Annotated in this window: 33 protein-coding genes and 1 pseudogene; 13 read left to right on the forward strand and 21 right to left on the reverse strand. The window is 44.9% G+C overall.

The window, feature by feature from the left end; translation table 11 throughout:
- A partial coding sequence (locus ACLGGO_RS24055; protein WP_446421178.1) for a hypothetical protein occupies nt 1–219 on the reverse strand: 219 nt, incomplete at its 3' end.
- A 283-nt stretch (nt 220–502) separates the two neighbouring features.
- Between ACLGGO_RS24055 and ACLGGO_RS24060 the strand changes: the two genes are divergently transcribed.
- The 3 genes from ACLGGO_RS24060 to ACLGGO_RS24070 all read left to right on the forward strand — a co-directional run bounded on the left by ACLGGO_RS24060 (nt 503) and on the right by ACLGGO_RS24070 (nt 4,394).
- The gene (locus tag ACLGGO_RS24060; RefSeq protein WP_446421204.1) at nt 503–1,657 is read left to right on the forward strand and encodes an ATP-binding protein; all 1,155 of its coding nucleotides are present in this window, start codon (nt 503–505) and stop codon (nt 1,655–1,657) included.
- 140 nt (nt 1,658–1,797) lie between these two features.
- Nucleotides 1,798–3,285, forward strand: a complete 1,488-nt coding sequence (locus ACLGGO_RS24065; protein WP_446421179.1) for a DNA methyltransferase — start codon at nt 1,798–1,800, stop codon at nt 3,283–3,285.
- A 14-nt stretch (nt 3,286–3,299) separates the two neighbouring features.
- A complete protein-coding gene (locus ACLGGO_RS24070) occupies nt 3,300–4,394 on the forward strand; it encodes a hypothetical protein (RefSeq protein ID WP_446421180.1) in 1,095 nt (364 codons plus the stop codon).
- Nucleotides 4,395–4,655: 261 nt separating this feature from the next.
- Here the strand turns inward: ACLGGO_RS24070 and ACLGGO_RS24075 are convergent, their stop codons facing one another.
- The 3 genes from ACLGGO_RS24075 to ACLGGO_RS24085 form a co-directional block, all read right to left on the reverse strand.
- Nucleotides 4,656–5,684 (reverse strand): aromatic ring-hydroxylating dioxygenase subunit alpha, encoded by a 1,029-nt coding sequence (locus ACLGGO_RS24075; protein ID WP_446421181.1) that lies wholly within the window; start codon nt 5,682–5,684, stop codon nt 4,656–4,658.
- Nucleotides 5,685–5,914: 230 nt separating this feature from the next.
- Nucleotides 5,915–6,433, reverse strand: a complete 519-nt coding sequence (locus ACLGGO_RS24080) for a type IV pilin-like G/H family protein (protein WP_446421182.1) — start codon at nt 6,431–6,433, stop codon at nt 5,915–5,917.
- 112 nt (nt 6,434–6,545) lie between these two features.
- Complete coding sequence (locus tag ACLGGO_RS24085) at nt 6,546–8,501, reverse strand: FAD-dependent oxidoreductase (RefSeq protein ID WP_446421183.1); 1,956 nt, start codon at nt 8,499–8,501, stop codon at nt 6,546–6,548.
- Between the two features lie 106 nt (nt 8,502–8,607).
- Here ACLGGO_RS24085 and ACLGGO_RS24090 point away from each other — a divergent pair.
- Nucleotides 8,608–8,871 (forward strand): annotated as a pseudogene (locus ACLGGO_RS24090) (ABC transporter permease); the annotation flags it as partial.
- A 29-nt stretch (nt 8,872–8,900) separates the two neighbouring features.
- Here the strand turns inward: ACLGGO_RS24090 and ACLGGO_RS24095 are convergent.
- Nucleotides 8,901–10,154: an RNA-guided endonuclease InsQ/TnpB family protein gene (locus tag ACLGGO_RS24095; RefSeq protein ID WP_446421184.1), complete on the reverse strand. Its 1,254-nt coding sequence runs from the start codon at nt 10,152–10,154 to the stop codon at nt 8,901–8,903.
- 315 nt (nt 10,155–10,469) lie between these two features.
- On the reverse strand, nt 10,470–11,102 hold the full coding sequence (gene recR, locus ACLGGO_RS24100; protein WP_446421205.1) for a recombination mediator RecR: 633 nt from the start codon (nt 11,100–11,102) through the stop codon (nt 10,470–10,472).
- A 152-nt stretch (nt 11,103–11,254) separates the two neighbouring features.
- On the opposite strand from recR, the gene ACLGGO_RS24105 reads away from it, so the two are divergent.
- The 3 genes from ACLGGO_RS24105 (at nt 11,255) to ACLGGO_RS24115 (ending at nt 15,215) form a co-directional block, all read left to right on the forward strand.
- Entirely contained in the window at nt 11,255–12,538 is a 1,284-nt protein-coding gene (locus ACLGGO_RS24105) for a valine--pyruvate transaminase (RefSeq protein ID WP_446421206.1), read from the forward strand.
- A gap of 84 nt (nt 12,539–12,622) precedes the next feature.
- Nucleotides 12,623–13,927, forward strand: coding sequence for a glutamate-cysteine ligase family protein (locus ACLGGO_RS24110; protein ID WP_446337946.1), 1,305 nt, complete (start codon nt 12,623–12,625; stop codon nt 13,925–13,927).
- A 394-nt stretch (nt 13,928–14,321) separates the two neighbouring features.
- The gene (locus ACLGGO_RS24115) at nt 14,322–15,215 is read left to right on the forward strand and encodes a hypothetical protein (RefSeq protein WP_446421185.1); all 894 of its coding nucleotides are present in this window, start codon (nt 14,322–14,324) and stop codon (nt 15,213–15,215) included.
- A gap of 40 nt (nt 15,216–15,255) precedes the next feature.
- On the opposite strand, the gene ACLGGO_RS24120 is transcribed toward ACLGGO_RS24115, so the two are convergent.
- Together ACLGGO_RS24120 and ACLGGO_RS24125 are read right to left on the reverse strand one after the other, a co-directional pair.
- Entirely contained in the window at nt 15,256–15,828 is a 573-nt protein-coding gene (locus tag ACLGGO_RS24120) for a hypothetical protein (RefSeq protein ID WP_446421186.1), read from the reverse strand.
- A gap of 19 nt (nt 15,829–15,847) precedes the next feature.
- Entirely contained in the window at nt 15,848–17,047 is a 1,200-nt protein-coding gene (locus tag ACLGGO_RS24125; protein ID WP_446421187.1) for an ImmA/IrrE family metallo-endopeptidase, read from the reverse strand.
- Nucleotides 17,048–17,282: 235 nt separating this feature from the next.
- Between ACLGGO_RS24125 and ACLGGO_RS24130 the strand changes: the two genes are divergently transcribed.
- Both ACLGGO_RS24130 and ACLGGO_RS24135 read left to right on the forward strand, forming a co-directional pair.
- Nucleotides 17,283–17,630, forward strand: a complete 348-nt coding sequence (locus tag ACLGGO_RS24130) for a hypothetical protein (RefSeq protein WP_446421188.1) — start codon at nt 17,283–17,285, stop codon at nt 17,628–17,630.
- Nucleotides 17,623–18,024, forward strand: a complete 402-nt coding sequence (locus ACLGGO_RS24135) for a hypothetical protein (RefSeq protein WP_446421189.1) — start codon at nt 17,623–17,625, stop codon at nt 18,022–18,024. The genes ACLGGO_RS24130 and ACLGGO_RS24135 overlap by 8 nt, the downstream gene beginning before the upstream one ends.
- Before the next feature lie 117 nt (nt 18,025–18,141).
- Here the strand turns inward: ACLGGO_RS24135 and ACLGGO_RS24140 are convergent, their stop codons facing one another.
- A complete protein-coding gene (locus ACLGGO_RS24140; protein WP_446421190.1) occupies nt 18,142–19,008 on the reverse strand; it encodes a shikimate dehydrogenase in 867 nt (288 codons plus the stop codon).
- A gap of 56 nt (nt 19,009–19,064) precedes the next feature.
- Entirely contained in the window at nt 19,065–20,150 is a 1,086-nt protein-coding gene (locus ACLGGO_RS24145) for a metal ABC transporter substrate-binding protein (RefSeq protein WP_446421191.1), read from the reverse strand.
- Between the two features lie 93 nt (nt 20,151–20,243).
- Between ACLGGO_RS24145 and ACLGGO_RS24150 the strand changes: the two genes are divergently transcribed.
- The 4 genes from ACLGGO_RS24150 (at nt 20,244) to ACLGGO_RS24165 (ending at nt 24,578) form a co-directional block, all read left to right on the forward strand.
- Complete coding sequence (locus tag ACLGGO_RS24150; protein ID WP_446421192.1) at nt 20,244–21,038, forward strand: metal ABC transporter ATP-binding protein; 795 nt, start codon at nt 20,244–20,246, stop codon at nt 21,036–21,038.
- 109 nt (nt 21,039–21,147) lie between these two features.
- On the forward strand, nt 21,148–22,035 hold the full coding sequence (locus ACLGGO_RS24155) for a metal ABC transporter permease (protein ID WP_446421193.1): 888 nt from the start codon (nt 21,148–21,150) through the stop codon (nt 22,033–22,035).
- 503 nt (nt 22,036–22,538) lie between these two features.
- Nucleotides 22,539–22,859, forward strand: coding sequence for a CU044_2847 family protein (locus ACLGGO_RS24160; RefSeq protein ID WP_446421194.1), 321 nt, complete (start codon nt 22,539–22,541; stop codon nt 22,857–22,859).
- 3 nt (nt 22,860–22,862) lie between these two features.
- A complete protein-coding gene (locus tag ACLGGO_RS24165; protein WP_446421195.1) occupies nt 22,863–24,578 on the forward strand; it encodes a trypsin-like peptidase domain-containing protein in 1,716 nt (571 codons plus the stop codon).
- A 301-nt stretch (nt 24,579–24,879) separates the two neighbouring features.
- On the opposite strand, the gene ACLGGO_RS24170 is transcribed toward ACLGGO_RS24165, so the two are convergent.
- The 11 genes from ACLGGO_RS24170 to ACLGGO_RS24220 all read right to left on the reverse strand — a co-directional run bounded on the left by ACLGGO_RS24170 (nt 24,880) and on the right by ACLGGO_RS24220 (nt 41,184).
- Entirely contained in the window at nt 24,880–25,332 is a 453-nt protein-coding gene (locus tag ACLGGO_RS24170; RefSeq protein ID WP_446421196.1) for a chemotaxis protein CheW, read from the reverse strand.
- Nucleotides 25,333–25,362: 30 nt separating this feature from the next.
- Entirely contained in the window at nt 25,363–28,776 is a 3,414-nt protein-coding gene (locus ACLGGO_RS24175; RefSeq protein WP_446421197.1) for a response regulator, read from the reverse strand.
- A gap of 251 nt (nt 28,777–29,027) precedes the next feature.
- Nucleotides 29,028–33,470, reverse strand: a complete 4,443-nt coding sequence (locus ACLGGO_RS24180) for a GAF domain-containing protein (RefSeq protein ID WP_446421198.1) — start codon at nt 33,468–33,470, stop codon at nt 29,028–29,030.
- A gap of 220 nt (nt 33,471–33,690) precedes the next feature.
- Complete coding sequence (locus ACLGGO_RS24185; protein WP_446421199.1) at nt 33,691–34,227, reverse strand: chemotaxis protein CheW; 537 nt, start codon at nt 34,225–34,227, stop codon at nt 33,691–33,693.
- A gap of 28 nt (nt 34,228–34,255) precedes the next feature.
- Nucleotides 34,256–34,621 (reverse strand): response regulator transcription factor, encoded by a 366-nt coding sequence (locus ACLGGO_RS24190; protein WP_446337927.1) that lies wholly within the window; start codon nt 34,619–34,621, stop codon nt 34,256–34,258.
- Between the two features lie 73 nt (nt 34,622–34,694).
- Nucleotides 34,695–35,975 carry a response regulator gene (locus ACLGGO_RS24195; RefSeq protein WP_446421200.1) on the reverse strand — a complete coding sequence of 427 codons (1,281 nt, stop codon included), beginning with the start codon at nt 35,973–35,975 and terminating at the stop codon, nt 34,695–34,697.
- 608 nt (nt 35,976–36,583) lie between these two features.
- Nucleotides 36,584–37,999 carry a response regulator gene (locus ACLGGO_RS24200; RefSeq protein WP_446421201.1) on the reverse strand — a complete coding sequence of 472 codons (1,416 nt, stop codon included), beginning with the start codon at nt 37,997–37,999 and terminating at the stop codon, nt 36,584–36,586.
- A 1,087-nt stretch (nt 38,000–39,086) separates the two neighbouring features.
- Nucleotides 39,087–39,248: a hypothetical protein gene (locus ACLGGO_RS24205; RefSeq protein WP_446337924.1), complete on the reverse strand. Its 162-nt coding sequence runs from the start codon at nt 39,246–39,248 to the stop codon at nt 39,087–39,089.
- A 2-nt stretch (nt 39,249–39,250) separates the two neighbouring features.
- Nucleotides 39,251–39,496 (reverse strand): hypothetical protein, encoded by a 246-nt coding sequence (locus tag ACLGGO_RS24210; RefSeq protein WP_446337923.1) that lies wholly within the window; start codon nt 39,494–39,496, stop codon nt 39,251–39,253.
- Between the two features lie 77 nt (nt 39,497–39,573).
- A complete protein-coding gene (locus ACLGGO_RS24215) occupies nt 39,574–40,251 on the reverse strand; it encodes an urease accessory protein UreF (RefSeq protein WP_446421202.1) in 678 nt (225 codons plus the stop codon).
- A 51-nt stretch (nt 40,252–40,302) separates the two neighbouring features.
- Nucleotides 40,303–41,184: a sterol desaturase family protein gene (locus tag ACLGGO_RS24220; RefSeq protein ID WP_446421203.1), complete on the reverse strand. Its 882-nt coding sequence runs from the start codon at nt 41,182–41,184 to the stop codon at nt 40,303–40,305.
- Nucleotides 41,185–41,509: the final 325 nt, after the last annotated feature.

Raw genomic sequence — 41,509 nt, forward strand, 5'->3', positions numbered from 1 at the left:
AACTGATAACTGATAACTGATAACTGATAACTGATAACTGATAACTGATAACTGATAACTGATAACTGATAACTGATGACTGATAACTGATAACTGATAACTGATAACTGATGACTGATGACTGATGACTGATAACTGATAACTGATAACTGATAACTGATAACTGATAACTAGACTAAATGAGGTATAATATAAATACTGCTTTTTAAACGCAATCATAAATAAAATGCTGCCTTGACCAATAGATAAATCTTGATAACCTAGACGCCAGTGATGTCATGGAGAAAACAATGAATAGTAACCAATCAGTAAAAAAAAACTCAATGTATCCTCAGACACATTAACCGAAGCCATTAGGGATCATATTCAAAAAGCTCAAGAGCGCTTAACACAGAATCAACCTGAAGTTGAAATTTCACCGGATCAATACTCAATTCAGCTAACTGAGACCGTTGCTGAATTATCAACCACCCTAGAGGAATTACAAGTTGCTGTCGAAGAAATCCAAGAACGGAATCAGGAACTCGCAGCGGCGCATCAAGCCACAGAAGACGAACGCCAACGGTATCAAGAATTATTTGAATTCGCCCCAGACGGCTATGTGATCACCACCGCATCCGGTATAATTCAGGACGCCAACCACGCTGCCGCCACCCTACTGAATATAGAACAGAGGCGTCTAATCGGCAAACCCCTCGGTGTTTTTGTCGCCTCCACTAGCAAATCCACCTTTCTCACTCAGCTAAACCGACTAACCCATTTATCCTCCGCCGACTTTCCCAAAACTCTGCTGTACAGAGACTGGGAACTATTCCTGCAACCGCGCCAAAGCGAACCTTTTCCGGCGGAGATTTCTATCTCTGCTGTTCTCAACCCCCAATCTGAAATCGTGGGATTGCGCTGGTTAATTCGAGACATGAGTTATCGCCATCAGGTAGAAAGCTTACGCCGAGAATTAGAAGCAGAAAAAGAATTAAGCGAACTCAAATCACGCTTTATCCAAACCGTCTCCCACGAATTCCGCACGCCGCTAAATATGATTTACGTTTCCGCGCAACTCCTCGCCCGTTCTCACGACGGCTTGAGTGAGGACAAATGCAATCAGTTGATAAAACGAACCGATAAAGCCGTGCGGCGGATTACTAAAATATTGGATGATGTCCTAGTCTTTAGTAAAGCCAGCGCCGACAAACTCGAATTAAGCCCTACATTAATCGACATAGAGCAATTCTGCCAAAGTGTGGTAGAAGACTATCAAGTCTTAGCAGGTAGCGGTAAAACGATTCACTTTAACTGTCAAAGGAAAAATCATAGTGTTTGCCTGGATGAAAAACTCCTCTATCAGATATTAGGCAACTTATTATCCAACGCGATTAACTATTCCCTACCAGACAGTACCATAGAGTTATCCTTGACCTATGAGGGGAATAATGTATGCTTTCGGATGCAGGATCAAGGGATTGGCATTCCCAGAGAAGACTTATCCCACCTCTTTGACCCCTTCCATCGAGCGAGAAATGTCAGCAACTTACCCGGAACCGGACTAGGATTATCGATAGTACAAAAAGCCGTCGAATTACATGGCGGGACAATTAAAGTAGAGAGTGAAGTTGACGTCGGCACAACATTTACCGTCACCCTACCTTTAAGTTCGTAGTTCGTAGTTCGTAGTTCGTAGTTCGTAGTAAAGGAACCTTAGCCTATCATCGTAACGCCGAAACCATCAAAGCAAACTCCAAATCAAAACTCCCCCACCCCAACTCCAAAACCTGATAAAACCAAACTCAAACAAACCGAGTGTACAAACAACTAACCCTAGAATTTGCCAACAATCCTGAACCATCCCCCCAAAGCATCACTCATCCCAGCGGATATTCAGGCTGGTACAGACTACACAAATACTGGGGCAAAAAACCCCACGAACCCCTCGCCCTAACCATCCAACAACTAACCCAAGAAAACGATATCATCTTAGACCCTTTCGTCGGTTCCGGCACAGCCGCCCGCGAATCCCGGCTGCGGAAACGCCGTTTCATCGGAATAGACATCAACCCCATCGCCACCGAACTCACCAAACTACTCATCTCCCCACCCGATTACCCCCTCATCCGCGATGCCTTCCTATTCCTAGAAAAAACCCTCAAACCCCAAATCAACCAAACCTATCAACTCAAAGATGGAAGAACCGCATCCCACTATCTTTGGCAAAACAACCAATTACGCCAAATTTGGTTATCCGGCAATCGCAGCACCACCCGGTTGGTACTCCCCCCCACACCAGAAGACCTTCAACTCATCCAAACCTTTTCAACCTACAAAAGCAGAATCATTCGTCCCCCTAAATTTTTCGCCAACAGCCGCATAAACGCCTCCCCGCAACTCTCCCTATCCGACCTAATCACAGGTCGCGCCCAACATAACCTGGACTTAATCATAGACCACATTAACCAACTCCCCCAAGCCGCTCAACCCGCGATGAAGCTATGCCTAACCGCAGCATCTGGACAAATGACCAAAATGGTATTCGCTGTTACAGGCAGAGGCAAAACTAACGGGAATCGCTCAAAAAAAATAGAAGTCGGGAGTTGGGTAATTGGCTACTGGCGACCCCCATTACACTTTGAAGTAAACGTTTGGAACTGTTTCGAGCGGCGCGTTACCAAACTCTTAAACGCCATCAAAAACGGTGATCCATTACAAGGCAGCACTATCTGTGAAACTCTCGATCAATTCTATCAAAACAACGCAGAATGTAGCATTATTTGCGCCCCTTGTCAACAAGAACTAAAAAACCTGCCCAAGAAATCAATCAACCTAATTATAACCGATCCCCCACACAGCGATCGCATTCCCTACCTAGAACTCAGTGAACTGTGGAATAGCATCTTAGGAATTGAACCCAACTTTGACTCAGAAATTGTCATCTCCAATGCCAAAGAACGCGCCAAAACCGCCACCCTCTACAATCAAACCATGAGCGCCTTCTTTACCGACTGTTCCGCCATTCTACGAGACGACGGCTTCCTCGTCTTACTTTATAATGCCAGACAACAGGAACACTGGGCATTTATCAAACAACTAATAGATAGCTCAGAACCATCATCAAACCTAAACTACCTCGGACAATTCCCCTGTAATTATTCAGCCCGTTCCGTTGTCCAAGACAACAGAAAAGGGGCTCTTAAGCATGATATTGCCCTAGTTTTCGGCAACCCTAACGCTGATTTAAGCAAGATTTCGCGATTAAAAACCATTCGCGGTTGGTCAGATACTTTTCCAGGTTAGAAAGGATTAACCCAATGGATTTTGATACAGCCCAATCCTGGTTTCGAGACAATCGCATCAGAGAATTATTCCAAACCAATGACGGACTACGTTTTCTTAAGCTACGTTCCTTATCGCGCCGTGAACACTTATACCAATTATTCGCATCCGCCGCTTTAACACCCCAATCCAACTCAGCACGAGATTTATTGAAAGAAGCATTTAATACCGCCTCGATTAATGACACCATTATTAATTCCACCATTCAACAAATTTACGCATCAGAGCGAGAAGCACGTCGTCAACAAGAGCCAGAACTCGTTAATCAACTCTATCGTCTCGATGTTTTTGACTGGGGTGGACTGCATCAAAATAGCCTGGAGAGAACAATTATAGACAACTACGTCAAAAAAATCCATAACTATGATCAACTCTCAAACAGTATCGAGAATGAGCTTCACTATAGTATGCGAGGTTACGTTTTATGTTCATGGTACAATCATTGGACATCAATAATAATTGAAGATATTTTTCGGGATCATGATAAGGTATTACCTGCGGTAAGCTTAATCAAAAAAATAGACTTTTTTATAAATGGTATTCCCTTTGACTTGAAAGTCACTTATTTTCCTGAAGGATACATCAAACAGTGCCGTCGTTCAGAGAACAAGCGTCCAGAACTTACACGGTTGAAACAATGGGCGCGTCAGCATCAAGTCCCATTTAGCACTAATATTCCTGACAGTCAATTGCTCTGCGACTTATGGAAAAAAGCCAGTGATCATCCGTCAGAAGACGCCCAAAGCTTGCTCTCTGAACTCAGCAATTTTAGGCAAAAACTGATTCAAGAAGCAAAGACAAACCCCGATAATCTAATCAAATGGCTTTACGAAAATCAAGGTATCCGTCGATTTGACGCCTCGAATCGCTTGTTCTTAGTTCTCATTGACCCCTCAGATTTCTTTCAATCCTGGAAATTGAAACGCGCCAAACCACTTCTCGACTCTAGAATAACAGCTTACTTAGATAAAATCTCTTCATCTCCCGGACAAACCTTACACTTCACCTGGGAAGGAAAAAACTACACAGTCATATCAGAGGCGATAATTATTACTAAACCGCCAGGATAACGTCGTTCGTAGTAAGGGATGCAAGCCCTATCATCGTAACGCCGACACCATCAACGCAAAATATACATTAAACCTTAAGAAAGGGCGGGTTTTGCCACAAACATTATCAACAAAATTCACAATTCATACCAAATCCGCCTTTATCACCCCCTTTTTCCACGGCGATTGAAATCGCTGCTACACAAACAAAGTCCGCCTGCGCGGACTAGGTTATAACGGGGGTAGCTAACCCGGATTTGATATCAATCCCTAAACCCGCCCCTACAATTCACCCTGCTTACCCATCAACCGTTGCACACTCACCAACGCCCGATTTAACTCATACCCCTTTCGTTCAGGATTCGCCAAATATGCCAGTTGTTCCTCCTCAATCATCTGTACATCCTGACGCACCAATCCATCCAATAACCCCTGTGCTGAACCGAATAAACTATCCTTAATCCACCGTCGAAACCAAATCGGTAACTTATGCAACCGCCAAAATGCATTTAGCGACGTGAAATGAATCAAATAAGCACGAGTTTTCCGCAAATTCACTGGACACAATAAACAGTAAATCTTAAAATCCTGTCCCAAACTTGACACCCAATGGGGATAAACATAACTCACATTCAACGGTTCCGGGTGCAAGCGGCGTAGCGCCGGAAAAAACAACTGAGAAATCGACCAAATTTTATCAATTTTATAATAACTTTTTGCCTGATAATGAGCATCCACCTGATGATCATCTTCATCGATATCCGCCAAAACCGGATCAGCCCAAGCTTGCCAATCCTGATGTAAATGCCCATGATACATATCCATTAAATTTTCAATTAGAAAGGAATAATGGGCATTACAGTCAATCGTGGAAACTGTGGCAATATAATTAAGATGCTCCCACTCTGGTATTCCCATCGGTTGTCGAATTTCCCCAGAGTTATCCCCTGGAAATAGCCAAATAAACCCATCCTTTTCCTGCACCGGATAGGTACGAATTTTACAAGTAGGCAATTTTTGATGCTCAGCTAAATAAGGAACAGATGCACAGTCTCCGGTTGGTTTAAACTGCCATCCGTGATAGACGCATTCCAACAAATCATCTTTAATTTTACCGTGACTTAATTTAACTTCTCGATGAGGACAACGGTTTTCTAGGGCATGAATTTGACCTGTACTATCTCGATAAAGAACAATCTCTTGATGCCAAAGGATTACTCCTAGGGGTTGAGATTTGACTTCATCACTACGGGCGACAACATACCAATGATTTAAATTAATATCGAGTTGGCGAATATCTAAATTTTTCATAATAAGTCATATTTAGTCGTAATTATAATTCAATTTGACAATACCCTATTGGCGTGACACAGCTAACATGGTGGAAGAGAGTTTATGGTTAAATCGGGCGCAAAGCTTTCATTGGTGTCAACTTAAATGTTGATCTGACCCCACCCTAACCCTCCCCTTATCAAGGGGAGGGAACAAGGAACTTGAATGGCTTTAGCGCACGTCGGGAGAGGGCGCACGTCGGTGCGCCCCTACAATATTTCTTCGCGATCAAAATTGGTTAACGCATGAGAACCAAAGGGACATAATACACCAGTTGAAGGAAAAGTCGGTGCAGTTGGAATAACAGGCGCAGACGTGGAAGGTAAATTTGTTTCACAAATCCCACCAATCCCTTTGATAATTTCACCCAATGACAAAATAAAAGCAGCCCCCGCATAACTTTTCAGCCTCGGGTTTTTCGCTTGGGCAATTAAAATCATACCCTGACGCGGATTCTGTGCAGGTAGCATCAGATAACGATAATTCTCTGTTTCCTGGAACCCAGCCAGATTTAATTCGGCTAAGGTTGTGGCAAACTGAGAATAGTCAAGAAAATAATTCAATTGCGCCAAATTTACGGCATTTAAATACTCTTGCACCTCAGCTTGCTGCGCCAAGGCTGCTGCTGTCTGCGGAATGTATGGAGGAGACTCCTGCGCCTTTACTGTTGGCGAGATTCCTGCGAATAAAGTAATCAGTCCTAATTTCGCGATCGCACCTCTAATCATAGCTTGTTCCTCTCCATTGGGGATAGGGGATTGGGATTAGGAAAGTTCGGGTTGGTGGGCATTGCCCACCCTACGGTGTATCAAAGGTTTCTGACAAATGACGAATGACAAATCATATCGAAAAAATCCCCTCTGGATTCACCGATAACAGCGATCGCCGTTGCAATCCTTCTCGGTGTATAATCCCATTAGCCGCCAGGAATCCACTACTCACCGCCCGTTCCATTAAGCCACAGGGAAAGGGCATTTTTACCCAGTCTCCGGCAAAGAAGAGATTCGCCACACCCGAATCCGTTTCTGGGCGTTTCTGATAACTACCTGGCGGATAACCGGAGAAGTTTTTCTGATTCACTAATTCTCGGTGTAACATCGTCGCCGTTTGCAATTGTGGCACTATTTCATAGATTTCCTGTTCAAAGGTAGTTAAGAGAACCTGCTGATTGGGAAACTCGTCTTCCTTATAACAATAAGCATGTAACTCTACCACACTTCCCCCAGTTTTTTCATGCCACTGAATATAATCATCTTGGATGCGGTGATACAGGGCAATACTATCGGTGAGACGATACCCAGAAAGGGAAGTAAAATTACTATGCTCCCAGGCAAAATCTTGATCAAACCAAAATCTGGCAACGGCAAAAGGATCAGCCACGGCTAATTTTTCCACCTGAGTTAATACCTGCTGATTCACATCCCCTTGTGCCAATTTAAACAGATGTTGTACACCGGGAACATCGGTGGCAAAGACATAATAATCTGCCTGAATGGTTTCTGTGGATATCTGGGGTGAATCCGGACTAGGAATTCCCACCAGTTGCACTTCATCCTCCTGGCGTTGCATCAGTTTAAACCGGGGTAAATCCCGTTTCGCAGGTCCGGCAATCACCTGTCCTTGGGAATTATAAACCGCCCCATGGCAAGGACAGAGAAACTGACCATCAGCTTGGGGTTGTACTGTACAGCCTTGATGGGTACAAGTCAGAGAAATGGCTTGGTTGTCTTCTGGAAATAAGGCAAACATGGCATCCCCTGCGCCGTAATAGTCAACGTTAGCTTCTATTTCATCGGTTACCTGATTTTGATTCCGCTTCACCCAAAACGGCACAGGGGTTTGAGCCGTTCCCTGCTGATAACTAAGAGAATGAATCTGTCCATCTTGCCAATTAATGTTACTCACCGTTGCTTCAGTGACAATTTTTCCCTGCTGATTTTGAATGGCTTGGGCAATTGGTTCAACCAAACTCCTACCCATATCTTGGCGCGTCCCATTAAACGCCAATCCTTCCGGATTGCCAAAAAAATAAAAATGGAAAAACTGCATTAATTCTCCCACACTTAACCGATCCGGTGCATTCAGACTGGATTTAGCAAAGGGTAAAAAATACAGATCATAAAGTCCTTGGGGAAACTCACCTTTTATCCAATCAGCCACCGATAATTGATCGAGGCGCTGAAAAGTATCGGGAATTTGGAAGCCACCAATTTCCCGGAAAACCTGCCAATGTTTCAGCTTCGTCAGATTAATCCCCCAACGCCAGCGATTTGAAGACGCGATCGCTAAATCTACCACATTCCAAGGAAACGCTGAACGGCTGGGGCGAAAGACTTCCGGCTGATACTGATTATCCCGGAAAACCACGGAATAAAATTCCAGGGAACGGAAATGATCCTGGATGTCCAACTGAGCCACCAAACGATTCAAATTATAGTAGTGAGGGAAAAAGCCATGGAACCCATGTTCCATCCGCAGGGATTGATCACCCACCTGAATCTGCCAGCTAGCAATCTTACCTCCCAATTGAGGCGATCGCTCTAATAAGGTTACATCAAAACCCCGTTGACTCAACTCATAAGCACAACTAAGCCCCGCCAATCCTGCACCCACAACTACCACAGACTTAGAGTTAGTCAGGTTTCGGGGCAAATCTAGGGTATCTAGCTGAATAATCGTCGGTTGAGGTTTTGCCCAGCGAGAATATCCGATGACACTACCCACCCCGGCGACGCCAATGAGTTTCAGGGCGGTGCGTCGGGAAAGGTAGAATCTGTTTAATTTATCATTGGTCATTGTTTAGGAAACAGGGAACAGAGAACAGGGAATGGGGCGGGCGCGAGTTGCATCTGGGTGAGGCAAGAAACAATAATAGTGAAACCCGCCCCGACAGAAAATTTAAATGAACTATTGGCATGAAACCGTAGCTGTAGCCCAGCGCATTTTAATTGAACTGGGGCGAAGACGCCGCAGTTTGGTGTTTTGGGGGATTTTCCCCATTTCCGTATTATTACTCAATGGTTATATTTTGGCAGAACGCGCCCAATTGTCGATGGCGCAAGCCTTTGAAAATGCCGCCCCCTCGACGTTGGCAGGTGCTGCTTTGTTTTTTAGCTGTCTGGGGGGTACGGTAGCGACGGTGGTGGGAGAACGGGAACAGCAAACCCGTGACATCCTCCGACGATGAATCAAAGATTACATCGTCGGCTTCCCAACCTCACAATTGGGCATTGCTCCCCTACGCCAGTTATCTAGGCACATAACCCCCGACACCTCGACTTGAGAGCCAATTTCTTGCTTCTCCAGAGTCCCTGGATACGTTTCTATTCCACGATTACAGATTTCTTGAGCAGCAGCCACATCACGATCTACTTCATAATGGCACTCAGGACAGTAATGAATTCGGTCTGAGAGTTCCTTTTTGACCGTGATTCGGCAATTCGGGCAAGTCTGAGAAGTTCCCCGATGGTCTACTTCTCCAACAAATACCCCTCGTTTGTTGCCAACAAACTTGAGGATAGAGCGAAACTGCCCAAACCCTGCATCAATCGTATGCTTACCTAAAAAGCCCTTTGCCATAGTGCGGAAATCAATGTCTTCAACAAAGATAGTATCCGCCATAGCACAGAGTTTATGGGCAAGCTTAAATTGATAATCCTTTCGCTTGAAAGCAATGTGGTTATGCTGTTTCTCTACCTTTCTCCTGGCTTGATCATAATTTTTAGAGCGCTTTTGTTTCTTTGCCAACCGACGTTGTAGCACTTTCAGCCGACGGTACTCGGTTTTGAAGAATTTGCGCCCAGGCTCAACAAAGCCGTCACTGGTTGCCAGGTAAGAGAGCAGTCCCACATCAACCCCAATAGCATGACCATGAGGGAAGGGTTTTGGAATCTCAATTTCTGAGTACAAAGTGATCACAACAAACAATCCCATTGCCTTTTTAACAACCCGTACTTGTTTAACTATAAAGCCATCAGGAACAGGTCGATGCAAGTTAATTTCCACCTTCCCTAACTTCGGTAGTTGGATCTGCCAGCCTGTGATTGGGTTAGTCTTGAATTGCGGGAATAGCAGCGACTTCACTTGTCCCACTTTCTTGAAGCGAGGGAAACCATACCCTCTTTGTCTAAAGAAGTCCCAAGCATCATGCAACCTTCTGATGTTGGTTTGCAAAACTTGGGAAGGAACTGATTTGAGTCGCGGAAATTCCTGCTTAGCTTTAGGCAAATTGTTTTGTTGTTGGTGGTAACTGGGAAAGGGATAATTTGCACTCATAATGTACTCAGACTCCAAACTACACCTATCTATTGGACACTTTCTAGAAGCCATCCAATCCTTGAGTTCCCGCAATGCGTAGTTGTAGGACACCCGCAACGTTTCCAACCACTCATCGAGGAGTTGGGTTTGTTGTTGGTCGGGCTTGATTCGGTAGGTGTAGTTGAGAAGCATAATTAGATTCTACCACATCTATTTCAAGTGGTAAATGTCGAGTTCAGGGGTATCGAACCCCCTCAATTGACTTGAGGAGTGAAGGCATCCCAACGCTTGCGTCAGAGATTATGGCGTGGGACTTATAGCTCCTCAAACTCCTCATTAGTTAAACGTCTGTTCATCTCACCCTTAAGTGGCATATCCTACTTTCTAGGTAGGGCTTGCTTTCTTTTTGAGCTTAAGTTAACACCAATAACTGATGTGCGCCCTTTACCAACGTGCGCTTTTCCCTTTTCCCCGTTCCCCGTTCCCTGTTAAGAGTTCCCTCACCAATTAATCCAACTCCCGCCGCCCTTCCAACGCCCGTGCTAATGTCACCTCATCAGCATATTCCAAATCTCCACCCATGGGTAAACCAAAAGCAATTCGAGTCACCTTAGTAAATGGTTTCAACAGTTGACCAACATACAGCGTTGTCGTTTCCCCTTCCACACTCGGACTAATCGCTAAAATCACCTCTTGAATCTTATGCTGGCTAACGCGGCGCACCAGTTGTTCAACGTGCAATTGTTCTGGACCAATTCCATCCATGGGAGAAATCACCCCACCGAGAACATGATAATTTCCCCGATACTCCCGTGTTTTCTCCAACGCAATCACATCACGGGAATCCGCCACCACACAGAGAGTCGTTTTATCCCGATTCGGATTACGACAGATATCACAAACGGATTCAGCCGACAGGTGAAAGCAAACCTGACATAAGCCAATCTGCTTTTTTGCCTCAATTAAAGCCTGCGCCAGGGCTTTGACTTCATCCTCTGAGCGCTTAATAATATGTAATGCCAATCGTTGAGCAGTCTTGGGACCCACTCCAGGTAAGCGTTGTAGTTGCTCGATCAGTCGAGCTAGGGGGCGTGTGTAAACCGTGGTTTTTCTCCCAGTCTGTGCGTTTACCTTACCTATAGTAAGCTTTCAAGTTGAGAAAAGGATGGGGAATGGGGGGAGTCGAGTTGTGCAATTTGCGGTTAAATAAGTACAGTCCCCAGCGAATCAGCAAATTTGACTCAATTCGCGGCAAAGTAAGTTAACCTCTGTAAAGAGTGCGATCGCGCATGATGGAACCGTCTCTCACTCAATTCGGTACTCAGATGTCCAACCTGACGGGCGTCCGGGCTATTATGAAAGATATTATTGAAACGTTACGAGCAGGTCAGGGACAGGATTTTATTAATCTCAGTGCGGGAAATCCGGTGATTTTGCCGGAGGTGGAACAACTGTGGCGAGACTGTACCGCCCAACTCTTGGCAAGTCCCGAATACGGTGAAGTGGTTTGCCGCTATGGGTCATCTCAAGGATACCAGCCATTGATTGACGCGATCGCACGGGATTTCAATCAGCGTTATGGGTTAAGCCTAACTGAACGTAATATCTTAATTACTCCCGGTTCTCAATCCATTTACTTCTATGGGGCGAATGCCTTTGGCGGTTATACCCAAGCCGGTGAGTTAAAACAAATTGTTCTCCCCCTGAGTCCCGATTATACCGGGTATGGCGGCGTCAGCTTAACCCCAGAAGCGGTAATTGCTTACAAACCCAGCCTGGATATTGATGAAGCGGCGCATCGCTATAAATATCGTCCCGACTTCAGCCAATTGAAAATTAACCAAACGACAGGATGTGTAATATTTTCTCGTCCCTGTAATCCCACAGGTAATGTTCTCAGTGATAACGAAGTGCGAAAAATTGCCGAACTCGCCGCACCTGATCATGTGCCGGTGTTCATTGACTCGGCGTATGCGCCGCCATTTCCGGCATTAAATTTCACCGAAATGACACCAATTTTTGGTGATAATATTATCCATTGCCTGAGTTTATCCAAAGCCGGATTACCCGGAGAACGGATTGGCGTCGCTATTGGTGATCCGAACCTGATTGGTATCTTGGAATCTTTCCAGACGAATCTGTGCATCCATTCCTCCCGCTACGGACAAGCGATCGCAGCACGGGCGATTAATTCTGGCGCATTGGCTGAGATTTCTGTTAATGTGATTCGTCCTTATTATCAACACAAGTTTGCCGTCTTAGAAACAGCGCTGAACCAATTTATGCCCAAGGAGTTACCTTGGTTTTTACATCGAGGTGAAGGCGCGATTTTTGCCTGGTTGTGGTTAAAAGATTTACCGATAACCGATTGGGACTTTTATCAACACTTAAAGCAGGTGGGGGTAATCGTCGTTCCCGGAAATACCTTTTTTCCTGGATTACGGGAAGAGTGGGAACACAAGCATCAGTGCATTCGGATTAGTCTCACCGCCAGCGATCGCGAATTAGAAACCGCCATGCAACGGTTAGTTCAAGTGACACAAAAGGTGTATCAGCAAGCCGTGGTGGATGTTTAAGGCTCGTTCCTAGGCTTTGCCTGGGAATGCTCTTGGGGAGGCTCTGCCTCCTTTGAATAACCCCGTAACCCTGACCACTATACCATGAAACTAAGCAAACGTCGCATCGGTTTAGAACAAGAATTTTTCCTCGTAGACGAAGCGGGGATGTTTTCCAATCGTGCGGATGAATTCTTACAGAATTGTCGTCAAGAAGCCGAAGCCATTGGTCTGAATCCAGATTATTTTATGCCAGAGTGGGTGAAGGGAATAATAGAAATTAATACCCCTCCTGCCCATACTCCCACAGAATTAGCAACAGCCTATATAAAGAATTTACAACTGGTATTACAGGTGGGGCAAAAGATGCATCTGCGGCTTTATCCCCTATCCAGCTATCCGTTACATTTAATTCCCGTCATTCGAGATAAATTAAGCTATCATGTCCAGGTTCGCACCGTTGGCTATGACCGATTTTTGAATGCCGGTAAATGTACGGGGACACATTTACATTTAGAAGTACCGCCAGGAGTTATTGATTCCCGCGTCGGTGTTTCTTACAACAGCAGCGCCGCCGAACGCGAGGAACTAATTAATATTTATAATTTAGCCACAGCATTAGATTCCGCACTCATTGCCTTGGGACGCGCCTGTCCCTTTTATGAAGGAGAAGCTACGGGGCTTGCCTATCACATTGTCCGCTATCGTGGGAGTGACCGATTTGGCTGGGAAGGGGTTTACACTAACTTACAATCTGTCGGCGGTTTAATGCCTTATGCGGATTCTGTGGAACGTTTAGTTGAGTTGCAATTTGAACGCTATTATGCATGGCTAGCCGCGATGGATCAGGCTGGAGTTGAGCGAAATTTGTTTACTGAGGGCGGCGGAAATTTACTAAAAGCGGGTTGGAATCCGGTTCGGCTTAATGCATTAGGAACAGTGGAACTAAGGGGAATTGATAGTAACTATCCAGACGTGATTTTGACAATTATCAGATTAGTTTACAATGCAGCTCGGCGAGTTAGACAGGAAGGAATAATAGTTAGACCTGCTCAAGGCGTTCATACCTTTGAGTTACGAGGGGATTGGCTATTTGTGCCAGATTTTGACTATCTTAATGGGGAATTGTTATTTGCCGCTGTGACGGAGGGGGTGAAGAGTTCTAAGGTTACGGCTTATCTGGATTCTATTTTAGAGTTTGCCATTCAAGATGGCAGTGAGGGAATTAATTACCTGGAAAAGTTGAAATCAGATTGGGGTGAATATCAAACAACAGAAGCAGAAATTTTGCAACAATTTGCCCCCGCAGGCGCTCAACTAGAAAAGGAGGAAGGGTTGCGGCTGGTGCGCGAAGCTTGCGATGAGTTAGAAGCACAGGTTGCATCTTTTTCGCAAAAGTATTCTGTTTAGGTCAAATCTGGTTCAGGTTTAATTATAATTGGGGTAAAAATTAATGAAGACTGAGCCAGTTCGCCAAAGTTTTGAAAATACAGCGATTTTGCTAAATATCTAGCGGAAGATATTCCGGCATCCGTTGAAAACTAATTAAAATGGGGAAAGAAAGCTTTTGAGGAGGCGATTGAAATCGCTGCTACACAAACAAAGTCCGCCTGCGCGGACTAGGTTATAACGGGGGTAGCTAACCCGGATTTGGTATTTGATATCGGCTGTACTATTCTCCTTATAAGAAATAACGGATCAGTTTCGCGGCGTGAATTACTGAGCTCAAAGTGGGTGTGACACTCCTGATTCCCAAAAGTAATGATGAGAGTAGTAGATGTAGCCAAGTGTCTTGAGAATTGTCATGAAAACTGCCACATTAGAACGTTCAAAGGGACGCTTAAGTTCAGCATTAAACCCGATAAAGCGGTTAACCAAAGGAGACTTCACGCAGCGGTTTGGTCGTTTCCTCCTCTGTCGGAGAATATATAGTCTTCTCCAAGCTAGGCGACAGCGCCTAAATCCCGATTTCTATAAAAAACGCCTGAAGATTGCTTCCGATTCAATGTTTGACGGTGTTTCCCTAGATAGATGTGTCCAACAACTCCGTCATGAAGGAGTAGGATTTGGTCTGCATTTATCGCCGTCAATGGTAAAAGAAATCTATCAATATGCCATTCAAACACCTTGTATTGAACCTGAGTCTGACGACGAGTTTTTCATCGAAGAGGTAATTAGAAATGGTCGCAGGCGAGGTGAGCATCCAGTGCTGCGTGCCTTGGTGCGTGATGCAATGGATTGCGAAGCCATTCAAAAAATTACCCAAGATCCTCTGCTGTTGCAAATCGTTAAGGACTATCTGGGGTATTGGCCCAACCAAATTACCCAGCATCTGACTTGGAGTTTAGTTTCAGCTCTGAGAGAACCGGAAATTAGACAGAGTTATCCACCCACTAATTTTCACTATGATATCGCTGGGTACAACTTTATGACCGCCTATTTTTATATCACCGATGTGAATGCTGATTCTGGCGCTCACGTTATGATCAAAGGCTCTCATCAGAAAAAGCCACTTTACATGACCTTTTCTGCGGGTCGTCAGTCGGACAAGGCTGTGCTTAATTATTACGGGCAAGACAATAAACTGATCATTGAAGGAGAAAGTGGATTTGGTTTTGTTCAAGATCCTTCCTGCATTCACCGAGTCATTTCTCCAGTTAAAGCAGATAGACTACTGCTGCAAATCCGGTATTCTTAGACCCTATCAAACAAAAACCATGTATTTAGATTACAGAATCTCATTCCTCTAAAGCGTCTGGCTCAGTCAAAGCAGCTTGCCACCAACTTAGTAAAGGATGGTTTTTAGGCGGTAAATATCGTCCCTTGACCCGAATTGCTTTGAGTGCATCTCGTAATATTGAAGCATCAAGAGCGACTTTCTCTGACCAATGCTTAATTATCTCTGGAGTTGATATAATTTGAAGCTGCGAGATCTCCCGTTGAATAAACGAGATTGCTCTCTTATCGTCAGTTACTATTGCCCATCCTCGGTGAGACGCGATCGCACAGCAGGCAGATTCTCCATCATCGCCCAGTTCAAAAACATAGTTGACAAATGATGTCTCCTCTGGTTCTGATTTAAAGTCCACCACAATCAGTACACCCTGGGCAATGGCAGCCTCGAACTGAGTCGCTCCCTCGTTCTCTTCATTCTCAAGGCGTTGCAGTGTATTCAATTCCCGCTCTAGCACAACCTGGGGAACTGCAACTTGAGCCGGAATAGCCTGCAAAATTTCCAAAAGATGACCTGATGCACTAAAGTTTAAAATGCAGCAGGCGTCAAGAAGAATGTGGGAGTGAACAATTTGCATAAGTTGATCTAACCTTCCATCATTCCTGCCCTTGGCGTAAATCTAAATCAGTCGCTTCTTCCAATATTCCACTGGAATACTCTCGCAATACTTCTGCAAGGTGACGAGCTTCAAGGCGATCAACATGAAGAAAATCAGCGAAGCGCCCTTCAGTAATCAACCCCTGATCAAATGCTTCAATGGCAAGATGTTGGTAATGGACTGGCATCCTATCAGTACGTTGGGGGATTTCTTCTAAGCCAAGTTCCTCCTGTACTTTTCTGACTTTCAATCCGCGATCGCTTAATCGATCCCATGTTCCAGATGGCAGCAGTTCCATCTCCTCTAACCGATAAATCAGCGCTTGCACAGATACGCCGTAGTAATGAGCTAAAGTAAATAAATTGGTTGGAGTGAACTTACCATTGGCGCGGTACATATCGTTAAATCGTTTAAGTAAGCCACTTGTCGGCATCAGGAAATATTTGGGGAAGGCTTCGGCGAGTCGTTCACTTTCTGGCATTCTCTTGTACTGTCCCTCAAAGTCAAGTACAGGCTTGCGTCGATGAGCAAGAAAATGAAGATATCCGTGAGCTAATGACCAACGTCGCCGTTCTTCGGGGTGATGAGCATTAATTGCCATACAGCCACCCCGTTGCTCGTCGTAACTATAGATTTCTGAGTATTTTGGTGGCATCTTTAAGTAAAAGATGCGGAGTCCTACACTCTGCTCTAAGATGTCTCGAAGCAGAGGAATGGGCCCATCTCCAAGACCGAGGCGTTGGCGTTCTTCAACAGCAATACTCTCCGCCGCCCGCTCTATTGGCATACCACTCAGATGGTATTCACGAGGATAGTTTCGCGGGAGTGGTGCATCCATAATCTCTTCAAGCTCCAGATAATTCTGGCACAACTCCTCTAGGAGTCGAATGACAGGTTCAATCTGCGACTCTTCCACTTCATTCCGTCGGTAGGCGGCTCGGAATTGAACCTCGAACGGTTGCGCCACTGGAGGTTGGCGCACAAAGTCGCTGACAGCTCGTCCGTAAGCACGGGCAAGTTTGATCAGTTCATTGGGCTGAAGACGGCGCTCTCCTTTCTCAATCGCAACCATAGTGGTACGCGCTGCATTGATGACGTTAGCTGCATCCGCTTGGGTCATGCCACATTGATTACGTGCTTGTTGAAGGAGTTCCCCCAATCTGTGGGTATCGATTTTGTCAAGGATGTTGTTCGTCATGGCAAGAGTCCCTCAACGTTGTGGAGTGACAGATTTGACATTGTTAGATCATTAATCTAACAATGTCAATCATTAAGTTGCATTTTTGGCTTCTAATGTCAGGTTAGGGCGGTGGCAATTAACGGCGGATAAACCCATGAGCGCGATCGCTCTTTCAATGCATTCACAATATAATGATTTGCAGCAAGACCCTTACTTGAGTCGGAGAAAGTAGCAGAGATATGAGTGAGCAATAATGGCAGAAGACGAGTCTATCTCCGATCCATTTTGGGAAAATCTTCTCGAAGGATATACTGAAGCCGAAGCCGCAGAAATTCAACAGTATTTGAATGAGTGGGATGCTTCTACCTATATCAGTGTAGCTCAGAGTATCTTAGACCACGCTGCTAGAAAAGGTATTGAACCGTTGAAATATCTCCGGAAAGCCCATAATTTTAATAAGAAAGGAGCCATTAGGATTCCGAAAATAGGCTATCGTTGGGATGCTTCAGCCGTATATCGCAAAGGAAATGAATATTTGATTGTTAGACCTGACAAATTTGGTACTGAAAAAATTGTAACCTATGGAGTTAACGATGAGTGAAGCTGTTTTAAATGATAAAGAAGCAACTAAAAATCATATTGTACATTTGTTAGATGAGCTAAAAATAGTCTATCAAAATACTCAAAGAGATCGAAAAAAAATTGTGGCTAATTTTCGTCCATCTAATGAAGAGTTTTCCCTGTTAGAGGAAATTGAACTGTTAACGGTCACTCTTCGGGGTTATGCCAATCAAATTCAGGTGCAAGGGTGGATTACAAATGAAACCAAGGCAATTGAGCAATTGCGAGAAATGAGAGTTTTTAGGATACCTGTTATCGTCCAGTTTTACTTTGGTAGTAATGGTAAGTATGAGCAAATGAAGGGTTATATTATAATGTTGGATTACTTGCGTTTACTGATGTTGGAATATCTACAGTATGAGCATGTCAATTAACCGCCTTTGATTTAATTAAGGATAAAATCAGAAAAAACGTTAATTCTGGGGATTGGGTGAAATATGGGTAGAGGCGTTTGCCGTTGGTGTCAACAGTTAATTTCCCATATTTCACCCCTACGAGGAAAAAATTTGTTGCAGGGATTCTCGCATAATTTCAACAGGTGGTGTTTGTTTTAACCAAATTTCTAAGGCGGCTGCACCTTGTTGCACTAACATTTCTAAGCCGTCAATGGGAATCGCGCCTTGTTGTTTAGCTTGTCGCAAAAACTTTGTGGGATTTGGGGTGTAAATTAAATCATACGCGATCGCGCCCTTGGGCAATCCCTGGATTATTTCTTCATCCACAGGGGATTGATCGATATGAGGAGACATCCCCACAGGCGTTGTATTCACCAGTAAATCGGCTTGTTGTAGTAATTGTGCCATTTCCTCCCAGGGATAAGCCTGTAGAATCTTAGACAAGGGAGTATCTGCCCAACTTTGCTGAAACTGACTTAACTTATAGGGATTACGACCCACAACCCAAATCTCAGGACAACCCAACTGCATACAACCCACGACAACAGCGCGTGCTGCACCGCCATAGCCTAATACTACCGCCTTGGTTTGATGCCAATCTCGCTTATATTGATTCAGGGGTGCGATAAACCCTAAGACATCTGTATTCGTCCCACTCCACCCTTTATCAGTACGCCAAACGGTGTTCACCGCACCCACGAGTTGGGCGATATCGGATACCTCCGATAACAGGGGGATAATGGCTTGCTTATGAGGAATCGTGATATTAAAGCCTTGCAAACCCATCGCCGCAAACCCCGCCACGGCGACATCTAAATCCTCCGGTTTAACAGGTAGAGGGAGATAGACATAATCCACACCCAACTGTGCGATCGCGCAATTGTGCATAATTGGTGATAGAGAATGCTCCACCGGATGACCAATTACGCCCAAGAGTTTAGTTGTCCCTGTAATCTGTTGCATTCTGTTATTTTATCAGCCCCTGATCTACTGCGAAAATTTATTATCTTTAGTTAACATTAATTGCCCCCATTTAAAAAAGCTTGATAATCGCCCCCCAATGCTTCTACAATGGTGCGAGTATTAGTAATCAGCATTTTGACATAAGTATCCGCTTCACTTCCGGGTGCGCCGAGGGAATCAGAATAAAGTTCGGATGGTGGTAATTTGACTCCCGCTTCTGCTGCAACCGTTTTAATCAGGGCGGAGTTAATCGTGGTTTCGGCAAAAATAGCGGGAACGCCTGCTTCTTTTACCGCATCGGATAGGGTTTTCACGGTTTGGGCGCTGGGTTGTTCTTCGGTGCTAATACCAATCAGAGTACCAATTACTTCTAATCCATAGGCTTGAGCATAATATTGAAAGGCGTCATGGGTGGTTACAAGTTTACGCTGATTAGCAGGTATGGTTTGAATCTGTTGAGTAATCCACGTATCAACCCGTTCCAATTCAGCCGTGAGTTTGGCGGCGTTGGCGGTAAATTTGTCTTTGTCTTCCGGTGAAAGTTCAATTAAGCGATCGCGTATCGCATTAACCATTTTAATCCCATGATCTGCATCTCCCCAAACATGAGGATCGGGTTCCTTTTTTCCCTGATACTCAAAATCTAATGGCGTTACAACTTCCCCAACAGCAAAGGTTTTGGCATTTACCCCCGCCGACTGCATAAGTTTAATCAGTCCCGGTTCTAAGTTATAACCGTTGTAGAGAATTAGATCCGCTTGTTCTAAGGCAATTGTATCAGCGGGTACGGGTTCGTAAATGTGAGGATCAGCACCGGGTTCGAGGATTCCAGTTAGTTCAATCTCATCTCCCCCGACTTGTTCTGTCCAGTCGGCGATAATGGTACTTGTGGCGACAACGTTAGGTTTGTCCTCTGCATCGGTTCCTGAAAGATTTGGATTTGTCGCCTCACAGCCACTGATCCAAAGTCCCAGAATCACCCCAGCTAATTTAAGTATGCCACGGTTGTAGGTTGGGTTTCGTTCCTCAACCCAACTAACGTTATCAGTCGAACCCGCCCCTACATCTGTACACCCCTGCACCCTTGCACCTCTGCATCCCTGCAACTGAGTTCTACCCTGCGAGTGAGTAATTACGTTCATTTAGTTTATATATTGATTCTCATATTGTTTTCATTTTTGAGGATACAATATTTTCATAATTGTTTCATTTTTTAAAATCTCTCTGGTTTGATCATGTCAATGGTTATCTTGAATAGCAACAACCACAACCCCCAGCGCGATCGCGCCATCGTCCGCCAGGAACCCCTGAGGATTGGACACCTTAGCGTGCAGTACCGCCTCGTCGAAGCGCTAAAGGATATCACCTGTCAGATTCAACCGGGGCGACTGACAGGGATTATTGGTCCCAATGGCGCGGGAAAAAGTACGCTGATGAAAGCGATGCTGGGGTTAGTTCAGACAAGCTGTGGTACAGCGATGTATCAGGGGAAACCCATGATGGATCAATTAGACAGAGTAGCTTATGTACCCCAGCGATCGCAGATTGATTGGACCTACCCCGCAACGGTGTGGGATGTGGTATTAATGGGGCGGATACGCAAGACGGGATGGTTTCGGCGTTTCTCCAGCGTATCCCGACGCATCGCCGCCCAATCGTTAGCGCGGGTGGGTATGAGTGAATTTCGCGATCGCCCCATCGGTCAATTATCGGGGGGACAGCAGCAGCGCGTCTTTCTCGCCAAGGCGTTAGCTGAACAAGCCGATATTTTCTGTTTTGACGAACCCATGGCGGGAATCGATAAAAAAACCGAAGCCGTTATTTTTGAGATTCTCCACGAGTTAGCCGATTCCGGGAAAACCGTGTTAGTGGTTCATCATGATTTAGGGGAAGCGATTACAAATTTTGATGATTTAATTTTATTGAATCGGGAATTAATTGCCTCAGGTTCCCGCCACCAGGTAATGCAGGCAAATAACCTACAACATGCTTATGGGGGTCAAGTCGTATTTTTCTCAGACGCTGCTTAATGTTTGAAGTCTGTAGGGGCGGGTTTCACCATTATTATTACTGTTTCACCCATAAGTAACTCGCGCCCGCCCCGACCATTTTACGAATGACATAAACAAATGACAAATCATGCTTGACCTTTTAATTGAACCTTTGCAATACAGCTTTATGCAGCGATCGCTAATGACAGCCGTCTTAGTGGGAATCGTCTGCGCCTCGGTGGGAAGTTACCTCATGGTACAACGCCTCGCCTTACTCGGTGACGCGATTAGTCATTCTGTGTTACCGGGATTAGCGATCGCCTATATCGTGGGCGTGGATATCTTTCTAGGGGCGTTTTTGGCAGGTATTGTCAGTACAATCGTGATTACCTGGATCAGGACGCGATCGCAGATTAAAGAAGATGCGGCGATGGGAATTGTCTTTTCCGCCTTCTTTGCCCTCGGTATTACTTTAATCACAGTTATTCAAAAAGACAATAAGATTGACCTAAATCACTTTTTATTTGGTAATATCCTCAGTGTTACGGGAAAGGAAGTGATTAATACAGCGATTATTACCGCTATTGTCCTAGCCATTGTTTTATTGCTGTATAAAGAATTGATGTTTTATACCTTTGACCCTGTGGGTGCAAAAGCGGCGGGATTACCAACAAACTTGCTCAACTTTGGTTTAATGATTTTGATTGCCCTAACAATTGTAGCCAGTCTCAAAGCGGTTGGGGTAATTTTGGTCTTAGCCATGCTAATTACACCAGGGGCGACGGCTTATTTATTGGTGACAAGGTTACACCAGATGATGCTTTTAGGTTCAGGAATTGGCGTAGTTGCCAGTATCAGTGGTATGTATTTGAGCTATTTTTTCAACTTACCGTCAGGTCCTGCTATTGTATTAGTCACGTTTGGATTTTTTATGCTGGCGTTTTTATTTAGTCCGAGTCAGGGAGTTTTGACCCATCCAAGAGTTCAGTCTAATCAGTCACAGATTTGGCGGGAAATTAAGGGATTATGGCGATGAAATGAGTCACGCTCCAGTCATACCAAATCCGGGGAACGCTATCCCTGTTATAACCCAGTCCGCGCAGGCGGACTTTGTTTGTGTAGCAGCGATTTCAATCGCCTCCTCTTGCATGGGGTGATCAAGGCGGATTTGGTATCAGCCCTCAACTAAAGTTGGGGCTAAAAGCTTAAACCCGTTTAAACGGGTTCAAATACTTCACTAAATCAGGAACTCGCCACTGTCTTAAACAATGGCACTGAAAAGCGTGTATTTTCGGATCGACGAAACCTTGATATACCGTAGTACATCGGCAAGGTTAAAATTGTGGGTAAAATTTTTCTGGATAGCTACTCTCATAAGGGTTTGGCGAAAATACTTGACCAACGTTTTAACCTTGCCAGTGTAGTAGGGTGGGCAATGCCCACCAGAATACGAGGAGCGTGCCATTCATCTTAAGATAGGAATAACAAGTTTGTAGTCAGGGAACCTTAGCCCTTACATTTCCCATTGAGGAGAATGAAATGACCTTTGCCGAATCCCGTAGTGACACCGTTCCAGTTCAGCTTCCCAATGGGGCGATCGCGAAATTTGAGGTGACAACGACAGGGCGAGAAGATGTCAGCTTTGACGCCAAGCAGTTTCAGCCCGTGGCTGATGCGATCGAGGGGGTGGTGCAGATGATCGCCGCACCCCTGAAAAAAGCGAAACCCAAGAAGGCGACGGTAAAATTTGGCATGGAAATGGCGATCGAGGCTGGACAATTGACGGCGGTGATTGTCAAAGGATCGGGTAAAGCGAATCTGGAAATCACGTTGGAATGGGAAGCTCAACCTAAACCGTAAACCATGAGTCTGCTAGAGATAGAGAATCTGTTGCAACAATGCACGGTGAAGCTCTCCCTTCCCGGAGGTTGGGGGACAGGCTTTTTTGTGGCTCCAGAATGGATTCTCACCTGCGCTCATGTGGTGAAAATGGCAGAGGGTGAACTGATTCAGGTACGCTGGCAGATGCAGGAGAAGTGGTCACAGGCGGTGGTAGAGGAATTGCTCGCTGATCCTTATGATTTAGCGCTGTTGCGGGTGACGCTTCCTACTGATGCCAATCCGCCTTGTGTGTATTTGGATGGGGAGATTAAATCCCGCGATCCGCTCCATCTGTTTGGCTATCCTGATCAAGAGTTTGACAATGGTTCTCCGGCAACGTTTAACTGTGAAGGCTTAACCGGAGATGAGCCAGGATTAATTAAGTTTAAATTGGGACAGGTGCGACCAGGGATGAGTGGCGCACCGTTGCTGAATCAGCGAACAGGTAAGGTTTGTGGGATTGTTAAGTTTACCCGCGATCGCTCGTTTGATTTGGGCGGTGGCGCTGTACCAACTACGGCGATTTTGGAACAGTTGCCCCAATTGCGAGAGTTTCAGAGGGAGTTTCATCAACAGGATCGCCGCTGGCGGGATTTAGTTCTAAAGCAGACTGAAATCGATTTTCAGCCCTATTTAACGGCAATTACCACTAAGTATGAGAAGTGGTGGCAGCTTTACACATTAACCGATGCCGAAAGCAAACAACGGCAATCTCAGGACGTGACACCGATTTTTGACTTTGGGTTGATCGTGCAGAGGGTGAAAAAGGAGGAGCGAGAACAGCCACAGGAAAAGAAGGTTGAGCGGTTCTCGGTGCTGGAAGGGCTTCGCAAGTATGCCCAGGAGCAGGTTTTGTTAGTTGGGCGTCCCGGATCAGGAAAGTCTACGGCGTTAGCACGGTTACTCTTGGAAGAGGCGACGACTCAGAAATCAGAGTTTTTGAACAACTCCGACTTCTCACTCTGCACTCAGGAAGCCCTCACCCCCAGCCCCTCTCCCAATTCTGGGAGAGGGGAGTCAACCCGAATTCCGGTGTTGGTGGAACTGCGTTACTGGCAAGGTTCAATCACCCAATTAATTCTCAATGCCTTTACTCGCCATGAACTCCCCTTAACGGCGGCACAACTGGAAACCGTGTTGTCATACTCCCTCATCCTTTTTGATGGGGTGAATGAGTTACCGTCAGAGGAAGCGCGATCGCAGCTTTCGGATTTTCGCCGCAACCATCCCAAAGTGCCAATGATCTTCACCACACGGGATTTGAGCCTGGGGGGAGATTTAGGGATTGAGCAGAAATTGGAAATGCAGCCGCTCACCCCAGAGCAAATGCAGGCGTTTATCCGTGCCTACTTGCCAGAACAAGCCGAGGAAATGCTGCGCCAACTGGGTGAGCGCTTGCGAGAGTTTGGGCAAACCCCTTTACTGCTGTGGATGTTGTGTGACTTGTTTGGGGAGACTCAGACAATTCCAGAGAATTTGGGGTTGGTGTTTCGGTTATTTACTCAGGGGTATGAGCGCAACCTGAAACAGGATGTGGTGATTGAGAGCGATCGCGACTGGTGGAAATCGGTGCTGCAACAGTTGGCGTGGGTAAAAATGCTTTTAGGAGCATCCTCGCTATCCAAGAGAACTGCAAGTTCTATAACTACGAAATTTGGCAGGAAACCCTATCTAGGGGATGACGAGGTGACGGGGTGATGGGGATACGTTAGGACATTCCCCTGTTGCCTTTTCACCCAGAAACACGACATTTCAACTTCTGATACCAAATCCGGGTTAGCCACCCCCTTTATAATCTAGTCCGCGCAGGCGGACTTTGTTTGTGTAGCTGCGACTTCCTCCTCGCCAGGGCAAAAAGGGGGTTTCTTTTATTCTGTCCACCTAATTAATAGGGCATGGCAATGCCATGCCCCTACAACGAATTGATGCGGTAGGGGCACGATATTATCGTGCCCTGATCTAGCGCCCCGACTGTGCTTTACGGAACAGCTTATTTCCGCTATCCAACTGGATTCAAGAGTTGCTGCAAATCTAACATAAAAATTGTGGTCGTAACCTCCTCATCAGAGATAATTGCGGCATGACTAACCATCTGCAACTGACGGTTAGATTGAGGTAATTGGTGGATCATATCCCGGCTTAATTCAACTAAATTTGGCGGTTCATCGACGATAATGCCACAGAGTTCCCTAGCTAGAGGACGGGTAATCACTAAAAATGATTGGCGATCGGGTACAGTAGAGACCAAAGATGGACTGTCTCTATCAGCATTTAACTGCTGATGCAAATCCACGATCCGAATCGTATGATTCCCGATTTGAACTAATCCCATGGCATTCCAGCCACTGGCAGTTGGTGGAGTGTTGATTACTTTTAACACATTATCCATTGGCAGTGACATGAGACAGTCGCTAATCTTAAATACGATATATTTCTCTAATTCATGGTTCATGGTTCATAGTTCATAGTTGATTTACAAAACTCAAACCTTGATCAGTTTCTGCACTGTCTCTAATAACTGAGGTTCAATGAAGGGCTTGGTGATATAGTCAGTAGCCCCTAATTCATTAGCAATTAAACGGTGCTTTTCGCTATTGCGAGAGGTCAAAATTACCACAGGAATTAGGGATAATTCCGGCTCTTGTTGGCGATACTTGAGAAACTCAAACCCATTCATTCTGGGCATTTCAATGTCGCATATAACTAATTGAATCTGCCGATGATTTTGCAGTTTCTCAATGGCTTCATACCCATCCTTTGCTTGCAATATCTGATAGCCAGCCTTTTGTAACGTAAACGTTAACGTTTGGCGCACTGTCATCGAATCATCGACAACAAGAACAAATTGTTGCGATCGCGTTGAAACCGAGGGTGCGGGTTCAGACGCCGCCGGTAACGCCGCAGGGCGCGAAGGCGATAATTGCCACTGGGGGCGATCGGATGACAGCGACGTTGAACCCGTTAATGCAACCATTGATGATTTAAAATCAGAGGCAAACTCTGGCGGGGATGTCACCGTCTGCTGATCGGCAATAGACTGCATTAATATTGTCCCATCCAGCACCAGTGCTAACCCACCATCAGCTAGAATACAGCCGCCATATACATAAGGGGGAGGCGTAATCATCGATCCTAGGGGACGAATCACTAATTCCTGTTCACCAACAAGTTGGTTGACTTCCAAGCCGAATAGCCGATTCTGACAACGGATCAAAATAACTGGCATTTTTGGACTTGACTCAACCCAGGGGGGTTGGTGGGGAAAAACTAACGCTTTCGGGTTGGGTGTATAGTAATTTAAAATGTTCGCCAAGGAAAAAATTGGGATCAGTTGTTCATCCTTTCCTGTACCCCATCGCAGCACTTTTCCCTCTTCCCAGCAGCGCAGTCGTTCCGGTGGCGGGATAATGATTTGTTCAATCGCATCAGAAAGTAAAGCATATTTTTGACCTTCCGCTTCAATCAAGAGTAGCTTGGCGATTGTCAAACTCAGGGGTATTTGCAGTCTAAAGGTTGTTCCGTGATAGGGTTGGGAATAGACTATCACTGAACCTTGTAGCGCTTCCACTTGGGAACGCACTACATCCATCCCAATTCCGCGTCCAGACAAATCACTTAACTCCGAAGCGGTGGAAAAACCGGGTTCAAAGAGAAACTCTGTCAGTTGTGCTGGCGTCAAATGTCTTGCTTTTTCCGCGTTGATCAAGTGCTGATCAACTGCCCGTTGGCGAATCTTCTCAAAATTTAGTCCTTGCCCATCATCCCGAACTTCAATCACTAAATATCGATTCTGGTGATGGGCATCAATTTCAATTAAACCATGACTGGATTTGCCCGATTGTTGGCGAACCGTTGGTGACTCAATCCCATGGTCAAAAGCATTACGAATTAGGTGTAGTAAGGGGTCATAGAGTTTCTGCACGACCACTTTATCCACCAAAACCTCTGTGCCATGCAGTTTAAGTTCGACTAATTTATCATGAGTTACTTGCAACTGTTGCAGAACTCGAGGAAAACGTTTAAATAATGTCCCCAAAGGCAACAGTCGCGCCTGCATCAGCGTGTCGCGAGTACTGGTTAGTAGCCGCCGTTGTTTGTCTAAGGTTTGATTGAATTGATTGGTAAACAGTTCAATCGACTCCGTTGCTTCAGTCAGTTGGGCTGTATCTTCAATTAGAGACTGGATTAAAAGCTGGGGTTCATTATAGCTATCCAGTTCTAAAGGATCAAATTGATTCGGAATTTTAAACTGATTGTTTTGCCAGGAAAATAGCTGCTTTTCTTTGCTCCCTTCTCGATTTTTTATCCACCACTTGCTAGTCCGTTGTTGTTGCGTTCGATGCAATTGACGGTCATGCCAATCTTGCAATTGATCCAACAGTTGTTGATGTTGTTGCAGGCGATTTAGCACCGAATGAACCGCCGTTTGCAGTTGCTCATTCTGTAGGGATTGGCGGTTTTGGTGGGTTAAGAGTTCGCCAACCGAGTAATTTAAATGTTCTAAATGATCAATATTGACTCGTACTGTTTGCGGCTGAGTTTCCGGAACAGAGTCTTTTTGCGCCCTAGAGGAGGGTAAAACATAATCGGTTAACGGTTCTGTCTCTTCAACTGGAAGATTTGGCAAAGATTCTGGCGTTAAATCCTCTAAATTCTCCGATTGAGTATTGAACACTGGAAACGCTTCCGCCTCAGATTCTGGCTCAGCATTATCGTCGATCGCGGATTCTGAAATCGATACGTTCCCCCATATAGCATCTAATAATCCAGTCGAGTCTTGTTCCTCAAATCCTTCCTCCTCACTTTCATTATCAATGTGAGACTCATCCTCACCCAGATCCATATCTAGTAAAGGCGTAATATCTGCATTTCCCAGTTGAAACTCGGCTGGATCGGTGATCAGGTTCTCCAGAAAACTCTCATTTGTATGAGCTAAATGAGCCGCATCAGCACCAAACGCGATCGCAACATCCGGAGTAAAGTTGGTCACATCTAGGGAAATCCCAAATTCCTCATCAAAATTACTCGGATTCGCGATAGTCTCCGCTTCCTCGGTTTCCGAGACGTAGCCTACTACATTTCTATATACGTCTTCTTCCTGATCGCTCTCCAGCCAACCCGCCAATTCTTGCAGCGATTGAGACGGTTGACCCCCTTGAGTGCGATCGCCATTGAGTACCGCCTGCTGTCCAGTCTGGAAGTCAGCCAGGGCGATATTAGTAATCATTTTCGCCTGATCAGGATAATGATCCAAAGCCGCGATCGCCGCCTTGGCAATATTCGCAAATCCCGGTAAATTCATCGATTCAGCGACACCCAGCAACACTTGCGCCTGCGATCGCAACGCCTCAGCCATGACAGACGGATCATCACTCGCCAAAGCCTCGGTAACTTGTTCTAACCGTTGAGTGACCCCCACCTCAAAAATCGATTGAGTCACATCAAATCCCAACTCCAAAGAACTGGGAATACTCGCTTGTTGGTCAAAACAATCACCCAACTTATCTTGCAGTTTAGCAAACACAGCCGCCGTGCGATCCAGAACTTCCGTTTCATTAATCTGTCCCCCCATAACTTCAGCCGTTAGGGGTAATCGCAGACATTCATATCCTTCAAATAGTAAGGCTTCCACCTCAGCATCAATCACGACATCGGGATTAAAAAGGGTTTTAAAAATATCCTCTAACGAGTGAGCAACAGTTTTAATTGTTTCCAACTCTACACTAGCCGCCGCACCTTTAAGTGTGTGAGTAGTTCGCATCAAGTTATGAACTTTATTGACACTAAAATTAGTCCGCAGATCGAGTAATTCTTGTTCGATAATACCCAGAAGTTCTGGCGCTTCTTCCAGGAAATATTGATAACTTTGTTCACGAATAATTGGATCGTTAGTCATTGGGGGAGTTTTGAGGGGTGAATGTGTAGGGGCGGGTTTTACCAATAACCTTCAGGAGAAAACCCTTAACTTAACTAAACCCGCCCTGACTGATTGTAGAAACACGCCATCATTCGTTTTGTGTAGGGTTGGGTTGAGGGGCGGGTTTACTCACACCCAGGTGAGATAAAAAACGATAATCGTCAAACCCGCCCCTACAGCGTCAATGACAACTGACAACTGATAACTGATAACTGACAACTGACAACTGACTATTCAACCTTGAACTGATCGGCACTCATTTGCAGGTTTTGCGCCATTGCCAACAATTCTTGGAACGATGTAGACATCTCCAGAGAATTTTCCGCCGTTTGATTAGCAATCGTCGCCACCTGAGTCATGGTTCGCGTGACAGACTGCAACTCCTGATTCTGAATTTGAGTCGCCTGGGTAATTCCAGCAACCACCTGACTAATCTGACTCGTGGCTTCCACAATCGCATACAAATACTCGCGGGCTTCATTGACTTGGTTTGTGCCAATTGCCACCTGCTGAATCCCAGTTTCCATGACTGTGGAGACTTCTGCTGTTCCCATCTGGATTTCCTGCACCAATTGGGCAATCTCCGTCGTCGCTTCCGCTGACTGGCGAGCCAGAGAACGCACTTCATCCGCAACCACCACAAAACCTCGTCCATACTCACCGGCGCGTGTGGCTTCAATCGACGCATTCAACGCCAGCAGTTGAGTTTGAGTCGTAAAATTACTAATCAAATTCACCACTCGCGACACCTTTTGCGTCGATTCACTCAAGCGCTTGAGTCGCTTACTGGTTTCCGCCACGGTTTCCCGGATATCCATAATCCCATCCACCGTGCGGTTCATCGCCTCATCCCCCGCCTGAACCGTTTGGTTAGCGCGTTGCACCGCTTCGTTCACCTGGCGAGCGCTAGCACCCACCGCTTCAGTGGTATTCACCATCATCTGAATCTGTTCTAGGGTTTGTTCCAGCGCCTGGAACTGGCGTTGCGCTTGTTGCGCCAATCCCGCGATCGCGGCTTCGCTGGCTTGAGAGGTTTGTGCCACTTGGCGAGAGGATTGCTGCACCTGTTTCACAATCCCCCGTAGACTTTGCAGGGTATTGTTATAGGCATCAGCAACCGTTCCCACTACACTTTCGGTAATCGGCGCTCGCACGGTGAGATCCCCTTGTAACGCCGGACGTACCGCCGTTAACAATTGAATCACTCCCTCTTGCAATTCTTCCTTCGCCGCTTTCTCCCGTTGCGCCGCCGCCATTAGTTGCTCAGACTGTTCCTGAACTTGCTCCAAGGATTGAGCTTGCTGCAAAGCAATCCCTAACTGGGTTGACATTTGGGCTAAGAGTTTAATCTCTCCCTCTTCCCAGGTTCGCGGTTCACTGTTTTGATAAACCCCCAGCAATCCCCACAGTTGTTCCCCTTGGAATAGAGGCGCGATCATGTAAGCTTGCGCTCCCCACTGTTGCAACACTTGACGGTTAAACGTCAATTCAGTGGCTTGGCTGATGTCATTCACCGCACGGGACTGATTTTGGCGATAGGAACCTCCCCGGGTTTCTTGTAACACTGGATCACTCACCTGCGCCAATTCCGTACCCACAACCTTGATGTATGAGCCGCCCACATCTTCAATCACAAATTGCCCACTCCAATCAGAGTTAAAGTGATAAACCGCCACCCGATCCGCATTCAGCAGGAGTCGTAGTTCCTGACTCGTCGCCTGCAACAGAACCTCTGGGTTTAAGGTTCCTTTTTGTAAGCGCTCGGCAATTCGTTGTCCGGTTTTATACAGCAGGTCGATAAAATTACTTTCCCGCTGCGCTAATTTGGCGAATTGATCCGACTGCTGTTGCACCTGCTCCAGGTAGTAGAGTCGTTGTAATGCCGTTCCCACCCCTTGACCGAGTTGGGTTAACGCGGTAATTTCGCTACTCGTCCAGTGACGGGTGCCGCTATTTTGATAAGCACAGAGGATTCCCCATAACTCATCGGCGACGAAAATCGGTGCCAGGGCGTAAGCTTTGACCTCAAATTGCTCTAAGATTTCAACGTGACAATCCGAGTGACCGATGGTATGGATATCATCCACGGCGAAGCTTTCCCGATTGCGATACCGCCCCCCCTGGGTTTCCTTTAAATAGGTGTCTTCCCAAACGGTGCGGATATCGGGACCCACTAAAGGCGTCCAACCCGTCGCCACTGACTCGGCGACAAACACACCACTCCAATCCGGCTCAAACTGATACACCGCTGTGCGATCGCACTTGAGTAGTTTCCGTAGTTCACGAGTGGCTATATTGTAGATGCTGGGTACATCCTCGCCATAGCTCAACTTAGTGAGGACGGTTGATACCGTTTCCTGGGTTTGGGCAATCGTCGCTAGCTGCGTGGATTGGTCTTGTAACTGGTGCAGGTACTGGGATTGTTTCAAGGCGATGGACAATTGATAAGCCACCTGCTTGACAAAATCAATCTCTTGTTGTTTCCACTTCCGTGGACCACTGCACTGGTGAATACACAGCAATCCCCACAATTCCATCCCTTGCATGACGGGTGCGACCAAATTCCCTCGCACCTGGAACTTGGAGAGGGTATCAATATAACAGGGGGCTAAATTGGCGTTATAAATATCCGTAACCGCCCAAACCCGTCCCTTACGATAATTTTCCGCATGTTTGTCACCAAAACAGTGATCGTCTATTTTCATCGACAAGGCTGATTGTAAACCTGCCACCACCCGCTCAGACACCATTTCTCCCCGATTAAACCCAGAGTCGGGATCAAAGCGAAAGACGCCCACGCGATCAGCGCCCAAAAAGGTTTGCACTTCCGCACCAGCCGTCTGGAAAATCTGCTCCAAGTCTTGAGATTGGCTAATTTTGCTAATAATTTGAGCCGTGACTCGTTCCAAGTCGGCGGTTTTAACCAGTTGCTGGGATTGGGCTTGTAATTTCTCTAGATACTCCGCCTGTTGCAGCGCCACGCCTAGTTGAGCCGCCACTTGAGTCAGCAGTCGGACTTCACCGTCTTCCCAGTGACGTGTACTGGTGTTTTGAAACGCACTGAGTAATCCCCACAGCTTTTGTCCTTGGAAGATAGAGACAACGGCACAGGATTTGACTTCAAAGTACTCTAACGCCTCGATATGACAATCGGTGAGATTGGCAGTGTAAATATCATCCACAACCAAGGGTTCATTATCGCGAAAACGTCCCCCTTGGTGTTCGTTGAGATAGGGATCTTCCCAACCACTCCCCACGAGTTTGGGAAATCCCCCCGCTTCTGATTCACTGACGAAATCCCCAAAATAGTCATCGCGGAATTTATAGATGGTGACGCGCTCAATATTCAGGAGTTTACGCACTTCTTTGGTTGTGGTTTGGAAAATCGTCTCCAAGTCGGTGGTTTGACGAATTTTCTCGATCACACGGGCGATGGTGCGTTCCCGTTCCGCCGTTTTTGCTAATTGTCCGGTTCGCGCTTGCAAACTGTCTAGGTATTCGGCTTGCTGGAGTGCGACACCAAACTGACGCCCGACTAAGGCGAGGATGTTAAGCTCTGAGGCGTCCCATTGACGGGGACCTGAGTTTTGGAAGGCGGCGAGTAACCCCCATAGTTTGTCTCCCTCAAAAATGGGTGCGATCGCATAAGCTTTTGCTTCAAATTGTTCTAACAGGTCGATGTGACAATCACTCAACCCGGCGGCGTAAATGTTATTCACCGCATTGGTTTCTTCCTGGCGATAACGCCCACCTTTGGTTTCCTGGAGATAGGTATCCACCCAGACTTTTTCGATATCCGGACCGACTAAAGGAACCCATTCCGGTGCGACGGATTCAGCGATGAACTCGCCACTCCAATCTCGATTAAACCGATACACCGCCACGCGATCGCACTGTAGTTGTTGGCGGATTTCCCGCGTGGCGCTGCTAAAGACTTGGGGCACATTGAGCGATCGCAGAATGTTCTTCAGGATTTTCGCCGCGATTTTGCCAACAATTTTGGTTTTTTGGTTCTGAGTTTGCAGTTGGCTATAGAGTTCCCCAGGTTGCAGGTTGAGAGTCAGTTCCGTTGTCACCTGATAAAGCAGATTTATTTCTGCTTCTTGCCAAGTACGAGTTCCTGAACATTGCTGGACAATCAGTAAACCCCACACTTGTTTACTAATAACAATTGGCAAACTCAAGCTAGCTTTAACTTGGAAGCGTTTGAGTAGTTGCAGTTGGTAGGGACTGGTAACGCCTTGGTAAAGATGATTGAGTGTGACAACCTCTTGCTGTTGATACTCTATTTGATTGTTTGCCCCAAAAGTTAACGCCGGTAAGGGTTCACCCAAACAGGGAGTATACCCCGCAACCATTGATTCGGCAAGGACAACGCCCTCAGTTTCACTCTCGAAGCGATAAATTAAAACGCGATCCACCTGGAAATGCTCCCGCACTTCTGCCACGGTGGTTTCTAACAGGGTATCAACGGTTTCAATTGTAGAAGCGCGACGCATCCGTTTAGCCACTGATAACAACCACTGTCGTTGTTGTTGAAAATAGGTCTCAATATTGATATCAGAGTTAGGGTGGGACTCACCAGTCACGCGATCGCCATTACTGATTTTGTGAGCGGAATCGTTCTCCGCATCAGGGTTGAGTACTTGCTTGGATTGTTCGAGTTCTTGCATAATTCGCTTTGTCTAGTCCGAATAAGTCCACAATTCGCGATCGGGAAAGTTTTAAGTTTTGACCCTTCGCCTCGCTAGTCTGGAATGGTTTATAGGGGCGGGTTTAGGGATTTTCTTTAGCCATTGATGGTAAGGTTTGTGCAGAACCCGCCCTGACTTTTCCAGAGGGAGAATACTACGTCTTGAACACCTCTGTCCCATCTCCCTTATCCCTCATTTTTCACTCACGATGCATTTGCCAAAGGGGATAGTGGCTAATGGCGTGAATATTCAGCACAATTCCCTGCTCTTCAGGGAGTGAACCCAGAATAAACGGCAACAGTTTAGGCGGAAATAAACCGGGAGCTGCAGGTTGTAAATGTTGTAAATTGTGATATTCAATGTCATTAACTTGTGCAACAACAAGTCCTACAGATTGATCATTAACCTGAACCACTAAAACCACCAAATCCGCAGATAATTGTCCTTGTTGTTCTAAAGGTAAATAGCCCATCAAATGGTTCAGATCAACTAGCCAAAGCATATCGCCACGCCAGTTACAGATACCTAAAACACAATGGGGCATTTCTGGAACAGGTAAAATCTCCGTTGCGTTCACTCGTAGCACTTCCCCAATCTGTTCCAAGGGCAATAACGCACTATCTTGGTGACCCAAAGGAAAGCGGAGTAACCGCTGCTGCTTTTGGGGGGGGAAAGGTTTAAGGTTGAGTGGTTCAAGACTCGTTGTTAATAGAATTGAGTCGAGGGAATTTGTCATTTTTTAGGTAACAGGGAACAGGGAACATCTAAACCAGGGTAAATTTATTAATCGTTTTCATTAATTCCTGTTGATCGACTGGTTTAGAAATATAGGCATCAGCACCCAACATCGAACCCCATAATTTGTCAGCGTCAGTTCCTTTTGTTGAACAAATTACTACAGGAATTTTCTTGGTATCAATGTTCGTTTTAATCTCGCGGCAAAGTTCAAAGCCACTTTGACCGGGTAAAATCACATCGAGAATTACCAAGTCAGGTTTTTGAGCCTGGAGTTTTATATGAGCCTCTTCTCCACTCGTCACACTAACCACGTTTAGACCAGCTTGTCTTAAATAACGAGTCAGCACCTGAGTTTCTGTTACACTATCTTCCACTAAAAGAATAGTTGTCATAGTTAATCCAATTTTTGCGAGACAAACTTTGTACAGCTTGTTTGTGGTCAAAAGGTCAATTCTGAGCAGAATTTTAATTACTCATATATAAAGATTTTGTCGGTAAATACCTCTGCAAAGTACTTAAGACCTTTTGTTGAGTAATCGGCTTCGGCAAAAAACCAGAAGCACCAACCATCTTGGCACGCACCCGGTCTACAATGCCGTCATTTCCCGTCAAAATAATCACAGGAATATTCTGAAAAACCGAAACACGGCGAATTTGTGAACAAATTTCATAACCATTGGCTACAGGCATTACCAAATCCAGGAATATGAGATCAGGTTTATTTTCGAGAAGTACGACTAGGGCTTGCACGGAATCCTGAATTGAGACAAAATTATAACCCGCCTCCTCTAAAATATAACCCATCATTTGACTATCAATTCTACTATCATCGATATAAGCAATTACCGCGCTTGCTGATTTGGATGAGGATAACGTTGCCGAAGACTTTTGTGAACTTATTCTGCCATTTTGCTGAGATTTTGGTTCGACAAGCTTAGGGCTTAAAATAGAAACTTTTAAATCCTCAACTTCAATTAAAGCAATTAAATTTTTACGAATATAGGGGGCAATCGAGTGAGTTAAGGGCAGAATATTTTGTTTTAACTTGACTGCTAAATCCCGAAGCGTTTGTGTCCCATCGGCAAGAGTTGTCAGGTTGCGATAAGCAGAGGGTGATGTTTGCAGGCGTAACTGTTCCGCCTGCAAAATTTTGGGGGCTAGATTCGGAGAAATGTCAGCTAAACCAGCTTGTTGCCAAGCTTGCCAATCCTGAAAAACTTGCTGCCAAACGCGCTCTGCACGTACCACAACCCACCCTAAATCGATAGAATCTTGAGGAATCACTCGGTAGCTTAGATACAAGCCAGAATGATAGTTTTGTTGTTCGCCTGCTTGGATAATATCAAAAAGAACTTCGCCAGTATGACCTTCAACAATTGCCGCCATTTGTCCGAGGGGTACTTGTCCTTGTTTCACTTGTTTGGATAAGGACTCATAATCTTGATATTGAATCGGTTCTCCTTCTTGAATCACAGAATTAACAGCCAGTGAAGGACAGTGCAATGACAGTTGACGATACCAACGACGCACAGGATGTACTTCACTGTCACAACCAATCAAACTCCCGACGCTAAAGAATAGCTTCCACTGCTGCTGTTGAGGATTGGTTATGTTGAAATCTAACTGACCTGTAAATTGTTGACTCGCACAATTTTGAATTCGTCTTAGCAGTTCTTCTGTGTTAAAGATAACATCATGTTTGGTTGTAGGCCAGTGAGTTGATCGAACAGATAAAGGGGCAAGCATTTTGTATTTTTATTTGTATCGTCCAGTGAGATGATATATTAAATGACTATGATATAGAAAGGATTAGGTCTTAGCTGTATATTTTTCGTTTTTCAGAACTAAAAAAAACAGCAATCTACCCGTTTAATAAACACATTTTGATAGATTTATTTATACAACTGACTCAATTCTAACTTATAAAAATGCCACTGTGTCAATATATTGGTCAACAAATAGCATTTTAAAGTACCGTTATTTACTTTAATAAAATAAAAAAAAGACTAAAAATATTTTTATTTTGCCAATTATTTTTTAGCTTTATTTTAAGCAATAGGGATCATGTCATCTTTGTAGGTTGGGTTTCGTTTCTCAACCCAACTCCAGATTAGCCTGTTGGGTAAAGCTTACACAAGGGCCCAACCTACTTGAACGTTTTATGCGAAACTGACATGCTCCCAAGCAATATTTCAGTTAAAAATAAATAGATTAACTCATTTATCAGGGAAAATGTATCATTGCTCCCTCTGCTCCCTCTGCTTCCCCTGCTCCCTCTGCTTCCCCTGCTCCCTACCCCTCCACAAGACTTATTCAGCAGACTCTACTTAGATGTGTTTTTTTTGAATACTCTCTTACATCAGAGAGTATTGAATCGGTTGTTTAGCATACCAATCTCCAATGGTTGATCTATTCTGGAACTGGTTAACTTTCGGCTGGGGTAGATGAGTTTGTAAAGCTTGTAGAATTTTCTCTTTATTGATGGGCTTGGTGACAAAATCTGACGCCCCGACAATTTTTGCCCGTGTCCGGTCAATAATCCCATCCTTACCCGTGACAATAATCACAGGAGTAGATTTGAAAAAGGGAATCCGACGAATTTGGGAGCAGATTTCATATCCATTAGCAATGGGCATCACTAAATCCAAGAAAATCAGGTCAGGTTTTTTTTCTATCAATATCGATAAAGCTTTTTCCTGATCCTCAACATTGATAAACCCATAGCCCGCTTGAGTGAGAATATGATTCATCAGCAACAGATCAACTGAGCTATCCTCAATACAGGCGATTAAAGGACTCGTCGGCTTCGATTCTATTGGAGTTGCTGGAGTTTCTGGGAATGGATGTTCCTGGTTCATATTTGTCAATGAGGCGACGCTGAGACTCACGTCCTCAACCTCAATCAATTCGATTAAACCTTGACGAATATACGGGATGATTGGCTGAGTCAGGAGTAATAGATTCCGGTTCAAATTAACAGCTAAATCTCGTAATGTTTGACCTCCATTCATTGAAGCAAGAAGGTTATCAGATGAAAATTGAGAGGTTTCTTGTTGCAAGGCTTTAAACGTCTGATTAAGACCTCCTAACCCACTGAGGTTATCATAAAGCATCTGGGAAAACTGTTTTTGTAATTCTTGAGGTTGTAAAACCTTGGGCGCTAAATTGGGAGAAATATCTGTTAAATCTGAACCTTGCCAACTTTGCCAAAGTTTCAAGGCTTGTCGCCAGGTTTTATCAACCTCTATAGTGACTAGAGCTGAATCCATCTGCTCTTGAGGAATTTGACTATAAGTGAGTCGCAAGTTTGAGAGTGATGTCTGTTCAAGTTGTTGAATCAGATCAAAGAAGACTTCTAAAATATAGCCTTCGACAACTTCTGTCATTTGCTCTTTTCTAATTTTTCCTTCCATTACCAATTCCGCTAAGGCGTCGTAATTATCACCAGCAAATTGATGTGAACTATTGATAGTCCCATCTTTAAACAGTTGGGGACAGTAACGACAAAGCTGACGCAACCAACTCCGAAGTGGATGTACACCACTTCCGCCACAGATTAAACCCCGGCAAAAATATAAACTCCAATGCTGGCGTTGAGGGGCTTCAATATCTAAGCAACCTGTAAATTGCTCACTGGCGCAGGAGAAAATTTGGGTTGCCAGATTTTCAGTATTGACAATTTGACAAGGGGTAAAGGGAAATCCGCCAGTGCTAATAAATTCAGCCCAGTGTTGAGAGTATCCAATTACTCGCTGGAATTGATTAGTCATAATTTTAAGTTGAACTCCTGGAAATACGGCATGGAATGATTAGCTATGATGAAATCAATTAGCCGAGTTGGGAAAGATATAGAAACAGACTGTACTCAGTCGTAGTAATACCGTCAGCTTTAGATGATAAGCTGGGACAATTAAGCACAGTCTTGTTCGGAGAGAGGTGTACAAAACTGAACCACTCTAGTTAACATCACACTTAAGTGCTTGCTGTTAGTATTACAAAATTTGGTAAATCACCCAGATTAGAGGAGTTTTTGCTATCGCCGACAGACGTGAGTCAGCCTCTAACTTCGGCGTTGTGGAGATGCACTGCTGTATCGGGTTGGGTTGTACCCAGTATAATTCTACGTAGACGTTTAGATGAAGTTGCTTACACTCACTATCGCCAGTAAGGATTTGTGAAAGCAGATGGGGCTGAAAAGCTTGCCCGATAATGGTTGCTATTTCACAACTGATTTAGACGTACTCTATCTTTATGGTAGAGGATTTCACGGGTAATTCGGTAAAGTGATCATCAATTTTCTGTAAAGCTTCGTTCACATTTTCTTGATCAAGTCATTATATTTTCCTATTTTCGGCTGATCTTGCCGCCAATAACCTCAGCATAATGGCGTAAGTTTATCCCTGTAGTTCTTTAGGAAGAAGACAAGCTTTTAATCCTTTCCTAATAAGCATTTCAGCTATCGCATAACCCTGATTTTACGGTAACATACCTAAGCCAAATAGCTTAGGTATAGGGATAAGCATTACCCCATTTATCCGTAATTACCCCCAGAGAATTAATCTTTCTTCCTAGATATTAAGTATTTTTGATTATCAGGTTTTGGCTAAAAATATAGCAACCAGTCTAGAAGAGAGCTATAATGCGAGATGGGATAAAAAGGGTGTATCCCACGCTTATTGGACGTGGGATTTCACGTACTCCTTCAACAAACACAACAGACATGGTACTCGCGAAGCACCAAGCCCGCTACATGGTTCATCATTGTTATTTCAAGCAAAGTCTATGAACCATGAACAAAGGGACTAATCTCTGCCATCCATTGAAGGTGGTAAACTCACCGCCGCTGTTGGTGATCGGTTATTTTCTGTACAATTCGCCAATAAATTCATTGAGGACTTTCTGGGCGGCTTTGTAGGCGAGTGCATTTCTACCGATATTCAAGTTACCGAGAATGCGATCCCGAATTGCCTCCAACTTGGATAGTGGTGGAACCTGTTGCCTGAGAGTTGAATTTTCCACTCTCAGGCTGCGAATTCCCCCAATGCTGCCCTCAACTGATCTAACTCTTCTCGAATCGGTTGAATTTGGGCAGCAATTCGTTCATCGATCTCAAGAAAATTGGCTTGGGTAAGGGGGATGCCTAATGCCGATTTGATGGCATTGGTAATAAATTCAGTCTGAGTGCAGCCTTCAGCCGCACATTTCTCGCGTAGCGCCTGAAGTAATTCGTTGTCTATGCGAAGATTGATCTGGGTTCGTTGTGTCATTGCTTCCTCAAAATTGAAAAACTTTTAAGGTAGCATAGAACCATGCGATAGACAACTTACACCAATACAGAATGAGGCTAACTGCGAAATAATCGCGTATACTGGGTTTCGTGAGCCATGCTAGAGAGTGCGAATCCCCAAGTGCAACTGTTTAACTGTTCATCATTTTCTAGTGCTAAAATGTCTTGGCTAGCCACCGATAGCACCGGGGTAAGTTCCAGTAGAAGTTGTTGACCGACAGTTTGACCCAAGGGAATCAATTTCACACCTGCATTAATTAGATTGGATGCCCAACTGTGGAAATAACCCAATAAAGCAGCCATGAGGTTAATTTGCCAGTAAGCGGCTGCAATCCCAAAGGCGATCGCATAATTGCAGGGTGTTCCCACGATCCTGGCTACAGACTTAAGTTCCGGTTCTAACTCGACGAGTAAGCGGATCAGGGAATTGCCCATTTGCCAACTTTGCGATCGCAACTCCGAGGTTTCCTTCGCCGCACTCGTCCAAGCATTCCAATAGTCCAATGCTTCTAAGTCTTGATCCTGGAGACTCTGATAGGATCTTACCATCATAGCCGCTTCTAAGCGAATTGCTCCATAGCTCAATTCTTGGTCAATCCAGGCTTTTAATTGCTTTGGCTTATCAATCACCCCCCGTTCCACCAGTATTTCTAATCCTTCTGAATAGCTATAGGCACCGACGGGTAAAGTGGGACTCGCAAGTTGCAACAAATGCAATAGGTTATCATTTGTCATTTGTCATTTGTCATTTGTCAGGGAACTCTAGGGCAGGGAAAATGGCACGAGTCAAGTCGTAACTTTACTGGCACGACTAGACAACTTCACCGCCATTTTCTCCAGAGAGGCGACAGGAGATATAATTCCCGATTTTTTGGTAGGAGGGTTCAAAGTATTAAATACCCTGTCCCAAAATCCATGAATACCATAGTTTCCCTTAAAACTGGTGTGATGCAGATCGTGAAAATCGGATGCAATGAAAAATATAGACAACGAACTATGACCTTCTAGGTTGTAAGCATTACCTATAATAGTCCAAGCCAAGAGTTGAGTAAGATCATATCCAAATATAAAGATAGGTAAAATATCTGTAATGGTGACTATAATATATTCACTCAGACTCTTATGACCAGCGACAAAACTTGATGAATCGGCAAACTCATGATGTTTAAGATGTATTCTCAGCAAAATTTTTCTGTGAAGTAACCAATGGGCGACATAAAAACAAAAATCAGCCGCAATGATTCGCATAAAGAACCATCTCAGATTGAGGAGTAAGCCATTACCTCTATGTACCTCTGGCGCCAGATAGAGGATGATTAATGCTGTTATTAAACCCTGAATTTGTCCAATAATAATGCCTTTTGCCGTAAAAGCTGGGAAGGGTTGTTTTTTTACTTTTTTGACTCTTGAATTGAATTTATCTCTCAACTGATCATTATTTTTGATTACCTTTTCGATGAAAAGTCCAATTACATAAAACGAGACAGAGCTAACAACCCAGTATAAAACTACCTGAGTAATAAACTTGAGTTCTACATCGTGCAAGACCCAATGTAAAAACCGTTGTAAAATTGCACAACTTATTGCAATTTTTAGGTAGAACTCTAGTTCAAAAAATAAATTAAAAATAAAATTATTTTTTTTACCTTGCTTTGAGTTATTTTCCATTAATTATTGTACCGAATTCCCGGTTGTCGTAGCCATTGTCTGCCACAAATCTTACCATGAGATGTGGCATATTGCCAAGAGTCTGGACGTTCTAGTATCTATAGACGAATAAGACCGTCTTGCTTGCTAGTTGGGAGAGTTGTGAAGCCCCAAATAAGAGCGAAGCAAGTTAGGCTTTGACACTCCCCGGTCTAAAGACACAGGGATTCTGCTGACAGAGCAGGCTGTGGAAGTTGCCACAGTCTAGTTCTCGCTACGGTCGTCAAACACCGTCTACCCAGTCGGTTTAGGTCAATACCTAACTTTCTGGCTACTTTTCTTAAAA

Origin of the sequence: Coleofasciculus sp. (genome assembly GCF_046565525.1) — a bacterium.
Lineage (GTDB): Bacteria > Cyanobacteriota > Cyanobacteriia > Cyanobacteriales > Coleofasciculaceae > Coleofasciculus.

Excerpts from the sequence above, each read along its gene's own strand:
- ACLGGO_RS24125 (WP_446421187.1), bottom strand. The coding sequence starts at position 17,047 with ATGACGAACAACATCCTTGACAAAATCGATACCCACAGATTGGGGGAA.
- ACLGGO_RS24150 (WP_446421192.1), top strand. The coding sequence starts at position 20,244 with ATGTCAATGGTTATCTTGAATAGCAACAACCACAACCCCCAGCGCGAT.
- ACLGGO_RS24170 (WP_446421196.1), bottom strand. The coding sequence starts at position 25,332 with ATGAACCATGAATTAGAGAAATATATCGTATTTAAGATTAGCGACTGT.
- ACLGGO_RS24085 (WP_446421183.1), bottom strand. The coding sequence starts at position 8,501 with ATGACCAATGATAAATTAAACAGATTCTACCTTTCCCGACGCACCGCC.
- ACLGGO_RS24075 (WP_446421181.1), bottom strand. The coding sequence starts at position 5,684 with ATGAAAAATTTAGATATTCGCCAACTCGATATTAATTTAAATCATTGG.
- ACLGGO_RS24160 (WP_446421194.1), top strand. The coding sequence starts at position 22,539 with ATGACCTTTGCCGAATCCCGTAGTGACACCGTTCCAGTTCAGCTTCCC.
- ACLGGO_RS24095 (WP_446421184.1), bottom strand. The coding sequence starts at position 10,154 with ATGCTTCTCAACTACACCTACCGAATCAAGCCCGACCAACAACAAACC.
- ACLGGO_RS24155 (WP_446421193.1), top strand. The coding sequence starts at position 21,148 with ATGCTTGACCTTTTAATTGAACCTTTGCAATACAGCTTTATGCAGCGA.
- ACLGGO_RS24220 (WP_446421203.1), bottom strand. The coding sequence starts at position 41,184 with ATGGAAAATAACTCAAAGCAAGGTAAAAAAAATAATTTTATTTTTAAT.
- ACLGGO_RS24080 (WP_446421182.1), bottom strand. The coding sequence starts at position 6,433 with ATGATTAGAGGTGCGATCGCGAAATTAGGACTGATTACTTTATTCGCA.
- ACLGGO_RS24115 (WP_446421185.1), top strand. The coding sequence starts at position 14,322 with ATGAAAACTGCCACATTAGAACGTTCAAAGGGACGCTTAAGTTCAGCA.
- ACLGGO_RS24185 (WP_446421199.1), bottom strand. The coding sequence starts at position 34,227 with ATGACAAATTCCCTCGACTCAATTCTATTAACAACGAGTCTTGAACCA.
- ACLGGO_RS24195 (WP_446421200.1), bottom strand. The coding sequence starts at position 35,975 with ATGCTTGCCCCTTTATCTGTTCGATCAACTCACTGGCCTACAACCAAA.
- ACLGGO_RS24130 (WP_446421188.1), top strand. The coding sequence starts at position 17,283 with ATGGCAGAAGACGAGTCTATCTCCGATCCATTTTGGGAAAATCTTCTC.
- ACLGGO_RS24210 (WP_446337923.1), bottom strand. The coding sequence starts at position 39,496 with ATGACACAACGAACCCAGATCAATCTTCGCATAGACAACGAATTACTT.
- ACLGGO_RS24140 (WP_446421190.1), bottom strand. The coding sequence starts at position 19,008 with ATGCAACAGATTACAGGGACAACTAAACTCTTGGGCGTAATTGGTCAT.
- ACLGGO_RS24175 (WP_446421197.1), bottom strand. The coding sequence starts at position 28,776 with ATGACTAACGATCCAATTATTCGTGAACAAAGTTATCAATATTTCCTG.
- ACLGGO_RS24135 (WP_446421189.1), top strand. The coding sequence starts at position 17,623 with ATGAGTGAAGCTGTTTTAAATGATAAAGAAGCAACTAAAAATCATATT.
- ACLGGO_RS24145 (WP_446421191.1), bottom strand. The coding sequence starts at position 20,150 with ATGAACGTAATTACTCACTCGCAGGGTAGAACTCAGTTGCAGGGATGC.
- ACLGGO_RS24180 (WP_446421198.1), bottom strand. The coding sequence starts at position 33,470 with ATGCAAGAACTCGAACAATCCAAGCAAGTACTCAACCCTGATGCGGAG.
- ACLGGO_RS24190 (WP_446337927.1), bottom strand. The coding sequence starts at position 34,621 with ATGACAACTATTCTTTTAGTGGAAGATAGTGTAACAGAAACTCAGGTG.
- ACLGGO_RS24120 (WP_446421186.1), bottom strand. The coding sequence starts at position 15,828 with ATGCAAATTGTTCACTCCCACATTCTTCTTGACGCCTGCTGCATTTTA.
- ACLGGO_RS24215 (WP_446421202.1), bottom strand. The coding sequence starts at position 40,251 with ATGACAAATGATAACCTATTGCATTTGTTGCAACTTGCGAGTCCCACT.
- ACLGGO_RS24070 (WP_446421180.1), top strand. The coding sequence starts at position 3,300 with ATGGATTTTGATACAGCCCAATCCTGGTTTCGAGACAATCGCATCAGA.
- ACLGGO_RS24105 (WP_446421206.1), top strand. The coding sequence starts at position 11,255 with ATGGAACCGTCTCTCACTCAATTCGGTACTCAGATGTCCAACCTGACG.
- ACLGGO_RS24200 (WP_446421201.1), bottom strand. The coding sequence starts at position 37,999 with ATGACTAATCAATTCCAGCGAGTAATTGGATACTCTCAACACTGGGCT.
- ACLGGO_RS24165 (WP_446421195.1), top strand. The coding sequence starts at position 22,863 with ATGAGTCTGCTAGAGATAGAGAATCTGTTGCAACAATGCACGGTGAAG.
- ACLGGO_RS24110 (WP_446337946.1), top strand. The coding sequence starts at position 12,623 with ATGAAACTAAGCAAACGTCGCATCGGTTTAGAACAAGAATTTTTCCTC.